Here is a 57,187-nt window from a genome sequence, read left to right on the forward strand (position 1 = left end):
GAACACCTAGTACGCTGCTTGGACAGACAGGCCGGTTCCCGCGAGGGAACCGGCCTGTTCCACGTCCGGACCTAGCGCTTGCCCTTTTTCCGCGAGCCCTTGCCGCGGCCCTTGTCCGGATTGGGCGCGTAACGCTGGGCCACCTTCGGCGCCGCCTTCTTGGTTGTGCCGCTGCGGCGGTCCGGTTTGGGCTCCTTCTTCGCCTTGACCGGCTGGGCTGAGGGCTGGCGCGAACTCTGCGCCGTCCGCCCCCGCACGATCCCGATGAACTCCTCCAGGACTTCGTCCGTGGCATCCGCCGGCCACACCAGCGCGATTCCGGTTCCCGGCGCGTCCGTCAGGCGCCGCGCCACGGTGTCTTTGACGTTGAAGTGCCGGGCAACGGACATGGGCAGGACGGCAAGCCCGGCTCCCGTGGCAACGATCTGGAGCACCGCCTCGGGCCCGCCCAGCGCGGCAACATCCAGGAAGGACTCCTGGTCCAGGTCCGCCAGCGCCACTTCCTCGAAGACAGAGATTTCGTGCCCCTTGGGAGCCACCACCACCGGCTGCTCCTCGTACAGCGGGATGACGCTCAGGCCCTCGCGCTCCACGGGGAGCCGGACAAACGCCATGTCTGCCGAACCGTTCCGGACCACCTCAACCCGAATGCCGCCGTCGTGCATGAACGCGGTGAGGGGGATGTCCGGCATCCGCTCTTCCCACCGCCGGATCCACTTCCCCGGCGTGACCCCCGCAGCGTACGCGATCCGGAGCGTCCGCGGCTGGTCCGCGGCAGCCTCAGGCTCGGGGGAAACGTCAGGCGGGGACTCGTTGGAGGAGGGCACGTCTTCACAGTACCGTCCGCCCGGATACCCTTGAAGCATGAGCTCTGCTAACTCCCAGTCCATGAAGCCGGCCACTGTTGCCAAGAAACTTGGCATCTACCTGCCCGCAACACCGCAGGAGTTCCAAGAATCAACCATCACCCGCGAGGAATTCGCCGAGCTCCAGGCCAACCCGCCGGAGTGGCTCGCCGAACTCCGCCGCAACGGCCCGCACCCCCGCCCGGTGGTGGCGCAGAAGCTGAATGTCTCCATCAGCGGCCTGGCTCGCGGCGGCGTGGACCAACCGCTGACGACGGCGGAAATCACCGCACTGCTGCAGGCTCCCCCGCAGTGGCTGGTAACCGAACGCGCCACGCATGCCGCAGTCCGCGCCGAAAACCAGCGCGTCAAGGATGAGGCCGCGAAGAAGGCAGCCAGCAAGTAAGGCGCAGCTCGCCGCTCAGTCCTGGTGCAGCTGCACGTAGTTGCCGCAGCCGTCGTTGAACACCGCGCTGACGCCTGACGGGTCCTCCGCCGGTTCGCCCCGGAAAACCACGCCCGCGTTGATCAGCCGGTCATACTCGGCCCGCACGTCCGGGACGCCGAACACAATGGCCGGGAGCCCGGCGTCGTAGAGGGCGTTCATGTAGTTCGCGCCGATCGGGTTGTCGCTGGGCTCCAGGAGCAGGCCCACGGACCCGCCCCCGGTGCCGTTTTCCGGCGTGGCCGGGTCCTTGATGATGTAGAGGTTGTACTCCGGCACGGCCATAAGCGTGTCGAAGCGCAGGGTGCCGGTGTAGAAGGCATGGGCGGCGGCGGGGTCCTTGACGTGGAGGCTGCACATTTTGATTCGCATGGTCCCCAACATATGCCCAGGCACCGACGAAAAGGGCGCTGGACCGGCCATTGACCACGGCCCCCCGCAGGGGTGCAATGGAAGAACCAGCCCGGCATCCCGCGGCCCGGGCACGTTTAAGGGCAGGAGCCACGCCATGTTTGAGGGACTGCTGCAGGGCGTTTGGGCACTCGTTCTCGCCGGGCCCGTGCTGGCGGCCAGCGTGGCCGCCACCGTCTTCGTGGTCCGCCGCCGCGTCCTGGCGCCTGCCGGCCGGCCCGAAGGCTCCGACCAGGTGTTCTGGGACCTCTTCCTGGGTGCCTGCGTGGCCGTTCCGGCTTTCCTGATCCCCACCCTTGTCTCGCCGTGGACGGGGCTGTTCCTGGGTGCGGCCGGTGCGGCTGCGGGCATTGCCGCCTACCTGGGCACTCCCCGTTACCTCGCGCGCCGTGCCGCGCGGCAGGATCTCCGGGAGCAGCAGGCGGCGCACCTGGCAGCCGCGGCGGCCCACGACGAACTGATGGCCCGGTGGCGGCGCTATGAGCTGGATCCGGCATGCAGCATCGACTACCCCACGCTCACGGATGTGCGGCTGCCCGAGACTTCCGCGCTCATCAAGGCGATGCGGACAGCGGACCAGTTGCGCACGGCTTCCCACCGGGGCTATCCCGACGCCGTCAGCCGCCTCGCTGATTCCCTCACCGCCGCGGAACGGGCGGCGGGCATTCCTGTGGAACAGGCATAGCCGCACGTTAAGGGGTGTGTCGGGGTGCTGGCAGGCTCCGCCGTGCCGGCGATAGCATCCACAGATGAAGCCACAGGATGTACCCGTACGCGACCAGTTCGGCCGGCTGCTGGAAGACCGCGGGGTCTGGCGGCAGGCCACCACCCTCGAGGCCGCCGGCGAACTGACCGCCCGCTGGCTGGAGGGCGGAAGTTCCTACCAGCCGGGGCACTTCGCGGCCGGGTTCGACGACGAGACGCGCCCTATCGCCGCCTCTTTGGCGGAACTCAACCGGAACGGCCTGTTCACCAGGGAGTCCCAGCCGGGGCTGCGGTCGGAGACAGCTGCGCAGCGTGAGTATGTCACCGGTTTCTGCAGCGCGGACTTGGCCGCAGAATTGCTGGCGCTGTCCACCCGGACGGAACTGGTGGTGGTGGCCCACGCGCCGGGCGAATCAAGCAACGCGGCCATCCCCGTGACCACGGCCGGAACGGAGGTCACCACCGTGCTCGGATCCAGCGAGAACCCCGTGGACGATGACCAGATCCGGGACTGGGCCAATGAAACCAATGACGCCCTGGCGTTGCTGCTCGCGGACTCCTGGTACCTGGAAATTTTGGACCCGGTATGGGGGCGCACTGGCGTCCTGCTGCCGGCAGTCCTCTCGGCATTGACCGGACGGGGGTAGCGGCGGCAAAAACGGAAGGGGGCGGGGCACCTGCCCCACCCCCTTCCCGATGATGGAGCTAAAGCTCCACCGTGCCGCTTTCGCCAACGCTCATCCGGCTGCTGGTTACCTTGGACTTCACCCACTGGAGCACGGTGGCGGCGGTGCCGCCGGGGCTGTGCCAATACTCGGCGGAGTCCGGATCGATGTGCAGCAGGCAGACCTCGGGGGTGTCCGGACCGTCGGGGAACCACGCCTCGACGGCCTGGTTCCACAGCTCATGGATCTTGGCCCGGTCCGTCACCACCTCGGCCGTGCCGGCCACGGAAACCCACTCGGTGTTCTTGCCGAAGGCGACGTTGACGCGGGAGTCCCGCCGGACATGCGCCACCTGGGAAGTGCCGAGGGCGGTGAAGAACCACATGTCGCCGTCGTCCTTGACCTCCTGGACGGCCAGCGGGCGGCTGACGAGCGCGCCTTCCTCGTTGATGGTGGTCAACATCCCGATCTTGGAATCGTTGATGATCTCCGTAACCTTGCTGATGCCCTTGGCGTCAGTCATGTCTCACCTCGCTTGTTTGCATAGGGGACGCTCCCCACGCCAGCCTATTAGTAAGCATGCTTATTTACCAGCGGCTTCGACTTATGCGGGAACGGCCACCTTTGCCAGCTCGGCGATGCGGGCAGCGGTCTGCCGGCCCATGCGGATGGCGCCGTCCACGTGCTGGTAGCCTTCGGCAGCGAGGTCCGAGGAGGACCAGTAGATGGGGCCGACAGGTGCCAGCTGGTCCTTGCCGTAGCGGTGCAGGCCGCCAAGGTCGTAGCTGGCGGCGTAGGCGCCGCGCGTCCATTCCTCCGAGCCCCAGTCGGACTCGTAGTAGACCTCGGGGTTCAGTGCCTCGTCGCCCAGGTAGCCGGCGATGGAGGCCAGGATGGCCTTTTTCCGGTCTTCGGGACTCAACTCGAAGACGGCGTCGGCCTTTTCATCCGAGACGAAGCCCACCAGGGTGCCGCGGGCATCGCCGTGGTTGGTGTTGTCGTACACCTCCTGGACCAGCGCGTCAGCGCCGAACCCGGTGCCGGACAGGCCCTTGTCCCGCCAGAACGGCGTGCTGTAGACGGCGTGGACCTTGATGACCAGGCCCAGGGACTGGTGCTGGTGCATCTGGTGCTGGCGGCGCGGAAGCGGCGGGTTGAAGGACACCCGGGAGTACAGGTTCGGGGGCACGGCCATGATCACGAACCGCGCGTTGACCGTGGCGCGGTCGGATTCCACGCTGACGCGGTGGCCGCCATCGGCGTCCGGCTCCCATGTGATGGTGCGCACCGGGGTGTCGAGGACGACGTCGTCGCCCAGTTCCTGCGCCAGCAGCAGCGAGACCTGCTGCATGCCGCCCACCACGCGGCGGTCCAGGATGAAGTCCTCATTGGTGAGGTTGGTAAAGGAACCGGCGGAGGCAGCCATCAGGACCGCCTGGAGCGCGGAGAAGGAATGGGCGGGCTTGGTGAGCATGCCGCCGGCAATGAACAGGCCGATGTTCTTGCAGGCCTCCTCATTGGGCGAGTTCTGCCGCAGCCAGTGGTGGAAGGAGATGGTATCCAGCTCGCGCGCCTTGGGGTGCGCCCACGGTTCGGTGGCGCCGACCTCCGCGGCGAGGCCATCCAGCAACGCAACCAGGCGGTCCATTTCGGCGGCCGTGGCCGGGTCCACCGGGAAGGTCTCGCCGGTGTAGCGGACGGGGATGCCGTCCGTGCCGATGTAGACGGACTCGCCCTGGCGGTAGCGCGGGTAGGTCTCCAGGTTCAGGTCCTGGAGCATCTCCAGGAGCGCGCTCTGGTCCGGCGAGACCCACTGGCCGCCGATCTCAAGCATTGCCCCGTCCACGGTCCCGGTCCAGGTGCGGCCGCCCACGCGGTCGCGGGCCTCCAGCACGGCGACGGTCAGCCCGGCCTTCTTCAGTTCACGGGCTGCAGTGAGCCCGGACGGACCGGCTCCAACGACCACGACGTCGCGGGTAAGGTTCAGCATGATGTCCTCTCTGGGGCCCCCTGGTGACGGGGACCACTAAATGAATGCCGTTCATTTATTCAAACTATAGCTGTTTGTGCGCGGGACGGGAAGTGCCCGGTGGAATAATGCTGGAGACCACCGAAGAAAGGGCAGGAATGCCGGCAGTATCAGCCGAAAAAGGACGGACCGCGGGGAACGCCGTCGAAACACGGCGCCGGAGGGCGGGCCGGCCGTCCGCGGCGGTTCTGGACAAGGCCGGAATTACGACGGCGGCCCTCGAGTTGATCAGCCGGAAGGGCTATGACGGACTCACCATGGCGGCGTTGGCCAAGCTGCTGGACGTGGCGCCCTCCGCCCTGTACAACCATGTGGCCGCCAAGCGGGACGTCCTGCTGCTGGTGGAGGACCATCTCACCTCGCTGGTGGACGTCTCGGCCTTCGGTTCCGCGCCTTGGGAGGACGCCGTCCGCACCTGGGCCTGGAGCTACCGGAACGTCTTCGCCGAGCACACCCCGCTGATTCCGGTGATCGCCGTCCTGCCGGTCACCGACGCACCGCAGACCCTGGCGATGTACGAGACGGTCAGCAAGGGCTTCCTTGATGCCGGCTTTCCTGAGGAGCGCATCGTGTCCGCCATCGTGGCGCTGGAGTCCTTCATCTTCGGGTCAGCGTACGACGTGACCGCGCCCGGCGACATCTTCGAACCCGGTTCCATGGCCGACGCCAACCCCTACTTCACCGCGGCAGTACGCAGCTCCGCCGGGCAGCCCGGCTCTACCGGAGAGGAACGGGGCAAGCCTGCCGACACCGCGTTCAGCCTGGGCCTTGAGGCGCTGATCACCGGATTGGGATCGCTACGGAACCAGGCCGGCTGACCTGCCCTCTACCGCGTTAGTCATTGCGGTCGTCGTGGTCATCACGGTCGTCGTGGTCATCGCGGTCATCGTGATCGTCATCGTCGTCCGGCTGCCGGTCCTCATCCCGGTCCCGGGAGTGGGGCTCCTCCTCCGGCCCGGAATCCCCGGAATCGGTGGGGGCAGGCGCCGGAGCAGGAGCGGCAGTGGTTTCGCCTCCGCGCACGGGCGGTTCCTGCGGCGGCTCTGCCGGGCGCTGGGCCGCGGGTCCCTCCACAGCGGCAGGAGCTTCCGTGGGCGCGGCCGGAGCTGTTGGAGCGTTGTCTGCACCCGCTTCCGCAGCCTTTCGGGCGGCCTCTTGTTCTGCCCTGGCAGACTCTTCCCCGGCGTTCCTCTCGGCCTCTTCTTCGGCTTTCCTGGCGGCCGCCGCCCTGGCCCGCTCTGCGGCAGCCAGCTGGCTGGCGCCGACGTCCGCCGTCGGCCTGTCACTGGTGCCTGATGCAGCCATCGTCCCGGCCGTCGCGGTGGCAGGCGGCAGGACGCCAGGATCGGTTGCTGCGCCGCACGCCGTAGTGGCGAGCAGCGCAAAGAGCATGCCAGTGGCCAGCAGACTGTTTCTGCGCATGGAAAAACAAAGCCTCTTCGTGGAAGTGCAGCACGGCAGGTCCCGTATTCGGTCCTGCCCGGTCACGGCCGGCGAAGTGCAGCAGGGGCACCGCCAAGGGGCATATCACACGCTCAGGCGCTGTCCGCGCTTCCCCGGGGCGTGTGCGCTGGCCGGTGACCTAAACGTTACATTGCTGCGACCGGAACAGGCCAATCGGTAAGTCTGGCCAGCTAGTCCTCGGCGGCGGCAAGCTGGCCGCAGGCCCCGTCGATCTCCTTGCCGCGGGTATCGCGGAGGGTGCAGGGAACCCCTGCATCCCGCAGCCGAGCGATGAACTCCTGCTCTACCGGCTTGTCGGAGGCAGTCCAGATGGAGCCCGGGGTCGGGTTGAGCGGGATAGGGTTCACATGGACCCAGCCGCGGCCGCGCTGGTTGAGCTTCTTGCCGAGGAGGTCGGCACGCCACGCATGGTCGTTCATGTCCTTGATCAGCGCGTACTCGATGCTGACCCGCCGGCCGGTCTTGCGGTAGTAGTCGTAGGCGGCGTCGAGTGCCTCGTCCACTTTCCAGCGGTTGTTCACCGGGATCAGCTCATCGCGGAGTTCGTCGTCGGGAGCGTGCAGGGACAGCGCAAACGTGACGGGCAGGTCCTCATCCGCAAGCTTGCGGATGGCGGGAACCAAGCCGACTGTGGAGACGGTGATGTTCCGGGCGGACATACCCAGGCCTTCGGGCGCGGGGTCCACGAAGCGGCGGAGGGCAGCCATCACGCGCTTGTAGTTGGCCAGCGGCTCGCCCATACCCATGAACACGATGTTGGTGACCCGCTCGTCGTCGTGCTCTTTGGGGCCCAGCTCGCCGGCAGCTATGGCGCGGTTTGCGGCAACCACCTGGTCAACAATCTCCGCCGTGGACATGTTGCGCGTAAGGCCGGCCTGGCCGGTGGCGCAGAAGGGGCAGTTCATTCCGCAGCCGGCCTGAGACGAGACGCAGAGGGTGATACGCCCGGGGTAGCGCATCAAAACGGACTCCACCAGGGCGCCGTCGAACAGCCGCCAGAGGAACTTGATGGTGTCCCCCTTGTCGCTGCGCTGCCGGCGGACCTCCGTGAGCAGCGGCGGGAACATCTGGGAGGCCAGTTCCGCGCGGCCTGCCTTGGGCAAGTCGCTCATACGCTCCGGGTCCACGGTCCAGTGCTGGAAGTAGTGCGTGGAGAGCTGCTTTGCCCGGAAAGCCGGGAGTCCCAGCTCCTTCAGTTTCTCGCCGCGCTCGGCCAGGTTCAGGTCTGCCAGGTGGGTTGGCGGCTGCTTGACGCGCGGGGAGGCGAACTGGAGCAGCGGCCTGCCCTCGGCAGTTCGCGCCTGCTCCCAGCCCTCAGCAGCCGGGCGGACCTGCATCCGGTTGCCATCGGCGGTTTCTTGGCGCGGGGAAGTTTGGGAAGAAGAAGTGGGGGAAGCCATCCCCTCTATCATCCCACGCCCGGCAATGCACAGCAGTATGGAATTCCTCACTTCAGCGTTACTTGTAATACAAGTTTGCTACTTGTAGCTTAGGAGTGCCGGCGAAGCAGCCCGGCAGAGCCTTTAGGAGAATCCATGAGCACCGTCGATCTGGTCCGGCACGTCAAGCTGTCCACCGCCCGCCTTCCCCTTGCCGTTCCCATCAGTGACGCCAAAGTGTTCACCGGCCGGCAGAAGCCCATGACGGAAGTGGTCTTCCTCTTCGCTGAGATCACAACCGAACAGGGCCACACCGGGCTCGGCTTCAGCTACTCCAAGCGGGCCGGCGGTCCGGCGCAGTACGCCCATGCCAAGGAAGTGGCCGAAGGCATCATCGGCGAGGATCCCAACGACATCGGCAAGCTCTACACCAGACTCCTCTGGGCGGGGGCGTCTGTGGGCCGTTCCGGCGTCGCCACCCAGGCCCTTGCGGCCATCGACATTGCGCTCTACGACCTCAAGGCCAAGCGGGCCGGGCTCCCCCTGGCCAAATTGCTCGGTTCCTACCGCGACTCCGTCCAGACCTACAACACCTCGGGCGGTTTCCTCAACGCCAGCCTCGATGAAGTGAAGGCCAACGCCACCCGGTCCATCGAAGAGGGCATCGGCGGCATCAAGATCAAGGTAGGCCTTCCCGACACCAAGGAGGACCTGCGCCGCGTGGCGGGCATCCGCGACCACATCGGCTGGGACGTGCCGCTGATGGTGGACGCCAACCAGCAGTGGGACCGCGCCACGGCGCTCCGGATGGGCCGGCAGTTCGAGGAGTTCAACCTCATCTGGATTGAAGAACCCCTGGACGCCTACGACTTCGAAGGCCACGCCCACCTCGCCCAGGTCCTGGACACGCCTATCGCCACCGGTGAAATGCTCGCCTCCGTCGCCGAACACAAGGGCCTGATGGCGGCCAACGGCTGCGACATCATCCAGCCGGATGCCCCGCGCGTGGGGGGCATCACCCAGTTCGTGCGCCTTGCAGCCCTCGCGGACGAGCGCGGCCTTGGTTTGGCACCGCACTTCGCCATGGAAATCCACCTCCACCTGGCCGCGGCCTACCCGCGTGAGCCCTGGGTGGAGCACTTCGACTGGCTCGACCCGCTGTTCAACGAGCGCCTGGAAATTAAGGACGGCCGGATGATCGTGCCGGACCGCCCGGGCCTGGGGGTGAGCCTCAGCGACCAGGCCCGTGCCTGGACCACGGATTCGGTGGAGTTCGGCGCGTAACCTAGTTTCCATGAGCCGGAACCTCACCGCTGACCTTGCCGCCGACCTCCGCACCCGCATCGTGGACGGTGTCATCCAGCCTGGTGAGAAGCTGCCCAGCGAAAACACGCTGATCAGTGCTTTCGGTGTCAGCCGCACCGTGGTCCGCGCGGCCCTCACCCGGCTCCAGGCTGAAGGGCTCGTGGAAACCGAACGCGGCCGCGGCAGCTTCGCGCTCACCCCTCCATCCGACGGGCCCTCGGCAGGGCCGGGGGCCCGTCCGGTAGCCACCACCGAGGACCGGCTCCACCTGCTCGAGTTCCGCATGGGCGTGGAGTCGGAGGCAGCGGCGCTGGCTGCACGCAACCATACCGACCGCCAGCTTCGGGCGGTCAACGCAGCCCTGGAGGAGTTCACCACCAGCGGCGGACATCCCGCGCACGCCATGAAGTCCGACTTCGAGTTCCACCGCGCGGTGGCCCTCGCTTCGGGCAACCCCTATTACTCCGACTGCCTGGCCGCCCTCGGGCAGACCATGATCGCCATGCCGCGCACCCGCCTGATGACCGGCGTCGAGCATTACGCCCGCGACCACTTCGACCAGGTGGTGCAGGAACACCGCTCCATTGCCGATGCCATAGCGGACGGCGACGCGGCAGCGGCGGCGGCAGCCATGCGCAGCCACCTGGCAAACTCCCGACGGCGGTTCAAGGTTTCCGCACGCACGTCCAACTAGCAACACATAAGGAGCGTTGTACTTGGCCTGCAGCCGGGAATGCAGAAGGGCCCCGGTCCTAAGACCGGGGCCCTTCATCTGCGTGCGCGAGGGGGGATTTGAACCCCCACGCCCTTTCGGACACTGGCACCTGAAGCCAGCGCGTCTGCCGTTCCGCCACTCGCGCGCAACTTCTTCCACTCAGCTGCGGCCGGCTCCCCGACCGCCGCCTTGTAAAAGCAGCGAGATCAAGCATAACGGACACTTGCCGCAAAACACCAATTGAGCCCCGGAGCACCCTCCGGACCCTGGGCATCAGCGACTGAAACCGGATCGTTAGGTCGGCGGGAACCGGCCGAAAACCGGGCTTTACGGCGCAGGAAAGCCGAACTTTTCCGGGCGGCGGGCCGTTGTGGATTAAGGTCATTCACAGGCCTGCCCAGTAGTATCGGATGTAGGCGCGGCTGCTCTTGGCAGGCGCACGGTCGAGTTGTGAACTGCACCGCAAGGAAAGTTCCGGAACGAGAACTGCCCCGGAGCCGGGGGGAAAGGAGAAGAACCATGGGCCTGCTGGACAAAGTTGAACGCGGCATTGAAAAGGCTGTCCGGGGCGTCTTCTCCACCGGCTCCAAAGCCCAGGTCGAACCCGTGGAAATCGCCAGCCGGCTGCGGCGCGAAGTGGACCACAAAGCCCTGACGGTCACCACGGGCCGAACCCTGGCCCCCAATGTCTTTGACGTCCAGCTCAGCGAAGATGACTTCCGCCGTGCCCAGGAATGGGGCACCCCGCTTGCCGAGGAACTCTGCGACGTCGTCATCAACCACGTCCGCAGCCAGGGCTACACCCTGCAGGGCCCGGTACGGATCTCCTTCCGCCGTGAGACTGAACTGCGGGCCGGCGACTTCGAAATCCAGTCCTCCACGGAGAAGTCCGGAGGTGCAGCCGCCGCCCCGCCTGCCCGGCCCAACGTTCCGGCAGCCCCCAGCCGCCAGCCGGTCAGGCTCCAGCCCGTCCTGGATATCGACGGCCAGCGCTACTCCCTCAACGCCCCCTCCATCGTGCTTGGCAGGTCCTCGGAGGCCGACATCCACGTGGAAGATACCGGGGTATCCCGCCGCCACCTGGAAATCCGCACCGCCAACGGCGCCTGCAGCGCCGTGGACCTGGGTTCCACCAACGGAAGCTACGTCAACGGACAGCGGGTTTCCGGGAGCACCGAACTTACCGACGGCTCCACCATCACGATGGGACGGACAAAAATCATCTTCCGCCTGCTCCCTGCCAGCCCTGGCGGCCGCGCATGAGCGATCTGACCATCACCGCGCTGCGGTTCGGCTTCCTGCTGCTGCTCTGGGTGCTCATCTTCAGCATCGTTTCCGCCATGCGGCGGGACCTCATGGTGGGCCGCAAGGCCGCTTCGGGGGCGCCCACCGCGCGGCAGATCCGCAGGAACCCCGAACTCGCCGAGGCGCCGCCGCAGCCCGTGAAGCAGCAGGCGCGGCAGCTTGTGGTGGTCGAGGGGCCGCTGAAAGGGACGTCGGTCCCCCTCGCCGCCAGCCCCATCCTGCTTGGACGCGCCCAGGAAGCCACCCTGGTGCTTGAAGACGACTACGCCTCCGGCCGCCACGCCAGGCTGTTCCCGCAGGGCAGCCGCTGGTTCATCGAGGACCTCGGTTCCACCAACGGAACCTACCTCGGGGACCAGCAACTGACCCGTGCCCTCCCCGTTGAGCCAGGCGTACCTGTGAGGATCGGCAAGACGGTCATCGAATTGAGGCCATAAACCATGGCCGCCCCCGAGAACACCGCAAACGGGCAACAGCCCGCGCAGCGGCCCCTCATCATGCGCTTCGCGGCGCGGTCCGATGTGGGCCGCATCCGGTCGAAGAACGATGACTCGGCCTATGTGGGACGCCACCTTGCCGTTGTGGCAGACGGCATGGGCGGGCACGCGGGCGGCGACGTCGCCTCCGCGGCCACCGTCCTGGACATGATCCACCTGGACCGGACGGACTACGACGGCGACGCCGGCACTGTCCTCGCGGACGAGATCCAGACAGCCAACTCGCTCCTCTCCGAACTGGTGCACATCAACCCCAAGCTTGCCGGGATGGGCACCACCGTCACCGCCCTCCTGCTGGCCGAGGGCAAACTGCACTTCGCCCACATCGGCGACTCCCGCGCCTACCTCCTTCGGGACGGCGAGTTCAAGCAGGTCAGCGTGGACCATACCTTCGTCCAGCGGTTGATCGACGAGGGCCGGCTGAAACCCGAAGAAGCCGAAAGCCACCCGCACAAGAACGTCCTGATGCGCGTCCTGGGTGATGTGGACGCGAGCCCGGAGCTGGACCTGGACACCCTGGACGTGAAGCCGGGAGACCGCTGGCTCCTCTGCTCCGACGGCCTCAACTACGTGGCCGGGCATGCGGTGGAACGCACCGTCAAGGAGACCAGCGACCTTCGCGAGTGCGTGGAAACCCTCGTGGAGCTGACTTTGGAGGCAGGTTCGCCGGACAACGTCACCGTAGTGATGGTGGAGATCGTCGAGGAAACGCCCGACGACGTCAGCACCGCCTCCGTCGAGGTGGTTCCTCCGGTAGTGGGCACCAAATCCGCTGCCGCGGTTGCTGCGTCTGCTCCCGCCGCCGAACCATCAAAGCCCGCAAAGGCCGCCGCCGATGCGGGCAGCACTCCCGCCGGTGACGACGCCAAGGACAGCAGCACCAAGACTCCCCCCGCAGAGAAGGACGGCGCATCCCCGGATCCTGCCGCTGGGAAGTCTGAGTCCAACCCGGGCGAACCAGGTGCCACCGATCCCCACCTCGGGGAACACCTCACCGCCGAAGTCCTGCGGGAAGAGCTTTCTTCACGCCCCCACGAACTGGTTGGCGCCGCGGCCGCGGCCGCCGAATCGGGCTCCATTCCCACCATTGCCGGCCGGACGGTTGCCCGCCGGGCGGCAACCCTCCTTACCCACAAGGCAGAGCCGCAGAACGGCGATGACGACGAGACCCTGGTTCCGCTGAAACCCCGCCGCTGGGTCACCTGGTCCATCGCTGCCGCGATACTGGTGGTCCTCACCGTCGGCCTCTGGGTGGGCTACGCCTGGACCCAGACCCGCTACTACGTCGGTGAATACGATTCCCGGGTCGCCATCTATAACGGCGTTTCCCAGCGGCTCGGCCCGATCCAGCTCTCCAGCCTTGAAGCGGTAACCGAAATCCGAATGGACTCACTCCCGCCGTTCTCGCAGCAGCGGGTGCGCCAGACTGTCCCCGCCAACGATCTTTATGACGCCCAACGCATCGTCAAGAACCTTGAGCTCACCGGCACCACGTCGCCGGAAGACGAATGCCCCACGCCGACTGCTTCGGCAACCGCGCCGGCGCCGGCTCCCTCACCTGCTGATCCCGCTTCCCCTCCGGCCACGGCTCCCCCGGCCGCCGCCGCAGCAAGCCCTTCCCCCTCACCCACTCCCACCGTCACCTGCGAGGGGGGCTCATGAGCCAGCTCAGCACCGTTCCCAAACCCCGCCGCAACGTGGAACTCGCGTTGCTCCTGCTGGCCCTGGCCGTCGGTATCGGCGCGAACATGCTGGTGGGCGTGGACCAGGAGAAGGCGTTCGACTCGGACTTCTGGTTCCAGTCCAGCCTCCTGGCGGTGGCTGCCCTGGTGTTCCACGGTGTCCTCCGGTTCCGCGCTAAATATGCCGATCCGGTAATACTTCCGCTCGTGGTCGCGCTCAACGGCATTGGGCTGGCCATGATCCACCGCCTCGACGCACCCGGTGACGATACCGGAAACAACCAGCTGCGCTGGACGCTGATCGCCATGGCGGTTGCCATTGCCGTTATCTGGTTCCTCAAGGACCACCGGATCCTGCGCCGGTTTACGTTCATCTCCCTGGCCGCCAGCGCCCTGCTGCTCATCCTGCCCCTGGTGCCGGGCATCAGCGCAGGCGAGATCCTCGGCGCCCAGGTGTGGATCCGGCTCGGGCCCATGACCTTCCAGCCCGGCGAAGTCGCCAAGATCACCCTGGCTATATTCTTCGCCGGGTATCTATCCTCCAACCGCGACCTCATCCTGCTGGCCGGCAGAAAGATCGGCCCCCTCCAGTTCCCGCGCTTCAAGGACATGGGCCCCATGATCACGGCGTGGCTGGTAAGCATCGGTGTGCTCATCTTCCAGCGCGACCTGGGCTCCTCCATCCTGTTCTTCGGCCTGTTCATTGTGATGATCTACGTGGCCACCAGCCGGATCAGCTGGGTTGTGATCGGCCTGGCCCTCATTGCCGGCGGCGGCTTCGTTGCAGCGCAGGTGTTCTCCCACGTGGAACTGCGCATCTACGGCTGGCTCAACGCCTTCACTGAAGAAGTGTACGGGCGCTCCCCGGGCGGCAGCCTGCAGATCGTGCAGGGGCTCTTCGGCATGGCTAACGGCGGACTGGTCGGCACCGGACTGGGGCAGGGCCGTCCGGACCTGGTCCCCTTCGCGAACAGCGACATGATCATCGCCTCCCTCGGCGAGGAACTGGGACTGATCGGACTCTTCGCCATCGTCCTGATGTACCTCCTGCTGTTCACCCGCGGCTTCCGCGCCGCACTGGGCACCCGCGACGCCTTCGGCAAACTCCTTGCCTGCGGCCTGTCCTTCGCCGTGGCGCTGCAATGCTTCGTGGTGATCGGCGGCGTGACGCGGTTGATTCCACTGACCGGCCTCACCACACCCTTCCTTGCGGCCGGCGGCTCGTCGCTGCTGGCCAACTGGATCATCGTGGGGCTGCTCCTGATGATCTCGCACACCGCCCGTGGCCCCGTGGACACCACACCGTTGCCACCGGCCAAGGGATCCGAAGCAACCGGCATTGATACTCCTACCGAGGCGGTGAAGCATCTGTGAACCAGGCAATACGGCATTCATGGGTGGCGGCCATCGCCATGTTCGCCCTCATTTTCGGCGCGATCAGCTATGTCCAGGTGATCGGCGCCGATGAGCTCAAGGCGAACCCCTGGAACCAGCGCGCCGTCCTGCAGAACTTCTGCAACGACCGCGGCGCCATCATCGTCGGCGGATCCGCCGTGGCGGAGTCCGTGGAGAGCGGCTCGGAGACCTGCGCTTTCCAGCGCACCTACCCGCAGCCGGAACTGTACGCCGGCATTACGGGCTACTTTTCCCAAAACTTCGGCGCCACCGGCCTGGAACAGGCCATGGGAGCCGAACTGGCAGGCAGCTCGGACCAGCTCTTCCTCGACCGCGTGGGACAGCTGTTCCTGGGCAACCAGCCCAAAGGCGCGTCGGTGGAGCTCACCATCGACCCCGAAATACAGCAGCTCGCCTACAGCCTGATCCCGGACGGCCAGCGCGGCTCCATCGTGGTCACCAACCCGAAGACCGGCGCAATCCTGGCCATGGTGTCCAAGCCCTCCTACAACCCCAACACCGTTGCCACTCAGGACCTGGGGGCGGCACAGGCCAGCATCAACGAGCTGGTCAAGGTGCCCGGCATCAACCTGAACCAGAACGTCAGCGGGCCTACCGGCGAACTGCTCGCCCCTGGTTCCGTGTTCAAGCTGGTGGACACCGCTGCCGCGCTGGCCTCCGGAAAGTACAACGCGGACAGCGAACTGCCCAACCCCGCCGAGATGCCCTTCGAGGGCATCCAATACCGGCTGCCCAACTACGCCGGCGGAAACTGCTACACCCGGGACACCGCCAGTTTCGCCTTTGCGCTGCAGCAGTCCTGCAACACCCCGTTCGCAAGCATCGCCCTGGACATCGGCCGCGACGCCATCGCCGAGCAGGCCGGGAAGTTCGGCTTCGGCCAGGACATGGGCGACCAGCTCAAGCTCGACTACGCCCGCGGCAACACCTTCCCGGATGACCTGGACGCACCCGGCCTGGCCCAGTCCGTCATCGGCCAGAAAGACGTCCGCGCCACCCCCCTGCAGGTGGCCATGATGACCGCCGCCATCGCAAACGACGGCGTCCAGATGCAACCCACGCTCGTCAAGGCCCTGCGCGCCCCGGACCTGCGCGTCATCGACGAACCACAGCCGAAACAGCTGCGGACCTCCACCACACCGGCGATCGCCAACCAGATCACCGACTGGATGGTCAGCGCGGTCAGCGAGGGCATCGCCAACCGCGCCGCCGTTCCGGGCGTCCAGGTGGCCGGAAAGACCGGGACCGCGGAACTGGGCAACGGGAGCAACAACTCGTGGTTCACCGGGTTTGCCCCCGCAAACAACCCGCAGGTGGGGGTCACGATCGTCATGGAGGGCGTGGACATCACCACCGGGGCACAGCTGACCAGTCCGAACGCGAAGAGAATTTTTGAGGCGGTGTTGAATAAGTGAGGCCTACAACCGGAATCACCCTCGGCGGCAGATTCCAGCTGACCACGCGGATCGCGATTGGCGGCATGGGGGAAGTCTGGAAGGCAAAAGACCTCGTCCTGGGCCGCATCGTCGCCATCAAGGTGCTCAAGGAGGAATACACCGGAGACCCCGGATTCCTCCAGCGGTTCCGCGCGGAGGCCCGCCACACCGCACTGCTGAACCACGTGGGCATCGCCAATGTATTCGACTATGGCGAGGAGGAAGGCTCCGCCTACCTGGTCATGGAACTCGTTCCCGGCCAGCCGCTGAGCAGCATCATCGAGCACGAGCAGGTGCTGTCCCCGGACCGCACGCTCTCCATCATCGCCCAGACAGCCCGCGCCCTCGCCGTCGCGCATGCCCAGGGGCTGGTCCACCGGGACGTCAAGCCCGGCAACCTGCTGATCACCCCGGAAGGGCGCGTTAAGGTCACCGACTTCGGCATCGCCCGCCTCGCGGACCAGGTGCCCCTGACGCAGACCGGCCAGGTGATGGGCACCGCCCAGTACCTCGCGCCGGAGCAGGCCACCGGCCAGACCGCCACGGGTTCCTCCGACATCTACTCCCTCGGCGTGATCGGCTACGAGTGCCTCAGCGGGCACCGTCCGTTCTCGGGGGAGTCACAGATTGCCATTGCCCTGGCACAGGTCAACGATGCTCCGCCGCCGCTGCCGGAGAGCCTGCCCGCGCCGGTACGTGCCCTGCTGATGTCGATGCTGGCCAAGGATCCCAAGGACCGGCCCGCCAACGCCATCAAGCTCGCCGAAGCAGCGGAGGCGATCCGCAACGGGGACATCAGCGCGGCGCGTGCCGCGGTCCCCGGCATGCTGCTGTTCGACGACTCCACGGGCCCTATTACCGCCCCGGTTGATACAGCCACCGCGCCCACGGGTGTCATTGGCACCTCACGTGATTCCTCCCCAACACCCACGTCAGCTTTGCCTGTCCTCGGTGCCGGTGCTGCCGGTGCCGCCGCCGGGATGGCTGCGGGTGCTGCCGGTGCTTCCGCTGCGGGCCCGGACAGCACCCTGCAACGGGCAAACGCGATGGCCGCCGAGCGCAATTGGGTTCCAGAGGACACAACGTACGACGACGAGCCCTCCGACGAGCCTGAGCGCAAGGGGCGCAGCCCCTGGACCTGGCCCCTGATCGCCCTGATCCTGCTGCTCCTGTTCGCGCTGGTGGGTTTCTTCCTGAACCAGCGGGGCATTCTGTTCCCTTCCAACGACGCCACGTCCAGCCCGCCGTTGACCAGCCCGCAGACCACCAGCGCCACCCCCACCCGGACATCGTCGCCCACGCCGACGCCCACCCGGAATACGCCGACGCCAACGCAGGAACCCACACAAGTAACGGTCAACGTCATTCCGGCCGCATACCTGGGCAAGGACTACCGCCAGGTGCAGTCCGAACTGTCCAGCCTTGGCCTCACAGTCACAGTCGCGCCGCTGCAGACTAACGAGGCCGCCCCGAACCGCGTGGTGGGACTGAACCCCACGGGGCTGCTGCCCCTCGGATCCCCGATCACCGTGACCTATGCGGTTGCGCCCCCGGCTCCCACCACGACTTCCCCGCCGCCGCCGCCGTCGCCCACCACCTCGTCCGTGGCGGCGCCAACCGCGGAATCGCCCCTGCCCGACTGTGACGACGGCGAGCTGCCGGGCCTGCCGCCCACCTGTGCACCGTAACGCCAGGGCTGACAGTGAACGAGTACCCGCGCACCCCGATGCACCGTGAGGACAGCCTCCCGGTGGACAATCAGCGCGTCCTGAGCGGCCGCTACGAACTGGGCACCCTCATTGGCCGCGGCGGCATGGCGGATGTGTACCGCGGTATTGACGCCCGGCTGGGGCGGACGGTGGCCATCAAACTGCTGCGGCCAGACCTGGCCCGCGATCCCCAGTTCCAGGCGCGGTTCAAGCGCGAGGCCCAGGCGGTCGCGGCGCTCAACCACTCGTCCATCGTGGCCATTTACGACACCGGCGAACACCGGCTCCCGGACGGTTCCGGCGAAGACATCCGGGTGCCGTATATCGTGATGGAGTTCGTGGAGGGCAAGACCCTCCGCGAGCTGATCCGCACGAACAACGTCACCATCGGGCAGGCCATAGACTACTGCCTGGGTGTCCTGTCCGCGCTGGAGTACAGCCACAAGGCAGGAATCGTCCACCGCGACATCAAACCCGCCAACGTGATGTACTGCGAGGGCACCGACTCGGTGAAAGTCATGGACTTCGGCATTGCCCGTGCCATCGCCGATTCCTCCGCCACCATGACGCAGACCCAGGCCGTGGTGGGAACTGCCCAGTATCTTTCGCCGGAACAGGCCCGGGGTGAAACCGTGGACGCCCGGAGCGACCTCTACTCCGCAGCCTGCCTGCTGTACGAAATGCTGACGTCCCGGCCGCCGTTCGTCGGCGACAGCCCTGTGTCCGTGGCCTACCAGCACGTACGGGAGATCGCCGAGCCTGCCAGCAGCCTGAATCCGGATGTTTCCCCTGCCCTGGATTCAGTCCTGGCCAAGGCGCTGCAGAAGAACCGCGAGGACAGGTTCCAGGACGCCGCAGCCTTCCGCCGCGCCCTCCGTGCAGCACGGTCCGGCATTCCCGTGCCGGCCCTTCCGGTATCCGAGGCGCCAACGGACCCGAACGATTATGTGCCCGAGCCGGCTCCGGCCACGGAAGCTTATGCCGCCACAGGTGCAAGTTTCCTGGACGACGCCCCAACCGGCCGGATGCCTGCCGCCGGCACCTATCCGTCCGAGGGTGCCACAGCGGTAGCGGCAGTGCAGTCCGAGGACCCTGCGCCGAACGAGCCGCTGCCCTTGGGTTTTGCTCCGGAACGAGAGCGGACCTCCAGGCAGAACTCCCGCCGTCGTACCTGGATCGCCATCCTGGTGATCGTCACCCTGCTGGTCCTGGCCGGCGGCGGCCTGTGGCTCTTCAACATGGTGAACAGGCCCGCCCCGGCAGCGCCGAAGGTGGAAATACCCGTGGTGGCCGCCATGACTGAATCAGCGGCCCTGCAGGAGCTCTACAACGCTGACCTCAAACCGCGGATTGTGCGGAGCCAGAACGACACCGTCCCCAAGGGCATCGCGATCGGAACGGACCCCGCGGCCGGCGTCGCCATGGATCCCGAGTCGGAAGTAGTGCTGAATATCTCGGAGGGCCCGAGCGCGGTAAGAATTCCGGAAAGCCTGCCGGGGAAAACCGAGGCGGCGGCACGCGACATTCTGCGGCAGAACGGACTCGTAGGCGCGCCATCCACCACTACCGCCAACAGCGCAACAGTCCCGGCGGGCATTGTAATCACCACCAGCCCGGCCCCGGGCCAAAGTGTGTCCGTGGGAAGCACGGTTGAACTGGTGGTGTCCACGGGCAAGGTGGCGGTCCCGGAACTGCGCGGTCGTACCCGGGAAGAAGCCGAAGCCGCCCTCAACGAACTGGGGCTGGTACCCAATGTCATTGAAGTCGAGAACGGCCAGGTTGAAGCCGGGCGGGTGACCGACCAGAGCGACCCCGCCAACGCCGCGGTGGACCAGGGCAGGACGGTCAGCATCGTGGTGGCCAAGGCGCCGCCTCCGCCGCCGCCGTCACCCACGGCCACGGCCACGCCAACGCCGACGGCGACCCCCACCAAGAAGGACTAGGGTCCGGTACCCGCTACTGCTGGATGAGCGGGCTCAGCTTGGCTGCCCGCGCGGCCGCTCCGGCCATGCCCAGCGACTCAAGCCAGTTGCCCAGCATTTGGTAGCCGCCCTCGGTCAGGACTGATTCCGGGTGGAACTGCACTCCGCAGAGGGGTGCGGTTCGGTGCTGCAGGCCCATCACCACGCCGGACGCGGTCTGCGCGGTGACTTCCAGCGCGTCCGGGATCGTTTCGCGGACGGCGGCCAGCGAGTGGTAGCGGGTGGCCGTGACGGGGGAGGGGAGTCCCGCGAAGACGCTGGTGCCGATGTGCTCCACCTGCGACGTTTTGCCGTGCATCAGTTCCGGCGCATGGGTCACCTTGCCGCCGAAAGCTTCCGCCAGTGCCTGGTGGCCAAGGCAGACACCGAACATTGGCACGCTGTTTTCACCGCACCACTTGATCAGCTCGATGCAGACACCGGCTTCCGCCGGGTTGCCGGGGCCCGGGGAGATGAGGACGCCGTCGCGGGTGCTGGCCAGCTCGATGGCTTCGGCCAGCGTAACGTCGTCGTTGCGGACCACGGTGGTCTCGGCACCGAGCTCCTGGAGGTAGCCCACCAGTGTGTAGACGAAGCTGTCGTAGTTATCCACCACGAGGATCTTTTTTGAGGTCATGGCTGGCTTACTGCACCAATCGTTGAGTCAGTGAACTGGGTGTACTCGGACATCCACGGAAAAAGGAACTGGACCATCAATATTAGTGCCACGGCAATGAGTACCAGTGAGGTGACGATCCGCAGCCACAGCGGCCCCGGCAGGTGGCGGAAAATCCAGCCGTACATGCGCTCAGTCCCTTCCGGTCGCGGCCGCAACCTGCGCGGCGATCTCCTCCGGCGGTCCAGCGGAGGCCGGCCGCCAGCTGTCCAGCAGTGCGTAGGCGATGATACGTTCTTCCGCCCCGAAACGCGGGTTGCAGCTGGTCATGGTGAGGAATCTTTCCGTGGGGGTGACGCCCGGCAGGGTAGGCACGGGTTCCAGGACGTCAGTGCGGTCCGGCATCACAATCTGGTTGTTCCGGAAGACGTACACGTAGTACCCGTCCTTGGTCTGGACGTAGATTTTGTCGCCGGGCACCAGGGTGTGGATGTTGTCCAGCACGGCGCCGTGCGTCTGCCGGTGCCCGGCGACGGCGAAGTTGCCCACAGCCCCCGGCATCGCAGTGTTGGCGTAATGGCCCAGGCCCAGGGTGTCCAGGACATCGCTGGTGGTTCCCTGGACGATCGGCCTGGTGTAGTTGGGGCCAAACCGCGGGATGTACATGATGCCGATGGTCCCGGCATGGCCGGGGGCGGATCCCACCACAGGTTCCCCGAAGTCCCCGGTGGGTGCCGGTGCCGCTTCAGCGGGAGCGGCAGGCGCGGCGGAACCAAGGTCCTGCGCGAACTCCTTGATGACCTCGCTCTGCCTGGCATCCGATTCCACGTTGGTCCACCACAGCTGCCAGGCGACGAAGAGCAGGAGGATGATGCCCCCCGTGATCAGGAGTTCTCCGAGCACCTGGATGGTCCCGCGCAGGATTCCGACGCCGGCAGCCCGCGAAGCGGCGGGTCTCGCCTTCTCCTGCAATACCACGCGTTCTCCTCAGGGCGGTTCCGCCGGGCACCGGCGGCCCGGGAAGTCCGGCTAGAATTGGCTGCTAGTAAGCATCCAGACTTGACCAAGATCGCGCGGACCGCTGGCAATTTCCTCCTTGCAGGATATCAAGCCCGGGACGCCGAGCTTGACGCAGCCGCCAAGGAGAGCCAGTGCCAGAGTCAAAACCGCGCAAGAAGACTGCCAGCACCGCCGAGCCGGCTTCGCCCCAGGCCTACAAGCCGAACCCGGTGTGGTTCAAGCCCGTAATGTTCGGCCTGATGATCATCGGGCTGTTCTGGATCATCACGTATTACATCAGTGAAGGGCTTTTCCCGGTCCAGGCCTGGGGATCCTGGAACATCGTGGCCGGCTTTGGCATCGCCATCGTGGGCTTCCTGATGACCACGCGCTGGCGCTCCTAGCGCCTCCCCGCTGACAGCAGGATCCAGGACAGGGACGCCATGGTTGCTGACCCGGCTGTTTCCGTGGTGATAGGCGACGACGGCCTGGCCCGGCCCGTGTGGGCCGCGTCTGATCCGCTGCTGCGGGATTACTACGACCACGAGTGGGGCCTTCCCGTCACCAACGAACAGGGGCTGTACGAACGCATCTGCCTGGAAGGCTTCCAGGCAGGCCTGTCCTGGGCAACCATCCTGCGCAAGCGTCCCGCGTTCCGTGCTGCGTTCGAAAACTTCAACCCTGACGCCGTTGCGCTGTTCACGGATACAGACGTGGAGCGGCTCCTCCTGGACCAGGGCATTGTCCGGAACCGGCTCAAGATCCTCGCCACCATCAGGAACGCCAAGGCCACCCTCGCCCTGAGGCCGGAAGGCGGGCTGGTGGACTTCGTGTGGCAGTTCAAGCCCGCATTCACGCCACGCCCTGTACACCACCACGAGATCCCCACCCAGACGGAGGAATCCGTGGCCCTGTCCAAGGCCCTCCGCAAGAAGGGATTCGCATTCGTGGGTCCCACCACGATGTTCGCGCTCATGGAAGCGATCGGGATGGTGGACACCCACCTTGCGGGAAGCCACCGGCGCGGTTCGTCAGGGATCTGGCCGGAGCCATTTTACTAAGCGGTTTCCCCAACTGTTGGGAAAGTTATCCACAGTGTTGATAACCTGCGGATAACCATCGGATGGGCCGACAAAACGCCGGAACCGGCAGGAAAGCCGGAATCACATCCCCGGGATGCGTTTATTAACAGTGTGGAAGACGTTGTGGATAAACCTGCGACGTACTAAAGCTGGCCCGGCTCACCGGTCCCGGCGAACCGGGTGATGGCTGGTGATGGACACCCGGTTGAAGGCGTTCATGCTGATGGCCACCCAACTCACCACGGAAAACTCTTCCTCCGTGAGGCAGCCGCGGGCAAAGCCTTCTTCCTGCTCCCGGATCTCCTGGGCGGGCAGTTCGGTAATGCTCTCAACGAGGGCCAGGGCGCCCCGTTCCTTGTCAGTGAACAGGGCTGTATCGCGCCACGCAGGCAGCACAGCCAGCCGCTGCTGCGTTTCCCCGGCCTTGAGGGCATCTTTCACGTGGACGTCCAGACAGTACGCGCAGCCGTTGATCTGGGAGATCCGCACGTTGAGCAGTTCCAGCGTCTTTGCGTCGATCCCGGCGTCCGCTGCAGCTTCCTTGACCTTCAGACTCAGCCCGTTGATGGCCCGCCAAACGGCCGGGTGCTGCTTGTCCAGGAAGATGTGTCTGGTGGCGTTCAAGGAGGCCCTCCTGGGAAATTTGGCAAAAACAACGGCACCAGAAGCTTATCCACTTACCAACACCGCATTACCCACAAGTTATCCACAGTTGTGGATAGAAGTTGGCGATTTCCGCCCTTCAAACGCCCGGGTGCTGGCATGCCGAGGCAGCAAGCTCGTGGAACTACACCCTGGTCTCTTATTAGCAGTGTGCATAAAGGTGTTGAAAGACGCCCCGCACCTGCCCCCATCAGCCCCGTCAAGGGGGTGGCTACCGAGCTTTTCCACAAGATCGCCTCAAGCGTGGACTTTCTCCACTTAAACACAGGGGTTTCCCCAGAAGTTATCCACAGGTGTGGAGAACGTTTGGGGAAGGCACCGGCCGGACCGCGAGGATCCGCCAGTACTGTCCCCGAAGCGCACGAATAACAGAGGTGTAAGTTACCAACAGTGTGGAAAAGGGCTGTGGATAAAGCAAAACCCCGGCACAAGGCCGGGGTTTTCCAAGTGTCAGCGCGCGAGCCGTGCGGGCAGCTACACCGAGACGCGGATCCAGGCTGCCAAGGCAAGCAGGACAAGCACGCCGGCCAGTCCTGCCGCCTGGAGGACTCCCTGGCGCGGCCCCCGGGGAGTGTAGGCGAGGACCGCCGCGCACAGTCCGCCAGCCACCAGGCCGCCGAGGTGCGCCTGCCACGCGATTTGTGGGATCAGGAAGCCGATCACGCCATTGATCGCAATCAGTACCCACAGCTGCCGTGTGTCGCCGCCGCGGTGCCGCTGCACCAGGAGCATGGCGCCAAAGAGCCCGAAGATGGCACCGGAAGCGCCCACCACACCGTAGATGGGCATGCCCGGTTCATAGAGGGGGGTCAGCAGGAGGTAACCCACGGATCCGCCGATCGCGGAGATGAGGTAAAGGGCCAGGAAACGGATGCGTCCCAGCAGGGGTTCCAGTGCCTGGCCGAACACCCACAACATGTACATGTTGAGCACGATGTGCAGGATAAAGCCCTGTGAATGCAGGAACGCGGCGGTGAGCATCCGCCACGGCTCAAACTCGCCGTACCGGGGTTCGGCATAGATGTTGGCGAAGCCGAGGGTCTGGTACACGGCGTCGTTGGGGATGACCCACTGCAGGACGTACAGGATTGCACAGGCGGAAATGATGCCGAACGTTACGCGTGGCTTGCCCGTGGCAACGGCACCGCCATAGACCGTCCGTACTTCCGGCGTCGTACTTTTTGCGTCAGTGACGCAGTCAACGCATTGGAATCCGACGGCGGCCGCCCGCTGGCAGTCGGGGCACGCGGGGCGCCCGCACCGCTGGCAGCGCACGTAGGAGGGCCGGTCAGGGTGCCGGGGGCAAACCGGAACCTGGGCGGACGGCTCGGCCGACGGAATTCCGTAACTCATGGTGGGGTGTTTACAGCTGCTCGATGTCGATGCTGTTGATGGTGACGTCCTCTACGGGGCGGTCTCCCATGCCGGTGCGCACGCCCTCGATGGCGTCAACAACCTTCTTGGATTCCTCGTCTGCCACCTCGCCGAAGATGCTGTGCTTGCCCTGCAGCCAGTCGGTGGGGACGGTGGTGATGAAGAACTGTGAACCGTTGGTGCCCTTGCCCATCTGGATCCCGGCGTTGGCCATGGCGAGCTTGTACGGCTGGTTGAAGTTCAGTTCGGGGTGGATCTCGTCGTCGAACCGGTAGCCGGGGCCGCCGGTGCCGCGGCCCAGCGGGTCGCCGGCCTGGATCATGAAGTCCTTGATGATGCGGTGGAAGATGGTTCCGTTGTACAGCGGGGTGCCGGCCTTGTCCTCGCCGGTCTCGGGGTGGGTCCACGCCTGCTCGCCGGTGGCGAGGCCGATGAAGTTCTTGACCGTCTTGGGCGCGTGGTTGCCGAAGAGGTTAACCACGATGTCGCCGAGGCTCGTGTGGATGGTTGCTTTTGCAGTTGCGATGGCAGTCATACGGCCCATTCTTCCACGCCGGTCCCTGCCGGGTACGGCCCCGGCAGCAGTTCCGCGCTCGGTGAAATCGCCCTGAAATCCGCGGTGGGAATAGCCGGTAAAGACCAAGCCACGTAGGCTAACCACAGACCGTCACATTAATCGGGAGGTAGTTGTGAAGAAATCGGATCGTATTGCCCGTGACCTTGAACTGTCAGTCATCGGCGCCGTCGAGAATGCCAAGGGATGGGCAGCCCCCCGTGTGGAAGCAGCCGTGGACTGGGCCGTGCCCCGTCTCCAGCAGGGCCTGGACACAGCATCTCCCAAGATCCAGGCGGGCCTGAAGAACGCCGCGCACAACCTTGCAGACGGTGTAGCCGTTGTGACTCCCCGGATCCAGGACGGGCTGGCGCAGCTGGTCCCCAGGATCAACTACGTCGTGGAAGGCGCCTCGCCGAAGCTGCACGAGGCGCTGGACAAGGCAACACCGGTTGTCCTGAACGCCCGGGACCGCGTTGTAGTGGAGTACCTGCCGCGGCTTTCGGACCAGATCGGCACGGCGTCGGAAGCAGTGCACCGCACGCTGGAGAACACACCCGCCCGCGTGGACGCCGTCGCCCAGAAGCTCGGTGATGTGGGAATCGTCCACATAATCCAGGAACAGGCCCAGAACACCGGCACCCAACTGAAGGCAGCGGCAACGGAGGCTGGCCGCGCCGTCGGCATCCAGCTGGCACAGCCGGAACCGCCCAAGAAGCAGCGCGGCTGGCTGATCTTCGGGGTTGTTGCCGCCGCAGTGGCCGCCGGCGTTGCCGCCTGGAAGGCTTCCAAGCCGGTGGAGGACCCGTGGAAGACTCCGTCACCGGTCACCCCCAAGCCGGCGCCGGTTCCGGCGAGCACCGTTAATGACGTCAAGGACACTGCCGCAAGCGCTGCGGACAAGGCTGCCGATGCCACGGCCTCCGCTGCCGCCGTGGGCGCCGACGCCACGGCGGATGCAGCCGACACCGTCAAGGACAAGGTGGAGGACGCGGCTGACAAGGCAAAGCACGTGGCCGAAGATGCTTCGGAAACCACTGCCAGGCTCGCCACCGACGCAAAGTCATCCATTGGCAACGGGGACAAGGGCAACAGCCAGGCTTAGCCTCGTGAAAATATGCCGGAAGGGGTCCCGTTCGCTGAACGGGGCCCCTTCCGCCGTCTTCATGTTCTTTGCGCGGCCTGCCCGAAGGCCTTCTTTTCCTCCCGGGCGGCGCAGCGGTGCGATGCTAGATTTGAACTGATGTCAGCCGATCAACCTCTTGGGGATGCCTTGAACGACGCAGCCGAGCTGCCCCGCGTGTCCATTGTCATCCCGGCGTACAACGAGGAGAGCGTCATCCGGCAGTGCCTGATCGCTGCCATCTACCAGTCGGTTCCGGCGCACGAGATCATCGTGGTGGACAACCTGTCCAAGGACCGCACCGCAGCCATCGTCCGGCAGATGCAGCTCGAATACCCCGAAAGCCCCATACTCCTGCTGAGCCAGCACCGTGAACAAGGCCTCATCCCCACCCGCAACTTCGGGCTGGACAGCGCCACCGGTGACGTCCTGGGCCGCATCGATGCCGACTCTGTCCTTGAGCCGGACTGGGTGGAGCAGGTGCAGAAGGCCTTCCTGGACCAGTCGGTGCAGGCGGCCACGGGTCCGGTGGTCTACTACGACATGCCCATGCGCAGGTTCGGCCTCAAGGCGGACGACAAGATGCGCCAGCTTATGCTGAAACTCGCCAAGCACCAGTACCATTTCCTGTTCGGCTCCAACATGGCACTGCGCGCCTCCGCGTGGAATACCATCCGGTCCGAGACCTGCCGTGATGAAAAGGACGAGATGCATGAGGACATCGATTTGTCCCTGCACCTTGCGGACCATGACCTGAAAATCCAGTACTGCCCGCAGATGGTGTCCGGTATGTCAGCCCGCCGGCTGGAGGATTCCCCCCGGGACTACCGCTATTACGTTACGCGCTTTGACCGCACGTACAAGGCGCACAACGTCAAGAAAATGGCGTTGAAGGCGCCGATGGTGGTCTTCTTCTCGGTCTACTTCCCGGCCAAGATCCTCCGGGCCATCCACACGGTGAACACGGCGCAGCCCGTCCGGCGCGGAGGGCAGTAGTCCCTTCCTGGAACGGATCGGTCAGTCTGTTCCCAGCTCCGCCAGGCGTTCCGACGGCGGCTCGTCCCGGCGCTCCTCCATCCCGCGCCTTCCAGCCCTCCCGGGCTTCTGGCCCAGCACGACGACGGCGAGTCCCGCCAGGATGAGGCCGAGCCCGGCATAGGTGCCGGCTGGCAGGGTTTCCCCGAGGAACACCGCCGCGAGCAGTGCCGCGCCGGGAATCTCGAGGAGGATGATCATCGACACCAGGAGCGGGCTCATGGTGGCCAGCAGGTGATTGAACGCGGTGTGCCCCACCAGCTGTGCGCAGACCGTGATCGCTGCGATGCCCAGCCAGCCGCCCGCATCGAAGCCTGCGAGGGGCTGTCCCGCCAGCAGGGCCATCAACGCTACCAGGACCGCGCAGAACCCATAGCAAAGGGTGGTGTAGGTGCCCGTGCTCATGCTCTGGCGGGCCTTGCCCCCGGCCAGGGTATAAAGTCCGGCCAGTGCGCCGCCGGCAAGGGCCAGCAGGTCACCCAGCAGTGCCTCCGGGGACGATCCCATGTCGAAACCGGTGATGGCCACCACCCCGCCGAAAGCAGTGCCCAGGCCTGCCAGGACCTGCCAGCGGTGCCGGATACCGCGGAAGAGCTGGAACACGGCAATCCACGCGGACTGGAGGCAGACCAGCGCAGTGGCCGCCGCAACGGAAGTCAACTGCAGGGACGTGATGAAGCAGGCGAAGTGCAGTGCCAGTGCAACGGCGGCAACCAATGACCAGCGGAACTCGTAGCGGGTGATGGCTCCGAACTGGCGGGGCTGGCGGACCAGGGTGGGCGTGGCCATCACGGCTGCGGCAATCGCATTGCGCCAGAACGCGATGGCCAAGGCGGTAACACTCGTGGCGCCCAGCGTGGCTGCAATCAGCGGACCGGAGGAAGCAACGCCCAGGACACCCATTGCCGCGATGAAGAAAGTCACTGTTCAACCCTATGGTGCTTGGTGGCAGTTAATGGGCAAAGCAAAAGTCCCGGCCCGCGTTTCCGCGGACCGGGACTTTCCCATGGTGGAGGCAAGGGGACTCGAACCCCTAACCCCCTGCTTGCAAAGCAGGTGCGCTACCAATTGCGCCATGCCCCCATAAGAAGCAACCCGTCCATCTTACCCTAGAACCGAAGAACCGTTTACCAGCCTCCTGCCGGGTTCCGGGCTAGTCCACCGAGTCGGTTGACTTGCTCCAGACATCTTTCCGGGCTTCGGATTCCTGTGCCTTGCGGTAGACCAGGACGCCTGCGATTGCAGCTGCGATGACCAGCAACTTTTTCACATGCTCCCCGTTCCGGCTTGGCTGCGGGTTACCCCGGCCAGGCCTTCCTTTGAACCTGCACAGGTTCCGTGGGCGTACCAGGACTTGAACCTGGGACCTCTTCGTTATCAGCGAAGCGCTCTAACCGCCTGAGCTATACGCCCCGATGCCTCATCGGGCCGAGACATGACTCTACAGCACATCCCGGCCCGATCTCAAATCGGCGCTTTCCGCGGGTCTGGGGCCGGCGGAAGCGGGTCCTAGTCGTCGGTGAGCGTGACCCCGATGCCGCCCACCAGGGTGGCCGAGATGTTGTACAAGACCGCGGAGAGCATGGACAGCGCGGTCAGCAGTACCACATTGACCACGGCGATGATGGTGGCGAAGGATGCCACCTGCCCCAGCGACGCCACCTTCTTCAGCTCGAAGCCTCCACCCTCGGTGCCGGCCAGGGTGCCGAGCAGGCTGTCCACCTGGTCGAAGATGCCTGTGAGGTCGAGGACAGTCCACAGGACGATGGCGGCCACTACGGTGACGATTCCCAGGGCCACGGAGAGCAGGAAGGCCATCTTCAGGACGGACCAGGGGTCCACCTTGCTGACCAGCAGCCGCGCACGGCGCACTTTTGCCTTGGGTGCCGGCTTGACCAGGCCGGGGGCACCCGGCGCTGGCGCACCTGCGGGACGCTGTCCTGCGCCGGCGGGGCGGGGGCCCTGGGCGGGCCGCTGGCCCGGCTGCCCGGGGGCCGGCCGTTCGCCCGCGGGGCGCTGGCCGGGAACAGCCGGACGCTGCCCCGGCGCGTTGGCGGGTGCCGCGGGACGCTGCTGCGGACGAACGGGGGCGTTCACACGGGGTGCAGCCGAAGGCCGGTTTCCGTCGGGAACAGTGGTGTTCGGCTTGGGAAATGAGTCGGAATTACTCACTCGTTACCTCCGTGGTGTCTTCGTTCGGCCCAGCGTCGCCCGAGGCGTCCTCTGACTCAACGGCCGGTGATTCTTCTGCCATTCCTGGCTCGGCGGATTCCCCAGTGGTCCCGCCACCTTCAGCCAACGTTACGTCATCGTCCGCTGATTCTTCGCCCTCAAGGCCGCGTTCGCTGTTGCGTGCCACTTCGATGATCCGGTCATTCTTGTCCGGCTTGGCGAAGATCACGCCCATGGTGTCCCGGCCCTTGGCGGGTACGCCGGCCACGGAGGACCGGACAACCTTGCCGCCTTCCATGACCACGAGCACTTCATCCTCCTCCTGGACAATGAGTGCCCCTACGAGATCGCCGCGTTCCTCGGCAAGCTTCGCCACCTTGATGCCCAGGCCGCCGCGGCCCTGGAGCCGGTATTCCTCCACCGCAGTGCGCTTGGCGTAACCTCCCTCGGTCACGATGAACACAAACGAGCCGTCCGTAACCACGTTCATGGCCAGGAGTTCGTCGTCTTCGCGGAACTTCATGCCGGTGACGCCTGACGTTGCCCTGCCCATGGGGCGCAGGGCGTCCTCGGTCGCCGTGAAGCGGAGCGACTGGCCCTTGCGGGAAACCAGCAACAGGTCATCGGTCTCGGACACCAGCTGCGCGGAGACCAGTTCGTCGCCGTCGCGGAGGTTGATGGCGATCACGCCTGCGGAGCGGTTGGTGTCGTAGTCCTCCAGCCGGGTCTTCTTCACCAGGCCGCGCTTGGTGGCGAGCACCAGGTACGGTGCCTGCTGGTAATCCCTGAGGTCCAGCACCTGGGCGATGTGTTCATCCGGCTGGAACGCCATCAGGTTTGCCACGTGCTGGCCCTTGGCGTCGCGGCCGGCTTCCATCAGCTCGTAGGCCTTGGCCCGGTACACCCTGCCCAGGTTCGTGAAGAACAGCAGCCAGTGGTGGGTGGTGGTGACAAAGAAGTGCTCCACCACGTCGTCACCGCGCAGCTGGGCGCCCCTGATGCCCTTGCCGCCGCGCTGCTGCGAACGGTAGTTGTCGCTGCGTGTCCGCTTGACGTAGCCGCCGCGGGTGATGGTAACCACCATCTCCTCTTCGGGGATGAGGTCCTCCATGGACATGTCGCCGTCGTAGCCCATCAGGATCCTGGTGCGCCGGTCGTCGCCGTGCTTGTCAACGATTTCGCCGAGCTCCGTGCTGATGATTTCCCGCTGGCGCTGCTCGGACCCAAGGATCTCGTTGTATTCGGCGATCAGCGCTTCGAGTTCGGCATGCCGGTCCTGGATCTTCTGCCGTTCCAGGGCGGCGAGGCGGCGCAGCTGCATGTCCAGGATGGCCCGGGCCTGCAGTTCGTCGATGTCCAGCAATTCCATCAGGCCGTCGCGTGCCGCTTCGGTGGTGCTGGAGGCGCGGATAAGGGCGATGACCTCATCCAGCATGTCCAGTGCCTTGAGCAGGGCACGCAGGATGTGCGCTTCCTCCTCGGCCTTGCGGAGGCGGTAGCGGGTACGCCGTGCGATGACGTCCAACTGGTGGGTCACCCAGTGCCGGATAAACGCATCCAGGCTCAGGGTGCGGGGCACCCCGTCGACGATGGCCAGCATGTTGGCGGAAAAGTTGCTCTGCAGCTCGGTGTGCTTGTACAGGTTGTTGAGCACAACCTTGGGCACGGCGTCGCGCTTCAGGACGATGACCAGCCGCTGGCCGGTGCGGCCCGAGGTCTCGTCGCGGAGGTCGGCGATGCCCTGGATCTTGCCGTCCTTGACCAGTTCGGCGATCTTGATGGCCAGGTTGTCCGGGTTTGCCTGGTACGGCAGTTCGGTGACAACCAGGCAGGTGCGGCCCTGGAGTTCCTCGACGTTCACAACGGCGCGCATGGTGATGGAGCCGCGGCCTGTCCGGTAGGCGTCCTCGATGCCCTTGTGGCCAAGGATGGTTGCACCTGTGGGGAAGTCGGGGCCCTTGACGCGCAACAGGAGTTGCTCCAGCAGGTCCTCCCGGCTGGCGCCGGGGTTTGCCAGGTACCACTGGACGCCGTCGGCCACTTCCCTCAGGTTGTGCGGCGGGATGTTCGTGGCCATGCCGACGGCGATGCCGGACGAACCGTTGACCAGCAGGTTGGGGAACCTTGCCGGCAGGATGGTGGGTTCCTGGTTCTTGCCGTCGTAGTTGTCCTGGAAGTCGACGGTTTCCTCGTCGATATCGCGGACCATCTCCATGGCCAGCGGGGCCATCTTGGTTTCGGTGTACCGCGGGGCCGCGGCGCCGTCGTTGCCCGGGGAGCCGAAGTTTCCCTGCCCGAGCGCCAGCGGGTAGCGCATGGTCCAATCCTGGATCAGGCGCACCAGGGCGTCGTAGATGGCGGTGTCGCCATGCGGGTGGTACTGGCCCATGACCTCGCCCACCACACGGGCGCATTTGTTGAACGCCCGGTCGGGGCGGTAGCCGCCGTCGAACATCGCATAGAGCACGCGCCGGTGGACCGGCTTGAGGCCGTCACGGACATCGGGGAGGGCGCGCCCGACGATGACGGCCATGGCATAGTCCAGGTAGGACCGCTGCATCTCCGTCTGCAGGTCCACCTGCTCCACGCGGTCGATCAGCACGTCGCCTTCAAGAACGGTTTCCGGAGTACCGGGCTCATCCGCCGGGTTCTCGGGTGTCTGGTCGCTCATTTATTTTTCCGTTTCAGGTATATGTCGGTTTCTGGATATGTCGAGCGCGGCTCTAGATATCCAGGAACCTGACGTCCTTGGCGTTCTGCTGGATGAAGTTGCGGCGCGATTCCACGTCCTCGCCCATCAGGATGGAGAAGAGCTGGTCGGCGGCCAGGGCGTCGTCCATGGTGACCTGCAGCAGCGTCCGGTTATCCGGGTCCATGGTGGTGTCCCACAGCTCGGTGTAGTCCATCTCGCCGAGGCCCTTGTAGCGCTGGATGCCGTTGTCCTTGGGGATCCGGCGTCCCGCGGCCTGGCCGGCAAGGAGTTTAGCGTCGCGTTCCCGGTCACTGTAGACGTAGTCATGCGCCGCGTTGGACCACTTGATCCGGTACAGCGGCGGCTGCGCCAGGTAGACATAGCCGTTTTCGATCAGGGGCCGCATGTAACGGAACAGCAGGGTCATCAGCAGCGTGGTGATGTGCTGGCCGTCCACGTCGGCATCGGCCATCAGGACGATCTTGTGGTACCGGAGCTTCGAAAGGTCGAAGTCCTCGCCGATACCCGTGCCGAAAGCGGTGATCATGGACTGCACTTCGGCGTTGCCCAGGGCCTTGTCCAGGCGGGCTCGTTCCACGTTCAGGATTTTGCCGCGCAGCGGCAGGATAGCTTGGGTTTCCGGATTGCGGCCACGCTTGGCGGAACCGCCAGCCGAGTCACCCTCCACGATGTAGACCTCGCACTTCTCCGGATCCTTGGAGGAGCAGTCCGAAAGCTTGCCGGGCATGCCAAAGGATTCCAGCGGGCTCTTGCGGCGGGCGTTGTCACGGGCCTTGCGTGCCGCCATGCGCGCCTGGGCAGCCGAGATAGCCTTGCGGATCACGTCCCGGGCCGGGCCGGGATTGCGTTCCAGCCAGTCGCCAAGGCTGTCGGTAACCACGCGCTGGACGAAGCCCTTGACCTCGGAGTTGCCGAGCTTGGTCTTGGTCTGGCCTTCGAACTGGGGCTCGGAAAGCTTGACGGAGATGACGGCGGTCAGTCCCTCACGGATGTCGTCGCCGGTGAGGTTGTCGTCCTTTTCCTTGATGATGCCCTTTTCGCGGGCATAGCGGTTGACCAAGGAGGTCAGCGCGGCACGAAAACCCTCTTCGTGCGTGCCGCCCTCATGGGTGTTGATGGTGTTGGCGTAGGTGTGGACGCTTTCGGAGTAGGCGCTGGTCCATTGCATGGCCATTTCCAGGGCGATCCGGCGTTCGGTGTCCTCAGTCTCGAACGCGATGACGTCCTCGTGGACCACGTCCACTTTCTTGCCGGAATTCAGGTGCTTGACGTAGTCCAGCAGGCCTTCCTTGTACTGGTACACCACTGTCCGGTGTTCGGCGCTGACCTCACCCTCGGTGGCAATGCCGTCCAGGTCCAGGTCGGCGTCGGCCTCATCCTCAACCGGGGCGCGCTCATCGGTCAGCGTGATGCGCAGGCCCTTGTTGAGGAAGGCCATCTGCTGGAAGCGGGCACGGAGTGTCTCAAAGTCGAACTCGGTGGTCTCGAAGATCTCCGGATCCGGGTAGAACGTCTGGCTGGTTCCGGTGTGGTCGGTTTTTTCGCCCTTGACCAGGCTGCCCTGCGGCTTGCCGCCGTTGGCGAAGGACATCCGCCAGACGTAGCCCTGGCGCCGGACCTCCGTGTCCACCCGGGTGGACAGCGCGTTGACCACGGAAATGCCCACGCCGTGCAGGCCGCCGGACACGGCATATCCGCCGCCACCAAACTTGCCGCCTGCGTGCAGGATGGTCATGACCACTTCCACCGTGGGCTTGTGCTCGGTGGGATGCATGTCCACAGGAATTCCGCGGCCGTCGTCCACAACCCTGACGCCGCCGTCGGCCTGCAGGACTACCTCGATATGGGTGCAGTAGCCGGCCAGTGCCTCGTCGACAGAGTTGTCCACCACTTCGTACACCAGGTGGTGAAGGCCGCGCGGGCCTGTGGAGCCGATGTACATGCCCGGGCGTTTGCGGACGGCTTCCAAACCTTCAAGGACAGTGATGTCGCTGGCGCCGTATTCACGCGGGGTTGATTCGCCGGCGGGGGTGTCAGGCGTGGGGGCATCCTCGACCGCTTTTTCAGCTGCCAGAATATCTGTATTGTCGTTAGCCACAGGCGCTGTCGACTCCTCTGTTCTCAATGGTGGCCGGCCGACTCCTCGCCCGTCTCCTCGGGATAGTCATCTGCCAGCAGACATAAACATGTAGCGCAGGTGGCTTGTTGACGGAGGGATCCGCGGTCCGCGTGCCGGTAGCGCACGGAAAACGGACTCAGTCAACGTTTCACCGGCGCCCAGTTATCTACAACGATTCTAACGCGTGGGGCTCCATTTCCCTGCATTCAACCGCTCTCGGCGAACGCCAGTATGCCCATTGGGAGGCCACTGACCGCACCTAGGGTGCGTTAGCGGTGCGGCCTCCGGGTGCCTATACGCCCACCGGCCTTTACGGCGCTCTACACGCCGTCGCCGCATGTCTGAAAGGGGGAACCAGGGACTGGTCCTGCGGTGCTACCAGAACTGCCGGGTGCGGGAACCAGAACACCGCCGGAAAACGCTAAAAAACCACAGATATGTCGATGTGCCACTATAAGTGGCTATCTTGACGGTCTAAGTGGGTGACCACTAATGACGGGGTTCCAATTTATTTCGAAAGAAAATGTCATTTAAAACGATAGAAATCGCCATCTTTCCTGTGTTTACTGAAGAAGGGGTGGAACACCAATCCTTTTACGGCTGGAACCGGCGAGGTTGTGACCGCGAATAGCCCCCGGACTCCGGTGCCCGTCCGTCCGCAATGAGCCGGGACACCGCCTACAAGAGGAGCGCAATGAAGCGAAACATCAGTAAGGCAACTCTCGGGCTGATTGGGACGGCACTCGTTGTTCCGGCCCTCGCCATCACTCCTGCACAGGCCAATCCCGTTTCCGAACGGGCCGAGGTGGCGCAGGACTATGACGTACTCGTGGTTGGGAAGACCACGGGCTTCCGCCACAGCAGCATCGATGAGGCGACCACGGCAATCATCGCCCTGGGCGAGGCAAACGGGTTCGACGTCGATGTCTGGGACCCGCCTACCTCGGCCAGGAATCAGGGGCAGCCCGAACGGACTCTACCGACCACGCCTTTCACCACTGCCTCAGACCTTGCCAAGTACGAAACGATAGTCTTCGTTTCCACCGTCGACGGCACCAACAACCTGGATCCTGCCAAGCCGACGCTGCTTAATCAGGGCGAGCTTGCCGCTTTCCAGGGCTACATCCGCGCTGGTGGCGGGTTTGCCGGAGTCCATGCAGCCACGGATTCCATGCACACTATTCCCTGGTACAGCGAACTCACCGGCGGCGGTGCCCGCTTTGTCAGCCATCCTGAGCAACAACTTGCCGTCCAGGTCGTCGAAGACGGAACCCATCCTTCGACCGGGCATCTGGGAGAGACGTGGACGCGGTTTGATGAGTGGTACAACTTCACGCAAAGCCCCCGCGATTCCGTTCGCGTCCTCACCAGCCTTGACGAAACAACCTATAAGGCCCGCGGCGGCGCCATGGGCGCAGACCACCCCCTGTCCTGGTGCCACAATTTTGAGGGCGCCCGCTCCTGGTACACCGGCGGAGGTCATACGGAAGCATCGTATGCTGATCCGGATTTCCTTAAGCACCTGTTGGGCGGCATCGCATGGTCTGCCGGCGCAGTAAGCGGTGGCGGGAACTGTGTCACCTGGGCCGAGGTTGACGCGCTGACGTCAGAGCTGCTTGCCGAAAATGGAATCTCAATGAAGGCAGCCGATCAGCTCACTAAGCAGCTGGACAAAGCCCAGGAGCTCGCGGACGCCGGCCTGCATGCCGATTCCGCAGACAAACTAAACGCAGCCGTGGCTCAGGTCCGCGCCCACATCGACAACAATTCCAAAGCTTATGAATTGCTGCTCGGCAAGGTGCGCGATCTGCAAACCTGGCAGAGCGAACTGCAGTGACCAGGGCGCCTGCCAGGCTGGCCGCCAAGCTACGGGCCGGCTTGGCAGGCGCCACGGCTGCAGAACACCTGTCTCCCGCCGCACAGCCACTGATGCGTGCAGAAATTCTCAACACCCATGGGCCCGCAAAAGGTAGTCGATCCTCTTGAACCGTTATTCCCGTCTTTCCCGCAAAACACGAATTCTGACCGTAGCGGCCATGGCGGCAGTCCTCATCGCAGTGACCGGCGCACTGGTTTCGGGGCGCACCGGGCTGACCCATGATGCTCCCGACACCACTTCGATCGAAGCAGTTGCGGACAAGCTCGCAGAAGGCCAGGCCCGGGAGCGGACTGCTATCAACGCGGACCTGGCTGCCGCAGCCGAGGAGGCGCAGGAACATCTGGCCGGCGTTTTGCGGGGCCTCGCTTCCGCCGTTCCGGTGGATACCGGCAAGAGTGCACAGCCGGCACGCAGTGGCGACGTGGATCAGTGGAACGAGGGCCTGGCACTCGCGGCCTCCGCGCTGGAAGCAGTTCCGGAAGGCACAAGTGAGCAGACGGTGACGCGGGCAGCATTCCTCGGTGCGGCAAACCTGCTCCAGTCGGCGGCCGCGAGCTACCACCATCTTCTCGATGCACCCGCTGACCAACACGGGCTGCTAACTGCCGCCGTGGCGGATCAACGGGAAGCTGCGGTACACCTCTGGCAGGCCGGAGCAGCACAACTGGATACCCTTACTGTTGAAGCGGGCGGAGAGCATATCCACGTGTTCCTCGCGCCCGACGGCGATCCCGCTGCTGTCCCGCAGGAGTTCCAGGAGCCGGAAAGCCACTAACCAGGCATCCACAATTCCGTCCGTGGTGACGCGCAAGGGACGCATTCTCCGCGCATACTTGAGCGTCCGGCGGCGGCTTTACCCGTAGGTGTCGCGGGGGCCGCGGCCGTTTACGGCACGCCCTCCCTTGCGCCAGCTGGGAGCCGCGGGACCAAGCACCTGGATGCTGGTGACCACTCCGTCCCCCAGTTCCACGCGGAACTTTTCCAGCAGGCTGTTGCTCAGCAGCCTGAGCTGCGTGGCCCAGGCTGTTGAATCGCAGCGGACGTGCAGGGTGGTATCCGTGAAGCTTTCGGGGGTGCAGTGGGCGGAGATGTCGGGCCCCACGAGCGCAGCCCACTCGGCCATCACGGATCCGACTGCCACCGGTGAAGTCCAGCCCCGTTCCGCTATCAGCCTGCCCACTACTTTGCCCAGGCCCAGCGGATCGCGGCCGCTGGAGTGAAACTGGCTGAAGCCGCGGGTGTCCCGGATTCCGCCCCTGTTTTTTTGGGCCCCCGGGCGTGCCGGCTTCCTGCGGATCTCGCCGCGCGCGGCTGCAGCTTCACGCATCCTGTTCAGCGCGGCCGCCGGGGCGTCGATACGGTCGGGGTCCCGGCCGGGCTGCAGGCCGCCGCCTTGGTCATTCTCCCTGCTCATCAATACCTCCCGGGATGACTTTCACCCGCCGGCCGGACAACTCCTCCGGGATATCGGCGTCGACGGCGGCGGTCACCAGGACCTGTTCCGCGCCGGAAACTATCGCCGCCAGTTTACGCCTGCGCTGCACATCCAGTTCGGCGAAAACGTCGTCCAGGATCAGGATGGGGGCTGAGCCGCCGGTACGTGTGTCGTCCAACATCACGTAGTAGGAGGCAAGGCGCAGGGACAGGCACATGGACCATGTCTCCCCGTGCGAGGCGTAGCCTTTGGCGGGCGCCTGGCCCAGGACAAGCTCGACGTCGTCGCGGTGCGGACCCACAAGTGAGATGCCCCGTTCCAGTTCCTTTTTGCGGGCGGCGGCAAAAGCCCGCACGTAACGCTCGGTGAGCTGCTCAACGGAAAGCAAACGCAGGTCCTCCATGCCCGCAGGACCCGGCACTCCGGCGGGAGACGCTCCTGGCAGGGGGACGCCGTCGTCGTCCATCTGGTTCTGAAGGGTGGAACGGTAGGTGGCGTCAGCAGGCTTCGATGCGTCGGTGAGCCCGGCATACGCCCGGGCCAGATGCGGCCGCAGGCGTTCCACAAGTTCCAGCCGCGCGTGCAGCAGCTCGGCGCCTGCCCGCGCCATGTGCTGGTCCCATACCTCGAGGGTCGCCTCGTGTCCCGCCGTGAACTTGCCGCCCCGGGCCGACTTGAGCAGGGCGTTGCGCTGTTTCAATACCCGGTCGTAGTCACTGCGGGTGGCGGCGTGGTGCGGTACAAGGCTGGCCAGCAGCTCGTCCAAGAACCGCCGGCGGTTTGACGGATCGCCCTTCACCAGGGCCAGGTCCTCGGGGGCGAAAAGGACCGTCTGCAGGATTCCCAGCAGGTCACGCGCCCGCACCGGGTTACTCCGGTTGATCCGGCCCCGGTTGGCCCGGGTGGCATTGATTTCCAGTTCCAGGACAGTTGTTTGGCCGCCCCGGACCAGCCGCGCCCTGACGAGGGCGCGGTCCGTGCCGAACCGCAGGAGCGGGGCATCCGAACTGACCCGGTGGGAACTTAGCGTGGCCAGGTACCCGATCGCTTCCATCAGGTTGGTTTTGCCGATGCCGTTGCAGCCCACCAGGACGGTCACCCCGGGACCAAGGGCAAGGTCCACCTGGGCGTAGCTGCGGAAGTCGGTCAGGGAGAGATGTTCCAGATACACGCGGGTTTCGGCAATTCTGGGGACGGCAGCGGTCCCCGGTGGGTGCTACTTGGCGGGACGGGTTGCGTGGCCGCCGAACTGGTGCCGGAGGGCTGACACCATCTTCATGGCCGGCGAGCTGTCCTCACGGGACTCGAAGCGGGCGAACAGTGCGGCAGTAATGGCAGGAGCAGGAATCGCATTGGCGATCGCTTCCTCCACAGTCCAGCGTCCTTCACCTGAATCCTCGACGTAGTCGTCGATATTCTGCAGGCCGGGGTCTTCCTCCAGCGCCTTGACCAGCAGGTCCAGCAGCCACGAACGGACAACCGTGCCCTTTTGCCAGGCGCGGAAGGTGCCGGGGAGGTCGCTGATGATGTCCTTGGCAGCGAGCAGCTGGTAGCCCTCGGCGTAGGCCTGCATCAGCCCGTACTCGATGCCGTTGTGGACCATCTTGGCGTAGTGCCCGGCCCCGATGCCTCCCACGTGCACGAAACTGTCCGCCCGTTCACCTTCCGGGCGCAGTGCATCGAAGACCGGCAATGCGCGCTCGATGTCGGACGCATCGCCGCCGGCCATCAGGCCATAGCCGTTCTGCAGGCCCCACACACCGCCGGACACGCCGCAGTCAACGAACCGGATGCCCTTGGCTGCAAGGAGTTCCCCGTGCTTCTGGTCTTCGGTGAAGCGTGAGTTTCCGCCGTCGATGACCAGGTCGCCCTGGTCCAGCTTGCCGGCAAGTTCGGTGATCACCGTGTCGGTTACAGGACCGGCCGGAACCATCACCCAGATGAGCCGGGGTGCGGAAACGGCGGCCAGCAGTTCGTCCACTGAAGCGACGTCGGTGACATCCGGGTTGCGGTCGTAGCCGATAACTTCAACGCCGCCCTTGCGCAGCCGCTCGCGCATGTTGAATCCCATTTTGCCAAGGCCGATCAGTCCAATGTGCACGATGGAACTCTTTTCTGCGCGGGAACGGGTGGGGTTGCCCGACTGGGTAGCAGCAACTGTCGTTTTGGCGGCCCAAAACGACAGTTGGCGCGACCTAGTTGGGGAGGCGGACCGGCATCACGAGGTAGCGGTAGTCATCCTGGTCCTCGCCGTCGGCTTCGGCCTGGGCGGTGATCATTGCCGGTTTGGGGGCCGAGGTGAAGGAGAAACGGACGAACCTGGTTTCGATCACGCTTAGCCCCTCCACGAGGTAATGCGGGTTGAAGGCCACCGTGATGTCATCGCCGGAAAGCTGGGCTTCGAGTTCCTCGGATGCCTGGGCATCCTCACCGGTCCCGGCATCCAGGTTCAGCAGGCCGTCCGTGAAGGCGAGGCGTACGGGCGTGTTCCGTTCGGCGACGAGGGATACACGACGGACCGCTTCCACCAGTTCCTGGGTCTGCACCGTGGCATGGATGGGGGTGGATTCCGGGAAAAGCGAGCGGATCTTGGGGTAGTCGCCGTCCACCAGCAGCGAGGTGGTGGTCCGTCCTCCGCTTTCGAAGCCGATCAGGCGGCTGTCGTCGTTCGAAAGGGCGAGGTTGATGTCACCGCTGTTGCCCAGGGTTTTGGCAACTTCGTTGAGGGTCTTGGCCTTGACCAGGGCGCTGGTGGAAAGGCCCGGCGTGACCGGCTTCCAGGGCACTTCCCGCATGGCCAGGCGGTAGCGGTCTGTTGCCAGGAGGGTGATCAGGTCATCTTCGATCTCCATCCGGACGCCGGTGAGGATGGGGAGGGTGTCGTCTTTGCTGGCGGCGATGGTCACCTGGGAAACAGCCTGCGCGAAGGCATCCCCGGGTACCGTGCCGCTGATGGCCGGCAGTGCGGGCAGCGGCGGGTACTCGGCTTCAGGCATGGTGGCCAGGTGGAAGCTGCTTCGGCGGCAGGTGAGGGTCACCTTGTTGCCGTCGGTTTCGACGTCGACGGGTGCCGAAGGAAGGCTGCGGCAGATATCTGCCAGCAGGCGGCCCGAGACCAGGATGGTGCCTTCATCACGGATGTCGGCGGCGATCTCAAGGCGCGCAGACGTTTCGTAGTCGAAGCTCGACAGGCTGACGGTTCCCGCTTCGGCCCTCAACAGCAAACCGGACAGGACCGGAACGGGCGGCCGCGGAGACAAGGACCGGGCTGTCCAGGTGACGGCTTCTGCCAGGACGTCCCGATCAACTCTGAACTTCACGGAAGGGTGCCGCCTTTCATTGCTTCTGTGTGTGCGTTCCAGGATGCTGCTGGAGGAACCCCGGAAAGAGGATGCTTCATCTCCGGCAGGTGCATGGTTCACGCAGACGAAAACCACAGGCCACACCGGGGATGGGAGCGCTGCTGACAGCTTAGCCGCAACCGCGGGGATTAACCCATCCCCCAATACCTCCACCAGGCCCCTGCGGGCCGGCCGGCCCTGTTTGTGGTTCCCGGGACAGGTCTTGTTGTTTGAGGGACTTCAATTTTTTGGGATTCGTAGTGTTAATAACTGCTGTGGAAACTGTGGATAACCCTTGTTTGCCGTGCGGATCCGCGGTTAAGCCCTGTTCACGGTGTGTGCGTTTCCTGGGTTTTAAACAGGGTGTGGATGGGGACAACCGAAAGCTGCACTTTTAACGATCCACAGACGCCTTAAGGGTTTTAAGCCCATCAGCCGCGCTTGTCCCCTTAAGTATCCACAGGCTTATCCACATGCCCCTGTTAATAAGGTATAGAGTGCGCGCTGCGATGTGGATTCAGGAGGCGCGCTGCTGCTGCTTGATCCGGTTGGTCAGCTCCGTCACTTGGTTGTAAATCACACGCCGCTCCGCCATCAGCTCACGGATCTTGCGGTCAGCGTGGATGACGGTGGTGTGGTCGCGGCCGCCGAGCTCCTGTCCGATCTTGGGCAGCGACATGTCCGTCAGCTCCCGGCACAGGTACATGGCGATCTGGCGGGCAGTCACCAAGGTACGGGTCCGGGACTTGCTGCAGAGCTCTTCCATGCTGAGCTTGAAGTAGTCGGCGGTCTGCTGGAGAATCTGGGCCGACGTGATTTCCTGCGCCCCGTCGTCCGTAATGAGGTCCTTGAGGACCATCTCCGCCAGGGCAACATCCACGGGCTGCCGGTTCAGGCTCGCAAAGGCCGTAACGCGGATCAGCGCGCCTTCAAGTTCACGGATGTTGCTCGAAATCTTCGAGGCAATGTACTCAAGCGCATCATCCGGTGCCGAGAGGCCTTCGCTGAGGGCCTTCTTTCGGAGGATGGCGATGCGGGTTTCCAGTTCAGGCGGCTGGATGTCCGTGAGCAGGCCCCATTCGAAGCGCGACTTCATCCGGTCCTCGAACCCGGCCAGCAGCTTGGGCGGCTGGTCAGAGGTGATGACCACCTGCTTGTTGTTGTTGTGCAGCGAATTGAAGGTGTGGAAGAACTCCTCGAGTGTCCTGTCCTTGCCTGCCAGGAACTGGATGTCATCGATGAGCAGCACATCGACGTTCCGGTACGTGGTCTTGAAGCTGGCGCCTTCGTCATCCCGGATGGAGTTGATGAAGTCGTTGGTGAATTCTTCAGAGTTGACGTACCGGACGCGGATTCCGCTGTAGAGGCGGCGGGCATAGTGGCCGATTGCATGCAGCAGATGCGTTTTGCCCAGCCCGGAGTCGCCGTAGATGAACAGCGGGTTGTATGCCTTTGCGGGAGCTTCCGCCACCGCCACGGCAGCCGCATGTGCGAACCGGTTGGAAGATCCGATTACGAAGGTGTCGAAGACGTACTTGGGGTTCAGCCGGCCGAACTCGTGCGAAGTGCTCGGCAGCATGGGCTGCGGCTTCTGCTCAACCAGCTGGTCCGGAGCAAAGGACGGCTCGACGGCGGGTTCCGGCTCCTCGTGCACAGGCACCAGGTCGGTGTCGACGTCGATGGCGCACCTGATGTCCTCGGAAAAGACATTGTGCAGTGCGTCGTCGAGGGCCTCCTTGACCTGGGTCTGAAGCACTTCACGGGTCAGTTCGTTGGGGACGGCCACCAGGAGGGTGGATCCGATCAGGCCCTGGGCCTGGGCGAGGATGACAAAGCCACGCTGCCGCGGGGAAACGCGGTGGTCCTGTTCCAGCAGGCTGAGAACCCTGCGCCAGGAACTTCCGACAGTATTGGCGTGGTTGGCTTCGTCTACTGTCATCAATGGGTTCCCTCAAAACTTGCTGTGCCTGCAACGCCTGCAGCCCAAGTCCGGAACCAGGGTGCTGGCCCAGCATAATCCACAGGGTTATTCACATCCCGTGGATAATCGGCTACTGAGCCACTCTAGGGGATGAAAAGCCTAGAAGACAGCTGGCCTCCGGCTTGTGGATAATTACACGGTTGTGGTTCTTAAAGCGGCCCTGTGAGCCACTTCATCCACAGGCTGCAAGGGCAGGTTAGGAACAACTGGGGATAGCCTGTGAAGGCGCCGCCGGTTTGACTCAGGGGCTGAAATTGCCTAACGTTGTGAAGTCCTTTGTGTCCGCTTTTTGGTCCCATCCGACCCTCCCAGGCGCTTCGCGTCAGGGCAGCCGGGAAAGCGTGCACACACAAAACTTAGCGTCGGCCAGTTCTTCCCCATACTGATCGGGTGGGCGCACCTTTGATCCACTGGAGTAACTAACGTGAGCAAGCGGACTTTTCAGCCGAATAACCGCCGTCGGGCCAAGAAGCACGGCTTCCGCCTTCGTATGCGTACCCGTGCCGGCCGCGCCATCCTGGCTGCCCGCCGTGGCAAGGGCCGCACCGAACTGTCGGCTTAATTACCTGACTTATCGGTAGACATCCCATTGCGAGTTTAAGGTGCTGGCCGCCCGCAACCGCTTGAGGACTGCAGCCGATTTTTCAACAACCGTACGTTCCGGTGTCCGCAATGGGCGCCGGAACGTAGTGTTATATGCGGCAGCTATAGCTGCCGACGAACCCAGCCGGATCGGGTTCATCGTTTCCAAGAGTGTAGGGAACGCTGTGGTCAGGAACCTCGTTAAGCGGAGACTGAGGGAAGCAGGTGCTGCATCGCTGCGCGAACACGGCACCGGTTTCGCCATAGTAGTCCGGGCGCTTCCCGCGTCCGCTTCAGCCAGTTGGGACCAGCTTCTGAACGACTACAACGCTGCACTGGAATCGACGCTCGCCCGGCTGGCCGGCCGCCTGTCAAAGGCAGCCGCGAACCGTTCGGCCGGTACAACACAGGAGGGGACACCGCGTGCGTAACGCCACCGCCGTCGTCGCCCGTCTCCGTCCCGTTGCCGCCGCCCTCGGAATGTTCCTGTGGAACCTGCCCCGGAACGTCCTTATCCTGTTGCTGAAGGCTTACCGCAAGGTGGTATCGCCCCTGTACGGGCAGGTCTGCCGATTTTTCCCTTCATGCTCGGCCTATGCCCTTGAAGCGGTCACTGTCCATGGCGCCGTCAAGGGGAGCTGGCTCGCGGTCCGGCGCCTCGGCCGCTGCCATCCATGGAACGCCGGCGGCGTGGACCACGTCCCCGCCGGAAACCGGGAATGGCCGGAGAGCCAGACCCCCACGATTGTTGTGCTGAACAACCCGGACAAGTACCTGGCTGCTCGGACTAATGGAGAAGGCCGCAGCGCGGCCTGACGAATAGGGATAAGTATGGACTTCTTCGAAACAATCATGTTTCCGTTCAAATGGCTTGTGTCCATCATCATGGTGGGCTTCCATGAGGGCCTGACCGCCATCGGCATGCCCGATGCGTCGGGCTGGACCTGGACGCTGTCCATCATCGGGCTGGTGCTGGTGATCCGCGCCGCCCTTATTCCTGTGTTCGTCAAGCAGATTAAGGCACAGCGCGGCATGCAGCTCCTGCAGCCGGACCTGAAGAAGCTGCAGGACAAGTACAAGGGCAAGACCGACCAGCTGTCCCGCCAGGCCATGGCCCAGGAACAGATGGCCATGTATAAGAAGCACGGCACCAACCCGTTCTCCGCCTGCCTGCCCATGCTGATCCAGATGCCGTTCTTCTTCGCGCTGTTCACGGTGCTTTCGGGCATCTCGGGGGCCCGTGACAAGGGCGAGGGCATCGGTGCGATGAGCCATGACCAGGTTGTCCAGTTCGACGATTCCACCATTTTCGGGGCACCGCTGAACGCCACACTGCTGCACGGCGGCGGCGGTGAGAACCAGGTAATGGTCGCAGTGCTTTCGATCCTGATGATCCTTGCCATGACTGCCTCGCAATTCATCACGCAGAAGCAGATTATGGCCAAGAACATGTCCGAAGAGGCCATGGCCAGCCCGTTCATGCGGCAGCAGAAGATGATGCTCTACATCCTCCCCATCGTGTTCGGTGTGGGCGGCATCAACTTCCCCATCGGCGTCCTGATCTACTGGACCACCACCAACCTTTGGACCATGGGCCAGCAGTTCTTCGTTATCCGCCGCATGCCGACGCCGGGATCGCCTGCTGCGAAGGCCCTCGCCGAACGCCGTGCCGCCAAGGGCCTTCCCGCCCTGCCGATCCTGAGCGGCAAGAAGGAAGCTGAGGAGGCTGCGGCAACCGTCCCCGCCGAACCCAAGGGCCAGCGTGTCCAGCCACAGCGCAAGAACAGGAAGAAGAAGTAATGTCAGCCGAGAGCACCGAACACGCACTTTCCGAGGACATGATGGACGACCAGGACGAGTCCGTGAACGATGAGGCTTCCTCTCCGCGGGTGTCAGCTGTCAGCCGGCTCGAAGAAGAAGGTGATATCGCGGCCGACTATCTGGAGGAACTGCTGGATATCGCCGACATCGACGGCGACATCGACATCGAGGTACGCAACGGCCGCACCTACATTTCGATCGTGGCTGACGAGGAAGCCGATGGGCTGGAGAGCCTGGTCGGCGAGGACGGCGAAGTCCTCGAGGCCCTGCAGGAACTGACGCGGCTCGCCGTGTTGTCCGCCACGGAAAACCGGTCACGGCTGGTGCTGGATATTAACGGATACCGGCAGGAGCGTACCGGCCACCTGCAGAAGATTGCAGAGGACGCCGCGGCAACCGTGAAGGAAACCGGGAAGCCCGTTGCGCTGGAACCGATGAGCGCCTATGAGCGGAAGATTGTCCATGACGCCGTTGCCGACCTGGGGCTCGTCAGTGAGTCCGAAGGCGAAGGCAACGGGCGCCATATTGTCGTATCCGCCGACTAGAGAATTGCTGGCCCCGCTAACAATGGTTGACATCACGGCAGCTGAACTCCGGGCGGCTGAGAAGATTTTTGGTGACAGGCTGGACCTGGCCAAACGGTACGTTGAACACCTCGCCACGTCGGGAACGGAACGGGGCCTGATCGGGCCGCGCGAGATTCCCCGGCTGTGGAGCAGGCATGTCCTAAACTGTGCCGTCATCGAAAGCGAGATTCCGGAGGGCAGCCATGTTGCCGACGTCGGCAGCGGTGCAGGCCTGCCCGGTCTTTGCCTTGCGATAGCACGCCCGGATCTTGAGCTCACCCTCATCGAGCCCTTGGAGCGCAGGGTGATCTGGCTCCAGGAGGTCGTGGACGATCTCGGGCTGGACAATGTGACGGTGATGCGGAGCCGCGCGGAGGCAGCGGTGGGCCAGGTAAATGCCGATGTGGTGACTGCCCGCGCGGTATCCGCGCTGAGCAACCTGGCCGGGCTGACTATTCCGCTGCTTGCGGGGCACGGTGAGGTGGTGGCGATCAAGGGCCAAAGTGCGGCTGAGGAGATCGAAAAGGCCGCCAAGGCCATCCGTAGACTCGGTGGTGTGGAAACTTCCGTACTCACTGTGGGTGATGGCCTCCTTGAGGAGCCCACAACGGTAGTTCGCATCGTCGTTAACAAGTCCCAAAAGAACCCCTAGTCCTGGCCCGGCAGCCGATGTCTGCCGGGTCCAGCAGTTAGGCTAGTCAACGGCAGCAAAATTGGCTGAACGAGAGTGAGTGTGCCCCAGTGACCAGTAGTGAAGCCTCCGCACAACGGATACCGCCGTTCGTGTCATTGGGGTCAGCACGTTCTGTCGCTGGTCCGGGCATGGCCCCCGGCAGAGGTGGCAATCACCCCCGATCGGTTGCCAGCGCCAACGCTGCGGTCGTTTCACGTGAAACAACCCCTGCGGGGCGGTCCAACATTATTGATGCGATAGACGATTCGAGTCCCATCGCCCGGGAGTTGGCCCATGAAACCAAGCGCAGGGAGCGCCTTATGGGACGCAAGTTGCCCCGGCCGGAGAAGACCCGCATCTTCACGGTTTCCAACCAGAAGGGTGGCGTGGGAAAGACCACCACCACCGTGAACATCGCTGCAGCCCTGGCCGCAGCGGGCCTCAACGTCCTGGTCATCGACATCGACCCGCAGGGCAATGCTTCCACCGCCTTGGGCATTGAGCACCATGCCGATGTGGACAGCATCTACGATGTTCTCATCAACGATGTTGCACTGGCAGATGTAGTAGCCCAGTGCCCCGACATCGAGAAGCTTATTTGCGCCCCGGCCACCATCCACCTTGCAGGTGCCGAAATTGAACTCGTTTCGCTGGTTGCCCGGGAGCAAAGGCTCCGTCGCGCCATCGACGTGTACGCCAAGACACGGGTAAAGAACGGCGAGGAGCGGCTCGACTATATCTTCATCGACTGCCCGCCGAGTCTGGGCCTGCTGACAGTTAATGCCTTCTGTGCAGCGAACGAGGTGCTCATTCCTATCCAGTGTGAGTACTACGCTCTCGAAGGCCTCAGCCAGCTGCTGAAGAACATCGAGATGATCCAGAAACACCTCAATGATGAACTGGTCGTTTCCACGATCCTATTGACGATGTACGACGGCCGCACAAATCTTGCTGCGCAGGTGGCTGCAGAGGTCCGAACTCACTTTCCCGAGCAGGTACTGTCTGCTGTCGTCCCGCGTTCGGTCCGCATCTCCGAGGCACCAAGCTACCAGCAGACTGTTATGACCTATGACCCATCCTCCAGTGGAGCTCTGTCCTATCTGGAAGCCGCTGCCGAAATAGCAGAACGCTAGAATCTTCAAACTGCAACGACCGGCGCCGGAAGTGCCTGGTTCTACCACTGGAGGGATTTATCCATGAGCGAGAAGCGACGGGGCCTAGGCCGCGGTCTTGGCGCGCTGATTCCAAGTTCCGCCGCAACCAGCGGGCAGGCGAATGCGGCTGCCGCATCCAGGCCTGTCGATCTCTTCTTTCCCGAGGGCCGCAAGAAGTCCGATGATTCGAATGGCAAGGTGCCCGGCTCGGTCGAGTCTGTCGCCGAAAAGCTGATCGCGCCCCGGACGCCCGGGTCAGCCGGCAAACGTGCTGGAACGAAAGAGCCGGATTCAGAACGTTCCGAAGGTACTGAATCTGCTTCCGCCAGGAAGAGTGCATCTGCTGCCTCACGCTCGGCCTCAAAGAGTGGAAAGCCAGAGGAGTCCGTGGAGGAACCGGTAACCGTTGCGCCGGGCTCTTCCGTTGACCAGGCCGGGGATGTGGCAAGGGAGTCTGTTGAGGCGTTTGTTGGAACAGACACCGGAATGGAACTGGTAGAAGTGCCTGGAGCGCGCTTTGCTGAAATTCCGGTTGCTGACATTCATCCCAATCGCAAGCAGCCGCGTACCGTCTTCGATGAAGACGACATGGCGGAGCTTGTCCATTCTGTCCGCGAAATCGGCGTCCTGCAGCCAATTGTTGTCCGTAAGTCAACTGAAGCCGGTAGTGAGCCCTACGAGCTTGTCATGGGCGAGCGGCGCTGGCGTGCTGTTCAAGCGGCGGGACTCGAAACGATCCCTGCGATAATCCGGGACACCACCGACGACGATCTCCTCCGCGATGCATTGTTGGAAAACCTGCACCGCAGCCAGCTCAACCCGCTGGAAGAGGCGGCTGCCTACCAGCAGCTGTTGGAGGATTTTGGTACCACGCACGAGCAACTGGCGGACCGCATTGGAAGATCCCGCCCGCAGGTCTCAAACACGCTGCGCCTGCTGAAGCTTCCGCCGCTGGTACAGCGTCGTGTTGCTGCCGGGGTTCTTTCCGCCGGCCACGCCCGTGCTCTGCTGTCCTTGCCCGATCCTGCCGCCATGGAGCGCATTGCACAGAAGATCGTGGCGGAGGGCATGTCGGTGCGTGCAACCGAAGAAGCAGTAGCCCTGTACCAGGACCCCGCCAAGCCTGCCAAGAACAACATTCCTCGACCCGGTGCCCGGCATGAGCGACTCGATTACCTGGCGTCATCGTTGTCGGACCGTTTGGATACGAACGTAAAAATCTCACTTGGCGTCCGTAAGGGCAAAGTCAGTATCGAATTCGCCAGCGTAGAGGACTTGAACCGCATTATGGACGTTTTGGCTCCAGGGTCCACCAATTAGTTCTCTCTTGATAAAAGGCCCGATTCTTATGGATCGGGCCTTTTTGGTCTTCGCCAGCACAGGACGTTGAACCGAGATGGCGCTTCATCACCGCGGAATCATCAGGGGAAAGTGGGAGGCAGTGGGCCCAGTGTCATGCCCCTGATACGCCACGGTTTGGTTAGTCGGCGGTAGCTGCACCTAACCGCTAGCAGCTCTCGGCGAGTTGCTTAGCTTGCCGCAAAAGCGAACTTCCGGTTTCCATCTGCGCTCGTTGATCGGCCACCGGGAATGAACTTGCCAAGTTCGAACAGCGGACGCATCCCCTACTGGTCCTGCAAACAACGTTTCACGTGAAACGTACCTGCCTAACGACTGCCGGGGCGACGCCAGTCCTCTTTGCGCGTCAGGAGTTGAGCGTTCGTGAACTACTCGTCGTCGCGGATTTCAAGTGCTGGACCGGGGTGTAGACGCCCGGATCGAAGCGTACGCGGTACAAAGCAGCGCAGCCTGTGCCGGGTTGGGAGTATGCAGTATCCCGCTCCTGCGATACCGGGCGGCTTGAATTAGGGGGTGACGCTTGGCATGGGCAGTGCGCGTAAGTCTTCACCAACCATAATGCCGATTCTGCAGCTGCCTCAACGTTTGACCGTCGGCGGCGGCACAAAAATGGCGGGGGTGCTATTACTGCATTGCCGTCTTACTGCGCCGGCCCGTGTTTGGACTAGAAACGCTTACAACTCAGGTCAGTACCGTGACTTCGACAACGCCTTGACTATAGCGGCCAGTTTCACGTGAAACAGTGGCGGCTATGAGAATCTTCCGTGCAGCAAGCGAAGACAATAACATACCCAGGCAACTGCCGAGTGCGGTTAGAAGGTCGCTCGCTTCATGGTTCAAACGCCGGATAGTGGTGATACGCGCAGTTCATGGCATTAGGTTTCAATTCATCTCGATATGCGATGGACTGCGTGGGGGTAGCGCGAATCACGTGAGACTTTTGCAATCCACGCTGGTACGTATGTTCAAGAGCTCCGAGGGTAGAGCGCAGATTGCCAAGAAGCAACAAATCCGTACAGTGTGGGGCACGTTATGGCGCACAGTGCTCGCTGCCACTTACGAGCTCCTCCTTGGCATGTGCTGGAGGCACCCGGCGAGATGCCAAAAATCAGAATCGGACCGGACTTCTTGGCCGACGCGCTTGAACCCCATACCTGAGGTACACCGGCTTCCCTGGCAAGCGCAGACAGCATGGTACGTGCTTCTGTGACACAGTGCTTCTTCTGGAGATAGTGGCAGAAGCATCATTCTCGTGCTGATGAAGCTGTAGCAGCGAACTGATGATCGGCCCAGGCTGTCATACCCCAACGTCGCTGCTGAGAGGAGAGGGGGCCACGGAAAAGGTGCAGCGAGTCTTCTTCGCTAACCTGTCGAGTGCGCGGACATACAGGAGATAGGCGCCACGAGCACGCGAGCCTGATGTCATCAGCGAACCCCGTATCGCGAGAACGTATCCATGCATCACCTCGTACTGCCGGGGTCGTGTGGTGCGTGTGTTAGCTTCCCTGAAACAACATGGAGTGCAGAGTCAAGGACTCCTACACTTCGTTCCTAGTTCCTTTCATCTTTTCTATGTCGTATCGCGCTCGGTTAGTTGGGCTTGGCTGCATCCGTGAATGGGTATAGCCAAACTGGTATACGAAGGCAGGAGTGCTTGCGTGAGCCTACGCGCACTTCCGCCAGTGCGTCGAGGGGCTCGGATTACCGGCAAGATACCTGTGGACTATTCAGTGGAAAACGCTGTGGATAACATTGGGGATGAAAGAGTGGAACGCGCCCGCAGTCCATTTCATTGCTGTTAGGACGTAGTGTTCAACCAACATCTTCCGGGCAGTTCGTAGCGCCGGCAGTGAGAACGGTGCTGACGTTTCACGTGAAACGTGCGGCCCGAATGGCTTTCACTGATCGGATTTCGCGCGAGCTGACGAGTAGTAAACCTAAACGGGCCGTTTTCGCGGCCTACGGCGCACGATGCTTGCGGCACCTATCTCTCGGTATGGCGTCTTGAATGGAGCGACCGCCCAAGATTGGAATGCAACTACGCGAGGCACGCAGGTCATGGGCTTCGCGCTTTGGCCAACGGAAGGTTCCACCAATTCCGGGACGATGTGGATAACTATGTGCATATCGAGGACTAGGGACTGTGGATATCCTGTGTATAAACCCTCCGACAGTTTGTACACGACCAGAGCATCGTGGAGCGAATCATTCGCAAACCGCCGGCACGTGCACCCCCACTTTCGGGCAAGACACATGCCCGAGGCACCCGAGGTACAGAACGGACGCGCGTACTCGGAAGCACGCAAAGTCGGCAGCTGATCTCCGCGTGAAAAGTACCTTTATGCTCATGCCGTCAGGCGTACCTGCAGAGAAGGTCTGCACCACACGACGATTGTTCTGTCCACGGCGTCCTGGAATATGTGTCCGTGTCTGCGAGCTGCAGGTCTGGTCCCCTAGACATGGGTCCCGAACCTCACGCGCATGTTCTTACCTACTGATGCCAAAGCACCATCAGTCCCTACACCTGAACCCAGGAACGGTCAGGCGGTAGCTGGGACGGCATCCCGCCTTAATCATGTGGCCAATGCTCAGGCCGAGTCAAGCGTAGGGTAGAGGTTCAAGCTGGAGCCTAACTGCCCGCGGCGACGATCGGACGTCGTGCAACCGACCTCCGTCCGGACCGTTCCCCGATCACTTGCTTGAGGTCTGACTTCCCGTCTTTACATGTCATACGCAACGGCCCTTTCGCGCCTTGTAGTTCTCTAACGTTCGCGCCGCTGTGCAACGGCGACCAACTGTACCTTCGTCCGCGAAAGCTGCGCTGTGCCCATGTCCCCAGTCATCGCCGTACCCGCATCAGGGGCGTACTGGCAACAGGGTCCCGGCTGGTTCTTTATTGTTGTACAGTCCTGTCTTAGAACATAAGTGATGAGGTAGCGTCACGCTCCTCGGCGTCTGCTGCTGTCGAGTCAGGGAATCTCCCTCGCAGTCCAAGAGTCTGTTCCACGTGAAACAGTTTCACGAGCGGTAAGCAGCCGATGCAGTAGATGACTATGACCCATCTGCCCACGACTCACCGGAATCGGGCTTCTCGGCACAGCTACCCGGCTCGGAAGCTGGGAGGCATATACGGTGGTGAACTCGGCCGTGCGGTGTCATGCCGCGGAACCGCAGATGGGCCCAAAGGCTAGTGGCGGTTTGCAGCGGTATCTCCAGGGCGATCGCTCCTCTGAGACACTGGGTTGGTGAACATCAGGTTTGTCTTGTGTCGGGTCTTGGTGCAACCTTTTGTGCAGGCGCCCGCCTTGACCGGAAGTTAGTGGCGTAGCGCAGCCTTCGGGATGCATTGAGGAGAACCACCCGGTGCAATGAGCCGCTGCGCTCCGAGAGGATATTCAATCATCGTTTTGGTGTGCTTCGACTATCCGCTCTACTTGCGCGGCAAGGATGTCGGCCCCTTGCGGCAACCGTGCGCTCAAGTACGTCACTACTGAAGGTACAGATCAAGGTGCCGGCCATGCAGATCCAAGCAGGCACTGGGGTGGAGTGACGTTCTGCCCGCCTCCTGATACCGACAGGCGACAACCGGTCCCTTTTGGGATACTGCAGTCGCAACGCCAGCACCAGGCGGACGAGTGAGATTGTATAAGTGCAACATCTTGTTGTGGGTATTTAGGCAAAATGTGCGTGTTTCGTGAGTTCCTCTCCCACTCCTGGCTGGATTCGCCAATCGGAACCGATGCTGCTTAGCGTGGACTTACCTTTTGTGTTGTCACCCATTTTGGGCAGAAGTAGCTGATTGCCCTTCTACGGCGCACGACGCAGTGACTCAGATAAGAGGAACTGTTCACTCTGCTAGTTTTGATACCGGCCTGTGCGAAGTTCGGGAGGTCATTCCTCTTGACGGCACAATCCGCTGTTTTACCTTCTTGTTTCACGTGAAACAAGCGCCCTTTCGGGAGACTCCTAGGTGTACTGTCCCGGCACGCTGGTGACACGGGGTGGGAATTGACGTAATAAAGAGGACTTCCGGGTGTTCTGTGGAGCTTGTCGAGAGCAACACAGATACCAGGAGGTCCTCGTGTCCCACTTTAACGCGATCCTTGCCCCTGCCGGGCGCTTGAAGCCCGCTCAATGCGTGGTGAATCATCATTGGCCGTTGCGCCGCGCGGCTGAACGGTTCAGCGTCTCTGCGCCTACGGCAGCCCGCTGGGCCAAGCGTTACGTCGAGCACGGAGCTGCTGGCATGCAGGACCGGCCCAGCCGGCCGATGAACTGCCCACACCGCAGTGCAGTACGGACAGAACATCGGGTAGTTGGACTGCGAACCTCCAAGCGTTGGGGACCGGCAAGAATCGCTTACCACCTGCCTTGAACATCTCCACGGTCCACCGGATCCTCCACCGCTACCACTGCCCACCGCTGCGCTTCACGGACCCTGCAACCGGGGCGAGGATCAGGCAGGAACGCGCCCGCCGCTATGAGTACGCCTGGCCCGGTGAAATGATCCACGTGGACGTGACAAAAAACTAGGCAGGATCCCGGACGGCGGAGGCCACCGTAGCCTGGGAAGAGTCGTCGGTGATGCGAACAAACGAGCCCGGAATCCTGCTGAAGGCGCCCGGAGGAACCGGGGGCTGCTTCGGGGTTTCACGTTCATTCACCACGCCGTCGATGACCACTCCCGCTACGTCTATTCCGAAATCTTGCCTGACGAGACCAAAGAAACTGCCGCAGCCTTCATGCGCAACGCGATCGCGGCGTTCTCCGCCAAAGGGGTGAAGATCCAGCGGGTGCTCACTGATAACGGTTCCTGCTACCGGTCCAAAGCCTTCGCCCAGGTCTTGGCCGAAGCCGGGATCCGCCACAAACGCACCAGACCCTACCGGCCGCAGACGAACGGAAAAGTCGAACGCTTCAACCGCATCCTCCTGGAAGAGTGGGCCTACGCCCGGCCCTTCGCCTAAGAAATCGAACGCCAAGCCTGCTACCAGGACTTCATCGAGCACTACAAACAGGCCAGGCCTCACACCGCACTAAAAGGTGCCTCACCCGCCAGCCGCGTCACCAACCAACCGCGCTAGTACACCTTGGGGGCCGTACGAGTTGCCGGTACTCCCCGAAAAAGTCGTGTCCGGGTCCCACTTCCTGGGCCAGCTACCGCAGACGAACGAGTAGTCGACATGCTTGCTTCGTTTGCAAACTTAGTCCCGTGAGCATGATTCCTTATGACTCGCTCGGCGCCCAACCGGCCTACCGTTTCACGTGAAACAAGGCCGACGGGGCTCCTCCCCTAGCAAAGCAAGGATATAAAAAAGTGGCCATCACCCGGAGGTAGTGGCCACTTCCAGTGAGGCGTCGAGCACCTCGGACTGAACCCTAGGACAGAACGTCCGAGAACTCCTTTTCAAAGAACTGCTTCGGCTTAGCGCCGATAACAGTGCTCTTCACTTCGCCGCCCTGGAAAAGGTACACCGCAGGAATGGACGTGATCCCGTACTCCGCGGCAATGGAGGGGTTGTCGTCCACGTTAACCTTCACGACATCAACCTTCTCGCTGTATTCAACGGAGATCTCGTCGAGAATGGGCCCGAGCTTGCGGCAGGGACCGCACCACTCGGCCCAAAAGTCTACGATTACCGGCTTTTCCGAGGACAGTACGTCCGTTCCGAAGCTTGCATCGGTTACGTCTTTAGCGTTGCTCATGCCTATTTCTCCTCTGATCGTGAATATTGTGGCTTATGCGGGAAGGTCGGCCAGGTAATGCTCGACGTCAAGGGCGGCCACACATCCTGAACCGGAAGCAGTAATAGCCTGCCGGTACGTGGGGTCGATGACATCACCGGCGGCGAAGACACCCGGAATGCTGGTCCGGGAGCTGCGGCCTTCCACGGCAATGGTTCCTTCGGGCGTCAGGGCAAGGACGTCCTTGACGAGGTCGGTCCGGGGATCATTGCCAATAGCCACGAAGACTCCGGTGACTGCAAGGTCAGCTTCAGTGCCGTCGAGAACGTTCTTCAACTTCAAACCGGTGACTTTGGCGCCACCAAGAACGTCCTCCACCCTGGTGTTCCACATGAAGTTGATCTTCTCGTGGGCGAGGGCCCTGTCAGCCATGATCTTGGAGGCCTTCAGGGAGTCCCGGCGGTGCACCACCGTTACGGACTTCGCGAACTTTGTGAGGAACAGGGCCTCTTCCATGGCCGAGTCCCCGCCACCGATAACGGCGATGTCCTGGTCCTTGAAGAAGAAACCATCACAGGTTGCACACCAGCTAACGCCATGTCCGGAAAGCCGCTTTTCGTTCGGCAGTCCGAGTTCCCGATACGCCGAGCCAGTGGACAGGATGACGGCCCGCGCCTGGAAGGCCTCCCCCGTACCGATGGTGACGGTTTTCACCGGGCCCTTGAGGTCCAGCGAAGTGACATCCTCGAACAGGATGTCGGTGCCGAAACGTGCAGCCTGCTTTTCGAAGTTCTCCATGAGATCCGGCCCCATAATGCCTTCGGGGAACCCGGGGTAGTTCTCCACCTCGGTGGTGTTCATCAGTTCACCGCCTGCAGTAACGGATCCGGCGATCAGCAACGGCTTAAGGTTGGCACGTGCCGTGTAGACGGCTGCCGTGTAACCTGCCGGACCGGAGCCGACAATAATGACATCACGTACTTCGGACGCGGTGTTTTCTGCGATGGTCACGGAACGGTGAACCTCTTCCTTACTTGACGCGCCTCCCCGTGGAGGCCGGCCACATGGCACAACTGAAACTGCACGCTGAATATTCCGGCGCCGGACACGGGACACCGCCGGTGCGTGGCAGAAACCATCCCCGTCAAACGCTCATTCCAGATTACCGTTCCTGCAGGCACTCAAAACCGACTGAGGCGCTTTGCAGCGGATTCCAGGGCCAGCAGCGGATGTAACAAAAAGGCAGCGGCCCTCCCCTAAGCCGGGAAGGGCCGCCAATGCCGTGCGCTATGCCTTTACTGCACCTTGATCTCGGCCAGGCGGATTCCGTAACCATAGCGGGTCTTGGGTGCGGCGAGCCGAGGCAGGGAGTTTATGGAGACGATAACGTACTCCGCCTCCACGGGTTTCGCCAACGGCATGTTGAGGTCTGTGGACGTGAAGCTGTTGGTTCCCACGGCGTTTGCTCCATCCAATGACGGGCGGTCGTTCGTGTAAACGGTGATGTTGCCCCCGGAGCCACCCAGCTGCGAAAGGGTGATGGACGATACGGTCGCGGGGTTCTCCAGTTTCACAACGAGCGGCACACCCTGCGGTGCCAGGCCGCCCCAGTTTTCGCTGGCGAATTCCATGTCAGACCAGTAGCTGGCGGCGTTTCCGTCGTATGCCTTCACCAGGTCGCCATCAAAGGTTGCGGCGAAATCAAAGTTCCCCTGCCGGGAAACACTTTCGATAGCCGGCGGCACTACCGGCGGGGCAGAGGTTGGAGCCTGGGTGGGTGCGGCAGCGGTACCTTCCGGCGCGCTGGTAGTCGCCGGTGCGGGATCGTTCGCCTGCGGCTGGGCAAAGAAACTGCCGAGGTTCGTTACCGCGAACACGAGGCCCGCGATGAGCACGACGGCGAGGAGGCCGCCAACCAGCCAGCGCATGGACCGGGGCTCCCGCCCGGGTTCGTCGCGGTCGCCGTCGTAATCGCCCTGGCCCGCAAAGGAGACGCCAGCGGCTGCCGGCGCTGCGGCGCGGGCGGACATCGCCGATTTCTTCTTAACCGGCTGCGGCTGGTCGGCCGCCTCCTCGTCATAGAGGGCCTGCTGGTCGGCCTGGGCGTAGTCCTCATCCGACCACAGGGATACCTTGGGCTTTCCGGAGGCGGCCGCCGGGGTGGAAGCGTCCGAAGACGCAGCGGCGGAAACATCCCGAACGGGATGTGCGGCAGTTGCCTCCGGATCATTGCCGCCAGCTTTCCTTGCGGCGGAGGCGGCAGCTCCGGCCCCGGCAGCACCGGCGGCTGCCG

52 protein-coding genes, 3 tRNA genes and 1 pseudogene (1 of these 56 cut by a window edge) are annotated in these 57,187 nt (G+C 63.7%); 28 read left to right on the plus strand and 28 right to left on the minus strand.

The annotated features are described in order from the left end of the window. Window positions 1-71: 71 nt before the first annotated feature. Entirely contained in the window at window positions 72-866 is a 795-nt protein-coding gene (locus FDW83_RS07590) for a LysR family transcriptional regulator substrate-binding protein (protein WP_138137498.1), read from the minus strand. Between FDW83_RS07590 and FDW83_RS07595 the strand changes: the two genes are divergently transcribed. Next, window positions 865-1,251, plus strand: a complete 387-nt coding sequence (locus FDW83_RS07595; protein ID WP_138137126.1) for a DUF5997 family protein — start codon at window positions 865-867, stop codon at window positions 1,249-1,251. The two genes, FDW83_RS07590 and FDW83_RS07595, sit on opposite strands and share 2 nt — an antisense overlap. Before the next feature lie 15 nt (window positions 1,252-1,266). On the opposite strand, the gene FDW83_RS07600 is transcribed toward FDW83_RS07595, so the two are convergent. Beyond that, window positions 1,267-1,662, minus strand: a complete 396-nt coding sequence (locus FDW83_RS07600; RefSeq protein WP_138137128.1) for a VOC family protein — start codon at window positions 1,660-1,662, stop codon at window positions 1,267-1,269. A gap of 136 nt (window positions 1,663-1,798) precedes the next feature. Between FDW83_RS07600 and FDW83_RS07605 the strand changes: the two genes are divergently transcribed. Together FDW83_RS07605 and FDW83_RS07610 are read left to right on the plus strand one after the other, a co-directional pair. Beyond that, window positions 1,799-2,386, plus strand: coding sequence for a hypothetical protein (locus FDW83_RS07605; RefSeq protein WP_138137130.1), 588 nt, complete (start codon window positions 1,799-1,801; stop codon window positions 2,384-2,386). A gap of 64 nt (window positions 2,387-2,450) precedes the next feature. Continuing rightward, window positions 2,451-3,053 (plus strand): hypothetical protein, encoded by a 603-nt coding sequence (locus FDW83_RS07610; protein ID WP_138137132.1) that lies wholly within the window; start codon window positions 2,451-2,453, stop codon window positions 3,051-3,053. Between the two features lie 58 nt (window positions 3,054-3,111). Here FDW83_RS07610 and FDW83_RS07615 read toward each other — a convergent pair whose 3' ends face one another. Next, window positions 3,112-3,594: a pyridoxamine 5'-phosphate oxidase family protein gene (locus tag FDW83_RS07615; RefSeq protein ID WP_138137134.1), complete on the minus strand. Its 483-nt coding sequence runs from the start codon at window positions 3,592-3,594 to the stop codon at window positions 3,112-3,114. A gap of 81 nt (window positions 3,595-3,675) precedes the next feature. Next, a complete protein-coding gene (locus tag FDW83_RS07620) occupies window positions 3,676-5,061 on the minus strand; it encodes an NAD(P)/FAD-dependent oxidoreductase (protein ID WP_138137136.1) in 1,386 nt (461 codons plus the stop codon). Between the two features lie 137 nt (window positions 5,062-5,198). Between FDW83_RS07620 and FDW83_RS07625 the strand changes: the two genes are divergently transcribed. Continuing rightward, complete coding sequence (locus FDW83_RS07625) at window positions 5,199-5,918, plus strand: TetR/AcrR family transcriptional regulator (protein ID WP_240720892.1); 720 nt, start codon at window positions 5,199-5,201, stop codon at window positions 5,916-5,918. A 16-nt stretch (window positions 5,919-5,934) separates the two neighbouring features. Here FDW83_RS07625 and FDW83_RS07630 read toward each other — a convergent pair whose 3' ends face one another. Both FDW83_RS07630 and rlmN read right to left on the minus strand, forming a co-directional pair. After that, complete coding sequence (locus tag FDW83_RS07630) at window positions 5,935-6,522, minus strand: hypothetical protein (protein ID WP_138137140.1); 588 nt, start codon at window positions 6,520-6,522, stop codon at window positions 5,935-5,937. Between the two features lie 212 nt (window positions 6,523-6,734). Further along, window positions 6,735-7,964, minus strand: a complete 1,230-nt coding sequence (gene rlmN, locus FDW83_RS07635) for a 23S rRNA (adenine(2503)-C(2))-methyltransferase RlmN (protein ID WP_240720893.1) — start codon at window positions 7,962-7,964, stop codon at window positions 6,735-6,737. A gap of 135 nt (window positions 7,965-8,099) precedes the next feature. On the opposite strand from rlmN, the gene FDW83_RS07640 reads away from it, so the two are divergent. Together FDW83_RS07640 and FDW83_RS07645 are read left to right on the plus strand one after the other, a co-directional pair. Further along, window positions 8,100-9,227 carry a mandelate racemase/muconate lactonizing enzyme family protein gene (locus tag FDW83_RS07640; protein ID WP_138137142.1) on the plus strand — a complete coding sequence of 376 codons (1,128 nt, stop codon included), beginning with the start codon at window positions 8,100-8,102 and terminating at the stop codon, window positions 9,225-9,227. A 10-nt stretch (window positions 9,228-9,237) separates the two neighbouring features. Further along, window positions 9,238-9,942, plus strand: a complete 705-nt coding sequence (locus FDW83_RS07645; protein WP_138137144.1) for a FadR/GntR family transcriptional regulator — start codon at window positions 9,238-9,240, stop codon at window positions 9,940-9,942. A gap of 83 nt (window positions 9,943-10,025) precedes the next feature. Here FDW83_RS07645 and FDW83_RS07650 read toward each other — a convergent pair. After that, a tRNA-Leu gene (locus FDW83_RS07650) sits at window positions 10,026-10,108 on the minus strand. Window positions 10,109-10,482: 374 nt separating this feature from the next. Between FDW83_RS07650 and FDW83_RS07655 the strand changes: the two genes are divergently transcribed. The 7 genes from FDW83_RS07655 to pknB are packed head-to-tail and all read left to right on the plus strand — an operon-like array spanning window position 10,483 to window position 19,951. Next, window positions 10,483-11,226: a DUF3662 and FHA domain-containing protein gene (locus FDW83_RS07655; RefSeq protein ID WP_138137146.1), complete on the plus strand. Its 744-nt coding sequence runs from the start codon at window positions 10,483-10,485 to the stop codon at window positions 11,224-11,226. Next, on the plus strand, window positions 11,223-11,705 hold the full coding sequence (locus FDW83_RS07660) for an FHA domain-containing protein (RefSeq protein WP_138137148.1): 483 nt from the start codon (window positions 11,223-11,225) through the stop codon (window positions 11,703-11,705). Before FDW83_RS07655 ends, FDW83_RS07660 begins: the two co-directional genes overlap by 4 nt. A 3-nt stretch (window positions 11,706-11,708) precedes the next feature. Further along, entirely contained in the window at window positions 11,709-13,427 is a 1,719-nt protein-coding gene (locus tag FDW83_RS07665) for a PP2C family serine/threonine-protein phosphatase (protein ID WP_138137150.1), read from the plus strand. Then, on the plus strand, window positions 13,424-14,821 hold the full coding sequence (locus FDW83_RS07670) for an FtsW/RodA/SpoVE family cell cycle protein (RefSeq protein ID WP_138137153.1): 1,398 nt from the start codon (window positions 13,424-13,426) through the stop codon (window positions 14,819-14,821). The genes FDW83_RS07665 and FDW83_RS07670 overlap by 4 nt, the downstream gene beginning before the upstream one ends. Then, window positions 14,818-16,278 carry a penicillin-binding protein 2 gene (locus FDW83_RS07675; RefSeq protein ID WP_138137154.1) on the plus strand — a complete coding sequence of 487 codons (1,461 nt, stop codon included), beginning with the start codon at window positions 14,818-14,820 and terminating at the stop codon, window positions 16,276-16,278. Before FDW83_RS07670 ends, FDW83_RS07675 begins: the two co-directional genes overlap by 4 nt. Beyond that, window positions 16,275-17,987 carry a serine/threonine-protein kinase gene (locus tag FDW83_RS07680; protein ID WP_138137156.1) on the plus strand — a complete coding sequence of 571 codons (1,713 nt, stop codon included), beginning with the start codon at window positions 16,275-16,277 and terminating at the stop codon, window positions 17,985-17,987. Before FDW83_RS07675 ends, FDW83_RS07680 begins: the two co-directional genes overlap by 4 nt. A 38-nt stretch (window positions 17,988-18,025) precedes the next feature. Further along, window positions 18,026-19,951, plus strand: a complete 1,926-nt coding sequence (gene pknB, locus FDW83_RS07685) for a Stk1 family PASTA domain-containing Ser/Thr kinase (RefSeq protein ID WP_138137502.1) — start codon at window positions 18,026-18,028, stop codon at window positions 19,949-19,951. 13 nt (window positions 19,952-19,964) lie between these two features. Here pknB and FDW83_RS07690 read toward each other — a convergent pair whose 3' ends face one another. From FDW83_RS07690 to FDW83_RS07695, 3 genes are read right to left on the minus strand one after another with little or no spacing between them, the layout of a single operon-like run. Continuing rightward, the gene (locus FDW83_RS07690; RefSeq protein WP_138137158.1) at window positions 19,965-20,606 is read right to left on the minus strand and encodes an aminodeoxychorismate/anthranilate synthase component II; all 642 of its coding nucleotides are present in this window, start codon (window positions 20,604-20,606) and stop codon (window positions 19,965-19,967) included. Further along, a complete protein-coding gene (locus FDW83_RS19110) occupies window positions 20,603-20,773 on the minus strand; it encodes a hypothetical protein (protein WP_171027488.1) in 171 nt (56 codons plus the stop codon). The genes FDW83_RS07690 and FDW83_RS19110 overlap by 4 nt, the downstream gene beginning before the upstream one ends. 4 nt (window positions 20,774-20,777) lie before the next feature. Next, window positions 20,778-21,563, minus strand: coding sequence for a class E sortase (locus FDW83_RS07695; RefSeq protein ID WP_138137160.1), 786 nt, complete (start codon window positions 21,561-21,563; stop codon window positions 20,778-20,780). A gap of 173 nt (window positions 21,564-21,736) precedes the next feature. On the opposite strand from FDW83_RS07695, the gene FDW83_RS07700 reads away from it, so the two are divergent. Then, window positions 21,737-21,988, plus strand: a complete 252-nt coding sequence (locus tag FDW83_RS07700; RefSeq protein ID WP_138137162.1) for a cell division protein CrgA — start codon at window positions 21,737-21,739, stop codon at window positions 21,986-21,988. A gap of 39 nt (window positions 21,989-22,027) precedes the next feature. Next, on the plus strand, window positions 22,028-22,645 hold the full coding sequence (locus FDW83_RS07705; RefSeq protein WP_138137164.1) for a DNA-3-methyladenine glycosylase I: 618 nt from the start codon (window positions 22,028-22,030) through the stop codon (window positions 22,643-22,645). 180 nt (window positions 22,646-22,825) lie between these two features. On the opposite strand, the gene FDW83_RS07710 is transcribed toward FDW83_RS07705, so the two are convergent. The 3 genes from FDW83_RS07710 to FDW83_RS07720 all read right to left on the minus strand — a co-directional run bounded on the left by FDW83_RS07710 (window position 22,826) and on the right by FDW83_RS07720 (window position 25,238). Then, window positions 22,826-23,290 carry a carboxymuconolactone decarboxylase family protein gene (locus FDW83_RS07710; RefSeq protein ID WP_138137166.1) on the minus strand — a complete coding sequence of 155 codons (465 nt, stop codon included), beginning with the start codon at window positions 23,288-23,290 and terminating at the stop codon, window positions 22,826-22,828. Between the two features lie 513 nt (window positions 23,291-23,803). After that, entirely contained in the window at window positions 23,804-24,682 is an 879-nt protein-coding gene (locus FDW83_RS07715) for a rhomboid family intramembrane serine protease (protein WP_138137168.1), read from the minus strand. Window positions 24,683-24,692: 10 nt separating this feature from the next. Next, entirely contained in the window at window positions 24,693-25,238 is a 546-nt protein-coding gene (locus tag FDW83_RS07720) for a peptidylprolyl isomerase (protein ID WP_138137170.1), read from the minus strand. Between the two features lie 154 nt (window positions 25,239-25,392). Between FDW83_RS07720 and FDW83_RS07725 the strand changes: the two genes are divergently transcribed. Then, on the plus strand, window positions 25,393-26,361 hold the full coding sequence (locus FDW83_RS07725; RefSeq protein ID WP_138137172.1) for a hypothetical protein: 969 nt from the start codon (window positions 25,393-25,395) through the stop codon (window positions 26,359-26,361). Window positions 26,362-26,499: 138 nt separating this feature from the next. Beyond that, window positions 26,500-27,375 (plus strand): glycosyltransferase family 2 protein, encoded by an 876-nt coding sequence (locus tag FDW83_RS07730; RefSeq protein WP_138137174.1) that lies wholly within the window; start codon window positions 26,500-26,502, stop codon window positions 27,373-27,375. A 21-nt stretch (window positions 27,376-27,396) separates the two neighbouring features. Here FDW83_RS07730 and FDW83_RS07735 read toward each other — a convergent pair whose 3' ends face one another. The 7 genes from FDW83_RS07735 to gyrB form a co-directional block, all read right to left on the minus strand. Then, window positions 27,397-28,338, minus strand: coding sequence for a DMT family transporter (locus tag FDW83_RS07735; protein WP_138137176.1), 942 nt, complete (start codon window positions 28,336-28,338; stop codon window positions 27,397-27,399). Between the two features lie 83 nt (window positions 28,339-28,421). Next, window positions 28,422-28,497 (minus strand) — tRNA-Ala (locus tag FDW83_RS07740). 70 nt (window positions 28,498-28,567) lie between these two features. After that, entirely contained in the window at window positions 28,568-28,684 is a 117-nt protein-coding gene (locus FDW83_RS19405; RefSeq protein ID WP_240720894.1) for a DLW-39 family protein, read from the minus strand. A gap of 69 nt (window positions 28,685-28,753) precedes the next feature. Further along, window positions 28,754-28,827: transfer RNA gene (locus FDW83_RS07745), tRNA-Ile, on the minus strand. Between the two features lie 96 nt (window positions 28,828-28,923). Continuing rightward, window positions 28,924-29,586 carry a DUF3566 domain-containing protein gene (locus FDW83_RS07750; RefSeq protein WP_138137178.1) on the minus strand — a complete coding sequence of 221 codons (663 nt, stop codon included), beginning with the start codon at window positions 29,584-29,586 and terminating at the stop codon, window positions 28,924-28,926. Then, complete coding sequence (gyrA, locus tag FDW83_RS07755; RefSeq protein ID WP_138137179.1) at window positions 29,579-32,257, minus strand: DNA gyrase subunit A; 2,679 nt, start codon at window positions 32,255-32,257, stop codon at window positions 29,579-29,581. Before gyrA ends, FDW83_RS07750 begins: the two co-directional genes overlap by 8 nt. A 52-nt stretch (window positions 32,258-32,309) precedes the next feature. Next, window positions 32,310-34,397, minus strand: coding sequence for a DNA topoisomerase (ATP-hydrolyzing) subunit B (gene gyrB, locus FDW83_RS07760; RefSeq protein WP_138137181.1), 2,088 nt, complete (start codon window positions 34,395-34,397; stop codon window positions 32,310-32,312). A gap of 715 nt (window positions 34,398-35,112) precedes the next feature. On the opposite strand from gyrB, the gene FDW83_RS07765 reads away from it, so the two are divergent. Both FDW83_RS07765 and FDW83_RS07770 read left to right on the plus strand, forming a co-directional pair. After that, the gene (locus tag FDW83_RS07765; protein ID WP_171027489.1) at window positions 35,113-36,255 is read left to right on the plus strand and encodes a ThuA domain-containing protein; all 1,143 of its coding nucleotides are present in this window, start codon (window positions 35,113-35,115) and stop codon (window positions 36,253-36,255) included. Between the two features lie 199 nt (window positions 36,256-36,454). Next, window positions 36,455-37,072 (plus strand): hypothetical protein, encoded by a 618-nt coding sequence (locus FDW83_RS07770; protein WP_138137185.1) that lies wholly within the window; start codon window positions 36,455-36,457, stop codon window positions 37,070-37,072. Between the two features lie 78 nt (window positions 37,073-37,150). On the opposite strand, the gene FDW83_RS07775 is transcribed toward FDW83_RS07770, so the two are convergent. The 5 genes from FDW83_RS07775 to dnaA form a co-directional block, all read right to left on the minus strand. Next, entirely contained in the window at window positions 37,151-37,711 is a 561-nt protein-coding gene (locus FDW83_RS07775) for a DUF721 domain-containing protein (RefSeq protein ID WP_138137187.1), read from the minus strand. Further along, complete coding sequence (gene recF, locus FDW83_RS07780) at window positions 37,695-38,903, minus strand: DNA replication/repair protein RecF (protein WP_138137189.1); 1,209 nt, start codon at window positions 38,901-38,903, stop codon at window positions 37,695-37,697. Before recF ends, FDW83_RS07775 begins: the two co-directional genes overlap by 17 nt. 45 nt (window positions 38,904-38,948) lie before the next feature. Continuing rightward, window positions 38,949-39,833, minus strand: a complete 885-nt coding sequence (gnd, locus tag FDW83_RS07785; RefSeq protein WP_240720895.1) for a phosphogluconate dehydrogenase (NAD(+)-dependent, decarboxylating) — start codon at window positions 39,831-39,833, stop codon at window positions 38,949-38,951. Window positions 39,834-39,927: 94 nt separating this feature from the next. Continuing rightward, window positions 39,928-41,052, minus strand: coding sequence for a DNA polymerase III subunit beta (gene dnaN / locus FDW83_RS07790; protein ID WP_138137192.1), 1,125 nt, complete (start codon window positions 41,050-41,052; stop codon window positions 39,928-39,930). 538 nt (window positions 41,053-41,590) lie between these two features. Beyond that, complete coding sequence (gene dnaA, locus FDW83_RS07795) at window positions 41,591-43,012, minus strand: chromosomal replication initiator protein DnaA (protein WP_138137194.1); 1,422 nt, start codon at window positions 43,010-43,012, stop codon at window positions 41,591-41,593. Between the two features lie 466 nt (window positions 43,013-43,478). Between dnaA and rpmH the strand changes: the two genes are divergently transcribed. The 9 genes and pseudogenes from rpmH to FDW83_RS07840 all read left to right on the plus strand — a co-directional run bounded on the left by rpmH (window position 43,479) and on the right by FDW83_RS07840 (window position 54,293). Further along, window positions 43,479-43,616, plus strand: a complete 138-nt coding sequence (rpmH, locus tag FDW83_RS07800) for a 50S ribosomal protein L34 (RefSeq protein WP_003800212.1) — start codon at window positions 43,479-43,481, stop codon at window positions 43,614-43,616. A gap of 40 nt (window positions 43,617-43,656) precedes the next feature. Then, the gene (gene rnpA / locus FDW83_RS07805; protein ID WP_138137196.1) at window positions 43,657-44,067 is read left to right on the plus strand and encodes a ribonuclease P protein component; all 411 of its coding nucleotides are present in this window, start codon (window positions 43,657-43,659) and stop codon (window positions 44,065-44,067) included. Next, a complete protein-coding gene (yidD, locus tag FDW83_RS07810) occupies window positions 44,060-44,452 on the plus strand; it encodes a membrane protein insertion efficiency factor YidD (protein WP_171027490.1) in 393 nt (130 codons plus the stop codon). Before rnpA ends, yidD begins: the two co-directional genes overlap by 8 nt. 15 nt (window positions 44,453-44,467) lie before the next feature. Further along, entirely contained in the window at window positions 44,468-45,436 is a 969-nt protein-coding gene (gene yidC, locus FDW83_RS07815) for a membrane protein insertase YidC (protein ID WP_138137200.1), read from the plus strand. Further along, window positions 45,436-46,002 (plus strand): R3H domain-containing nucleic acid-binding protein, encoded by a 567-nt coding sequence (locus FDW83_RS07820; RefSeq protein WP_138137202.1) that lies wholly within the window; start codon window positions 45,436-45,438, stop codon window positions 46,000-46,002. Before yidC ends, FDW83_RS07820 begins: the two co-directional genes overlap by 1 nt. A gap of 22 nt (window positions 46,003-46,024) precedes the next feature. After that, the gene (gene rsmG / locus FDW83_RS07825) at window positions 46,025-46,675 is read left to right on the plus strand and encodes a 16S rRNA (guanine(527)-N(7))-methyltransferase RsmG (protein WP_138137204.1); all 651 of its coding nucleotides are present in this window, start codon (window positions 46,025-46,027) and stop codon (window positions 46,673-46,675) included. An 89-nt stretch (window positions 46,676-46,764) separates the two neighbouring features. Next, complete coding sequence (locus FDW83_RS07830) at window positions 46,765-47,829, plus strand: ParA family protein (RefSeq protein WP_305014623.1); 1,065 nt, start codon at window positions 46,765-46,767, stop codon at window positions 47,827-47,829. Between the two features lie 63 nt (window positions 47,830-47,892). Further along, a complete protein-coding gene (locus FDW83_RS07835) occupies window positions 47,893-49,170 on the plus strand; it encodes a ParB/RepB/Spo0J family partition protein (RefSeq protein ID WP_138137208.1) in 1,278 nt (425 codons plus the stop codon). 4,120 nt (window positions 49,171-53,290) lie between these two features. Then, window positions 53,291-54,293: pseudogene (locus tag FDW83_RS07840) on the plus strand (IS481 family transposase). Between the two features lie 295 nt (window positions 54,294-54,588). Here the strand turns inward: FDW83_RS07840 and trxA are convergent. The 3 genes from trxA to FDW83_RS07855 form a co-directional block, all read right to left on the minus strand. After that, the gene (gene trxA / locus FDW83_RS07845; RefSeq protein ID WP_138137210.1) at window positions 54,589-54,915 is read right to left on the minus strand and encodes a thioredoxin; all 327 of its coding nucleotides are present in this window, start codon (window positions 54,913-54,915) and stop codon (window positions 54,589-54,591) included. A gap of 33 nt (window positions 54,916-54,948) precedes the next feature. Next, the gene (gene trxB, locus FDW83_RS07850) at window positions 54,949-55,905 is read right to left on the minus strand and encodes a thioredoxin-disulfide reductase (RefSeq protein ID WP_138137212.1); all 957 of its coding nucleotides are present in this window, start codon (window positions 55,903-55,905) and stop codon (window positions 54,949-54,951) included. 284 nt (window positions 55,906-56,189) lie between these two features. Continuing rightward, window positions 56,190-57,187, minus strand: partial view of an ABC transporter substrate-binding protein gene (locus FDW83_RS07855; protein ID WP_138137214.1) — the 3' portion only. 622 nt of this gene lie beyond the right edge of the window; the window shows 998 of its 1,620 coding nt (coding positions 623-1,620); its start codon lies off the right edge, out of view; the stop codon is at window positions 56,190-56,192.

Origin of the sequence: Pseudarthrobacter sp. NamE2, from assembly GCF_005796205.1 — a bacterium.
In the GTDB taxonomy this organism is placed as follows: Bacteria; Actinomycetota; Actinomycetes; order Actinomycetales; family Micrococcaceae; genus Arthrobacter.

What these genes read in the sequence shown, in the direction of transcription:
- FDW83_RS07595 (WP_138137126.1), top strand. Translation starts at nt 865, where the DNA reads ATGAGCTCTGCTAACTCCCAGTCCATGAAGCCGGCCACTGTTGCCAAG.
- FDW83_RS07590 (WP_138137498.1), bottom strand. Translation starts at nt 866, where the DNA reads ATGCTTCAAGGGTATCCGGGCGGACGGTACTGTGAAGACGTGCCCTCC.
- FDW83_RS07600 (WP_138137128.1), bottom strand. Translation starts at nt 1,662, where the DNA reads ATGCGAATCAAAATGTGCAGCCTCCACGTCAAGGACCCCGCCGCCGCC.
- FDW83_RS07605 (WP_138137130.1), top strand. Translation starts at nt 1,799, where the DNA reads ATGTTTGAGGGACTGCTGCAGGGCGTTTGGGCACTCGTTCTCGCCGGG.
- FDW83_RS07610 (WP_138137132.1), top strand. Translation starts at nt 2,451, where the DNA reads ATGAAGCCACAGGATGTACCCGTACGCGACCAGTTCGGCCGGCTGCTG.
- FDW83_RS07615 (WP_138137134.1), bottom strand. Translation starts at nt 3,594, where the DNA reads ATGACTGACGCCAAGGGCATCAGCAAGGTTACGGAGATCATCAACGAT.
- FDW83_RS07620 (WP_138137136.1), bottom strand. Translation starts at nt 5,061, where the DNA reads ATGCTGAACCTTACCCGCGACGTCGTGGTCGTTGGAGCCGGTCCGTCC.
- FDW83_RS07625 (WP_240720892.1), top strand. Translation starts at nt 5,199, where the DNA reads ATGCCGGCAGTATCAGCCGAAAAAGGACGGACCGCGGGGAACGCCGTC.
- FDW83_RS07630 (WP_138137140.1), bottom strand. Translation starts at nt 6,522, where the DNA reads ATGCGCAGAAACAGTCTGCTGGCCACTGGCATGCTCTTTGCGCTGCTC.
- rlmN (WP_240720893.1), bottom strand. Translation starts at nt 7,964, where the DNA reads ATGGCTTCCCCCACTTCTTCTTCCCAAACTTCCCCGCGCCAAGAAACC.
- FDW83_RS07640 (WP_138137142.1), top strand. Translation starts at nt 8,100, where the DNA reads ATGAGCACCGTCGATCTGGTCCGGCACGTCAAGCTGTCCACCGCCCGC.
- FDW83_RS07645 (WP_138137144.1), top strand. Translation starts at nt 9,238, where the DNA reads ATGAGCCGGAACCTCACCGCTGACCTTGCCGCCGACCTCCGCACCCGC.
- FDW83_RS07655 (WP_138137146.1), top strand. Translation starts at nt 10,483, where the DNA reads ATGGGCCTGCTGGACAAAGTTGAACGCGGCATTGAAAAGGCTGTCCGG.
- FDW83_RS07660 (WP_138137148.1), top strand. Translation starts at nt 11,223, where the DNA reads ATGAGCGATCTGACCATCACCGCGCTGCGGTTCGGCTTCCTGCTGCTG.
- FDW83_RS07665 (WP_138137150.1), top strand. Translation starts at nt 11,709, where the DNA reads ATGGCCGCCCCCGAGAACACCGCAAACGGGCAACAGCCCGCGCAGCGG.
- FDW83_RS07670 (WP_138137153.1), top strand. Translation starts at nt 13,424, where the DNA reads ATGAGCCAGCTCAGCACCGTTCCCAAACCCCGCCGCAACGTGGAACTC.
- pknB (WP_138137502.1), top strand. Translation starts at nt 18,026, where the DNA reads ATGCACCGTGAGGACAGCCTCCCGGTGGACAATCAGCGCGTCCTGAGC.
- FDW83_RS07690 (WP_138137158.1), bottom strand. Translation starts at nt 20,606, where the DNA reads ATGACCTCAAAAAAGATCCTCGTGGTGGATAACTACGACAGCTTCGTC.
- FDW83_RS19110 (WP_171027488.1), bottom strand. Translation starts at nt 20,773, where the DNA reads ATGTACGGCTGGATTTTCCGCCACCTGCCGGGGCCGCTGTGGCTGCGG.
- FDW83_RS07705 (WP_138137164.1), top strand. Translation starts at nt 22,028, where the DNA reads ATGGTTGCTGACCCGGCTGTTTCCGTGGTGATAGGCGACGACGGCCTG.
- FDW83_RS07715 (WP_138137168.1), bottom strand. Translation starts at nt 24,682, where the DNA reads ATGAGTTACGGAATTCCGTCGGCCGAGCCGTCCGCCCAGGTTCCGGTT.
- FDW83_RS07720 (WP_138137170.1), bottom strand. Translation starts at nt 25,238, where the DNA reads ATGACTGCCATCGCAACTGCAAAAGCAACCATCCACACGAGCCTCGGC.
- FDW83_RS07730 (WP_138137174.1), top strand. Translation starts at nt 26,500, where the DNA reads ATGTCAGCCGATCAACCTCTTGGGGATGCCTTGAACGACGCAGCCGAG.
- gyrA (WP_138137179.1), bottom strand. Translation starts at nt 32,257, where the DNA reads ATGAGCGACCAGACACCCGAGAACCCGGCGGATGAGCCCGGTACTCCG.
- FDW83_RS07765 (WP_171027489.1), top strand. Translation starts at nt 35,113, where the DNA reads ATGAAGCGAAACATCAGTAAGGCAACTCTCGGGCTGATTGGGACGGCA.
- FDW83_RS07770 (WP_138137185.1), top strand. Translation starts at nt 36,455, where the DNA reads ATGGCGGCAGTCCTCATCGCAGTGACCGGCGCACTGGTTTCGGGGCGC.
- FDW83_RS07775 (WP_138137187.1), bottom strand. Translation starts at nt 37,711, where the DNA reads ATGAGCAGGGAGAATGACCAAGGCGGCGGCCTGCAGCCCGGCCGGGAC.
- dnaA (WP_138137194.1), bottom strand. Translation starts at nt 43,012, where the DNA reads ATGACAGTAGACGAAGCCAACCACGCCAATACTGTCGGAAGTTCCTGG.
- yidC (WP_138137200.1), top strand. Translation starts at nt 44,468, where the DNA reads ATGGACTTCTTCGAAACAATCATGTTTCCGTTCAAATGGCTTGTGTCC.
- FDW83_RS07820 (WP_138137202.1), top strand. Translation starts at nt 45,436, where the DNA reads ATGTCAGCCGAGAGCACCGAACACGCACTTTCCGAGGACATGATGGAC.
- rsmG (WP_138137204.1), top strand. Translation starts at nt 46,025, where the DNA reads ATGGTTGACATCACGGCAGCTGAACTCCGGGCGGCTGAGAAGATTTTT.
- FDW83_RS07835 (WP_138137208.1), top strand. Translation starts at nt 47,893, where the DNA reads ATGAGCGAGAAGCGACGGGGCCTAGGCCGCGGTCTTGGCGCGCTGATT.
- trxA (WP_138137210.1), bottom strand. Translation starts at nt 54,915, where the DNA reads ATGAGCAACGCTAAAGACGTAACCGATGCAAGCTTCGGAACGGACGTA.